47 protein-coding genes, 2 pseudogenes and 1 other annotated feature are annotated in these 42,679 nt (G+C 51.4%); of the genes and pseudogenes, 33 read left to right on the top strand and 16 right to left on the bottom strand.

Annotated features, from left to right (window positions below; all coding sequences use genetic code 11):
- Window positions 1–64 (top strand): IS1 family transposase (locus tag OGY19_RS19025; protein WP_071603212.1); only part of this gene is annotated, 64 nt, incomplete at its 5' end.
- A gap of 68 nt (window positions 65–132) precedes the next feature.
- On the opposite strand, the gene pocR is transcribed toward OGY19_RS19025, so the two are convergent.
- Entirely contained in the window at window positions 133–1,044 is a 912-nt protein-coding gene (gene pocR / locus OGY19_RS19020; RefSeq protein ID WP_048211991.1) for a transcriptional regulator PocR, read from the bottom strand.
- A gap of 202 nt (window positions 1,045–1,246) precedes the next feature.
- Window positions 1,247–2,056, bottom strand: a complete 810-nt coding sequence (pduF, locus tag OGY19_RS19015; protein WP_286597013.1) for a propanediol diffusion facilitator PduF — start codon at window positions 2,054–2,056, stop codon at window positions 1,247–1,249.
- Between the two features lie 525 nt (window positions 2,057–2,581).
- Between pduF and pduA the strand changes: the two genes are divergently transcribed.
- The 21 genes from pduA to OGY19_RS18910 all read left to right on the top strand — a co-directional run bounded on the left by pduA (window position 2,582) and on the right by OGY19_RS18910 (window position 19,354).
- Complete coding sequence (pduA, locus tag OGY19_RS19010) at window positions 2,582–2,863, top strand: propanediol utilization microcompartment protein PduA (RefSeq protein ID WP_003030255.1); 282 nt, start codon at window positions 2,582–2,584, stop codon at window positions 2,861–2,863.
- Entirely contained in the window at window positions 2,863–3,675 is an 813-nt protein-coding gene (gene pduB / locus OGY19_RS19005; protein WP_005128019.1) for a propanediol utilization microcompartment protein PduB, read from the top strand. The genes pduA and pduB overlap by 1 nt, the downstream gene beginning before the upstream one ends.
- 18 nt (window positions 3,676–3,693) lie before the next feature.
- Window positions 3,694–5,358: a propanediol dehydratase large subunit PduC gene (gene pduC / locus OGY19_RS19000; RefSeq protein WP_005128020.1), complete on the top strand. Its 1,665-nt coding sequence runs from the start codon at window positions 3,694–3,696 to the stop codon at window positions 5,356–5,358.
- Between the two features lie 10 nt (window positions 5,359–5,368).
- Window positions 5,369–6,043 (top strand): propanediol dehydratase medium subunit PduD, encoded by a 675-nt coding sequence (gene pduD / locus OGY19_RS18995; RefSeq protein WP_115602227.1) that lies wholly within the window; start codon window positions 5,369–5,371, stop codon window positions 6,041–6,043.
- Window positions 6,044–6,057: 14 nt separating this feature from the next.
- A complete protein-coding gene (gene pduE, locus OGY19_RS18990; protein WP_048211994.1) occupies window positions 6,058–6,576 on the top strand; it encodes a propanediol dehydratase small subunit PduE in 519 nt (172 codons plus the stop codon).
- A 15-nt stretch (window positions 6,577–6,591) separates the two neighbouring features.
- Entirely contained in the window at window positions 6,592–8,424 is a 1,833-nt protein-coding gene (locus tag OGY19_RS18985; protein ID WP_048211995.1) for a diol dehydratase reactivase subunit alpha, read from the top strand.
- A complete protein-coding gene (locus tag OGY19_RS18980) occupies window positions 8,414–8,764 on the top strand; it encodes a glycerol dehydratase reactivase beta/small subunit family protein (RefSeq protein ID WP_048211996.1) in 351 nt (116 codons plus the stop codon). The genes OGY19_RS18985 and OGY19_RS18980 overlap by 11 nt, the downstream gene beginning before the upstream one ends.
- 19 nt (window positions 8,765–8,783) lie before the next feature.
- A complete protein-coding gene (pduJ, locus tag OGY19_RS18975; protein ID WP_001057752.1) occupies window positions 8,784–9,059 on the top strand; it encodes a propanediol utilization microcompartment protein PduJ in 276 nt (91 codons plus the stop codon).
- 24 nt (window positions 9,060–9,083) lie between these two features.
- Window positions 9,084–9,560: a BMC domain-containing protein gene (locus OGY19_RS18970; protein WP_061067712.1), complete on the top strand. Its 477-nt coding sequence runs from the start codon at window positions 9,084–9,086 to the stop codon at window positions 9,558–9,560.
- Entirely contained in the window at window positions 9,560–10,192 is a 633-nt protein-coding gene (locus tag OGY19_RS18965) for a phosphate propanoyltransferase (RefSeq protein ID WP_048211998.1), read from the top strand. Before OGY19_RS18970 ends, OGY19_RS18965 begins: the two co-directional genes overlap by 1 nt.
- Window positions 10,189–10,680 carry a microcompartment protein PduM gene (gene pduM / locus OGY19_RS18960; RefSeq protein ID WP_061067710.1) on the top strand — a complete coding sequence of 164 codons (492 nt, stop codon included), beginning with the start codon at window positions 10,189–10,191 and terminating at the stop codon, window positions 10,678–10,680. Before OGY19_RS18965 ends, pduM begins: the two co-directional genes overlap by 4 nt.
- Before the next feature lie 3 nt (window positions 10,681–10,683).
- A complete protein-coding gene (locus tag OGY19_RS18955; RefSeq protein ID WP_048212000.1) occupies window positions 10,684–10,959 on the top strand; it encodes a EutN/CcmL family microcompartment protein in 276 nt (91 codons plus the stop codon).
- An 8-nt stretch (window positions 10,960–10,967) separates the two neighbouring features.
- A complete protein-coding gene (gene pduO / locus OGY19_RS18950) occupies window positions 10,968–11,975 on the top strand; it encodes a two-domain cob(I)yrinic acid a,c-diamide adenosyltransferase PduO (RefSeq protein WP_101741442.1) in 1,008 nt (335 codons plus the stop codon).
- Window positions 11,972–13,357: a CoA-acylating propionaldehyde dehydrogenase PduP gene (gene pduP, locus OGY19_RS18945; protein WP_048212002.1), complete on the top strand. Its 1,386-nt coding sequence runs from the start codon at window positions 11,972–11,974 to the stop codon at window positions 13,355–13,357. Before pduO ends, pduP begins: the two co-directional genes overlap by 4 nt.
- A 10-nt stretch (window positions 13,358–13,367) precedes the next feature.
- Window positions 13,368–14,480, top strand: a complete 1,113-nt coding sequence (locus tag OGY19_RS18940) for a 1-propanol dehydrogenase PduQ (protein ID WP_286597010.1) — start codon at window positions 13,368–13,370, stop codon at window positions 14,478–14,480.
- Window positions 14,477–15,832, top strand: coding sequence for a cobalamin reductase PduS (gene pduS / locus OGY19_RS18935; RefSeq protein ID WP_115602229.1), 1,356 nt, complete (start codon window positions 14,477–14,479; stop codon window positions 15,830–15,832). The genes OGY19_RS18940 and pduS overlap by 4 nt, the downstream gene beginning before the upstream one ends.
- A gap of 2 nt (window positions 15,833–15,834) precedes the next feature.
- Window positions 15,835–16,389, top strand: coding sequence for a propanediol utilization microcompartment protein PduT (gene pduT, locus OGY19_RS18930; protein WP_048212005.1), 555 nt, complete (start codon window positions 15,835–15,837; stop codon window positions 16,387–16,389).
- A complete protein-coding gene (pduU, locus tag OGY19_RS18925) occupies window positions 16,389–16,739 on the top strand; it encodes a propanediol utilization microcompartment protein PduU (protein ID WP_115602230.1) in 351 nt (116 codons plus the stop codon). Before pduT ends, pduU begins: the two co-directional genes overlap by 1 nt.
- A gap of 4 nt (window positions 16,740–16,743) precedes the next feature.
- Window positions 16,744–17,196, top strand: a complete 453-nt coding sequence (gene pduV, locus OGY19_RS18920) for a propanediol utilization protein PduV (protein ID WP_061067705.1) — start codon at window positions 16,744–16,746, stop codon at window positions 17,194–17,196.
- Window positions 17,181–18,395 carry an acetate/propionate family kinase gene (locus OGY19_RS18915; RefSeq protein WP_115602231.1) on the top strand — a complete coding sequence of 405 codons (1,215 nt, stop codon included), beginning with the start codon at window positions 17,181–17,183 and terminating at the stop codon, window positions 18,393–18,395. The genes pduV and OGY19_RS18915 overlap by 16 nt, the downstream gene beginning before the upstream one ends.
- Window positions 18,396–18,487: 92 nt before the next feature.
- Complete coding sequence (locus OGY19_RS18910) at window positions 18,488–19,354, top strand: GHMP family kinase ATP-binding protein (RefSeq protein ID WP_101741447.1); 867 nt, start codon at window positions 18,488–18,490, stop codon at window positions 19,352–19,354.
- A gap of 39 nt (window positions 19,355–19,393) precedes the next feature.
- On the opposite strand, the gene OGY19_RS18905 is transcribed toward OGY19_RS18910, so the two are convergent.
- From OGY19_RS18905 to phsA, 7 genes are all read right to left on the bottom strand, one after another.
- The gene (locus OGY19_RS18905) at window positions 19,394–19,729 is read right to left on the bottom strand and encodes a DUF496 family protein (protein ID WP_005128046.1); all 336 of its coding nucleotides are present in this window, start codon (window positions 19,727–19,729) and stop codon (window positions 19,394–19,396) included.
- Window positions 19,730–19,967: 238 nt separating this feature from the next.
- Window positions 19,968–21,026, bottom strand: coding sequence for an FUSC family protein (locus tag OGY19_RS18900; protein ID WP_048212010.1), 1,059 nt, complete (start codon window positions 21,024–21,026; stop codon window positions 19,968–19,970).
- Between the two features lie 107 nt (window positions 21,027–21,133).
- On the bottom strand, window positions 21,134–21,601 hold the full coding sequence (sbmC, locus tag OGY19_RS18895) for a DNA gyrase inhibitor SbmC (protein ID WP_005128054.1): 468 nt from the start codon (window positions 21,599–21,601) through the stop codon (window positions 21,134–21,136).
- 124 nt (window positions 21,602–21,725) lie between these two features.
- Window positions 21,726–22,898, bottom strand: coding sequence for a serine-type D-Ala-D-Ala carboxypeptidase DacD (gene dacD / locus OGY19_RS18890; protein WP_105242165.1), 1,173 nt, complete (start codon window positions 22,896–22,898; stop codon window positions 21,726–21,728).
- 150 nt (window positions 22,899–23,048) lie between these two features.
- Complete coding sequence (gene phsC / locus OGY19_RS18885) at window positions 23,049–23,816, bottom strand: thiosulfate reductase cytochrome B subunit (protein ID WP_115602232.1); 768 nt, start codon at window positions 23,814–23,816, stop codon at window positions 23,049–23,051.
- The gene (gene phsB / locus OGY19_RS18880; protein ID WP_005128061.1) at window positions 23,813–24,391 is read right to left on the bottom strand and encodes a thiosulfate reductase electron transport protein PhsB; all 579 of its coding nucleotides are present in this window, start codon (window positions 24,389–24,391) and stop codon (window positions 23,813–23,815) included. The genes phsC and phsB overlap by 4 nt, the downstream gene beginning before the upstream one ends.
- A 14-nt stretch (window positions 24,392–24,405) precedes the next feature.
- The gene (phsA, locus tag OGY19_RS18875; protein ID WP_286597007.1) at window positions 24,406–26,679 is read right to left on the bottom strand and encodes a thiosulfate reductase PhsA; all 2,274 of its coding nucleotides are present in this window, start codon (window positions 26,677–26,679) and stop codon (window positions 24,406–24,408) included.
- Window positions 26,680–27,075: 396 nt separating this feature from the next.
- On the opposite strand from phsA, the gene sbcB reads away from it, so the two are divergent.
- Window positions 27,076–28,500: an exodeoxyribonuclease I gene (sbcB, locus tag OGY19_RS18870; RefSeq protein WP_286597005.1), complete on the top strand. Its 1,425-nt coding sequence runs from the start codon at window positions 27,076–27,078 to the stop codon at window positions 28,498–28,500.
- Window positions 28,501–28,539: 39 nt separating this feature from the next.
- On the opposite strand, the gene tsuB is transcribed toward sbcB, so the two are convergent.
- The 6 genes and pseudogenes from tsuB to OGY19_RS18845 form a co-directional block, all read right to left on the bottom strand.
- The gene (tsuB, locus tag OGY19_RS18865) at window positions 28,540–28,767 is read right to left on the bottom strand and encodes a thiosulfate utilization sulfurtransferase TsuB/YeeD (RefSeq protein ID WP_000985275.1); all 228 of its coding nucleotides are present in this window, start codon (window positions 28,765–28,767) and stop codon (window positions 28,540–28,542) included.
- A 16-nt stretch (window positions 28,768–28,783) separates the two neighbouring features.
- Window positions 28,784–29,842: a thiosulfate utilization transporter TsuA/YeeE gene (tsuA, locus tag OGY19_RS18860; protein WP_286597004.1), complete on the bottom strand. Its 1,059-nt coding sequence runs from the start codon at window positions 29,840–29,842 to the stop codon at window positions 28,784–28,786.
- Between the two features lie 177 nt (window positions 29,843–30,019).
- A complete protein-coding gene (gene plaP, locus OGY19_RS18855) occupies window positions 30,020–31,381 on the bottom strand; it encodes a putrescine/proton symporter PlaP (protein ID WP_048218046.1) in 1,362 nt (453 codons plus the stop codon).
- Window positions 31,371–31,433 (bottom strand): membrane protein YoeI, encoded by a 63-nt coding sequence (gene yoeI, locus OGY19_RS24500; RefSeq protein ID WP_101741514.1) that lies wholly within the window; start codon window positions 31,431–31,433, stop codon window positions 31,371–31,373. The genes plaP and yoeI overlap by 11 nt, the downstream gene beginning before the upstream one ends.
- A gap of 162 nt (window positions 31,434–31,595) precedes the next feature.
- Window positions 31,596–32,580 (bottom strand): annotated as a pseudogene (locus OGY19_RS18850) (LysR family transcriptional regulator).
- A gap of 41 nt (window positions 32,581–32,621) precedes the next feature.
- Window positions 32,622–33,440: an SDR family oxidoreductase gene (locus tag OGY19_RS18845; RefSeq protein ID WP_115643557.1), complete on the bottom strand. Its 819-nt coding sequence runs from the start codon at window positions 33,438–33,440 to the stop codon at window positions 32,622–32,624.
- A gap of 174 nt (window positions 33,441–33,614) precedes the next feature.
- Here OGY19_RS18845 and hisL point away from each other — a divergent pair, with 174 nt between their 5' ends.
- The 9 genes from hisL (at window position 33,615) to hisIE (ending at window position 40,938) form a co-directional block, all read left to right on the top strand.
- Window positions 33,615–33,662 carry a his operon leader peptide gene (gene hisL, locus OGY19_RS18840; RefSeq protein ID WP_100250077.1) on the top strand — a complete coding sequence of 16 codons (48 nt, stop codon included), beginning with the start codon at window positions 33,615–33,617 and terminating at the stop codon, window positions 33,660–33,662.
- Window positions 33,638–33,760: a sequence feature (His leader region), on the top strand. Its footprint overlaps the gene before it by 25 nt.
- A gap of 45 nt (window positions 33,761–33,805) precedes the next feature.
- Window positions 33,806–34,705, top strand: a complete 900-nt coding sequence (hisG, locus tag OGY19_RS18835) for an ATP phosphoribosyltransferase (RefSeq protein ID WP_286597002.1) — start codon at window positions 33,806–33,808, stop codon at window positions 34,703–34,705.
- 98 nt (window positions 34,706–34,803) lie between these two features.
- Window positions 34,804–36,108, top strand: coding sequence for a histidinol dehydrogenase (hisD, locus tag OGY19_RS18830; RefSeq protein ID WP_286597000.1), 1,305 nt, complete (start codon window positions 34,804–34,806; stop codon window positions 36,106–36,108).
- Window positions 36,105–37,184 (top strand): histidinol-phosphate transaminase, encoded by a 1,080-nt coding sequence (gene hisC / locus OGY19_RS18825; protein ID WP_286596998.1) that lies wholly within the window; start codon window positions 36,105–36,107, stop codon window positions 37,182–37,184. The genes hisD and hisC overlap by 4 nt, the downstream gene beginning before the upstream one ends.
- Window positions 37,181–38,248 (top strand): bifunctional histidinol-phosphatase/imidazoleglycerol-phosphate dehydratase HisB, encoded by a 1,068-nt coding sequence (gene hisB / locus OGY19_RS18820; protein ID WP_286596996.1) that lies wholly within the window; start codon window positions 37,181–37,183, stop codon window positions 38,246–38,248. Before hisC ends, hisB begins: the two co-directional genes overlap by 4 nt.
- A complete protein-coding gene (gene hisH / locus OGY19_RS18815) occupies window positions 38,248–38,838 on the top strand; it encodes an imidazole glycerol phosphate synthase subunit HisH (protein WP_286596994.1) in 591 nt (196 codons plus the stop codon). The genes hisB and hisH overlap by 1 nt, the downstream gene beginning before the upstream one ends.
- Window positions 38,838–39,575 carry a 1-(5-phosphoribosyl)-5-[(5-phosphoribosylamino)methylideneamino]imidazole-4-carboxamide isomerase gene (hisA, locus tag OGY19_RS18810; RefSeq protein ID WP_286596992.1) on the top strand — a complete coding sequence of 246 codons (738 nt, stop codon included), beginning with the start codon at window positions 38,838–38,840 and terminating at the stop codon, window positions 39,573–39,575. The genes hisH and hisA overlap by 1 nt, the downstream gene beginning before the upstream one ends.
- On the top strand, window positions 39,557–40,333 hold the full coding sequence (gene hisF, locus OGY19_RS18805; protein ID WP_286596990.1) for an imidazole glycerol phosphate synthase subunit HisF: 777 nt from the start codon (window positions 39,557–39,559) through the stop codon (window positions 40,331–40,333). Before hisA ends, hisF begins: the two co-directional genes overlap by 19 nt.
- Window positions 40,327–40,938, top strand: a complete 612-nt coding sequence (gene hisIE / locus OGY19_RS18800) for a bifunctional phosphoribosyl-AMP cyclohydrolase/phosphoribosyl-ATP diphosphatase HisIE (RefSeq protein ID WP_048212023.1) — start codon at window positions 40,327–40,329, stop codon at window positions 40,936–40,938. The genes hisF and hisIE overlap by 7 nt, the downstream gene beginning before the upstream one ends.
- Before the next feature lie 46 nt (window positions 40,939–40,984).
- Here hisIE and ugd read toward each other — a convergent pair whose 3' ends face one another.
- Window positions 40,985–42,151 (bottom strand): UDP-glucose 6-dehydrogenase, encoded by a 1,167-nt coding sequence (gene ugd, locus OGY19_RS18795; RefSeq protein WP_279264413.1) that lies wholly within the window; start codon window positions 42,149–42,151, stop codon window positions 40,985–40,987.
- Between the two features lie 241 nt (window positions 42,152–42,392).
- Between ugd and OGY19_RS18790 the strand changes: the two are divergent.
- Window positions 42,393–42,679, top strand: a pseudogene (locus OGY19_RS18790) (IS1-like element IS1A family transposase); the annotation flags it as partial.

The raw sequence follows: 42,679 nt of genomic DNA, 5'->3' as shown, positions 1-42,679 counted from the left end.
AAAATCGGTGGAGCTGCATGACAAAGTCATCGGGCATTATCTGAACATAAAACACTATCAATAAGTTGGAGTCATTACCATGACTGACATAGCGTACGATATCAAAAATCGGCAATAGCAAATTATTGCTATTTAAGCTGTCTCTTCAGATGAGGTGACATTTATTTGCTGACGGAAAGCCTGCGGCGTAACCTGGTACGTTTGACGGAATACTTTGCAAAAATAACTGGTTTGTGAAAAGCCTAAATTTCGCGCAATACTGGCGATGCTCCAGTCGCTATGACAAAGCAACTCTTTGGCACTTGCCATTCGCTGTTGATTTACCCATGCGTTAAACCCTATCCCCTGATATTTTTTGAACAATTTGCTGAAATAGTAAGGACTGAGATAAACATGAGAGGCAACATCTTCCAGACGCAGCTCGTCTGATAAATGCGCATCAATATAGCGCAGGGCTTTTTTCATTTTACTGTCATGCGGATTGGTACTGCGGTTAGCGCGTACCGGTTCTGACTGCTGCGGATTGTCTTTGATTACGACGAAATTCAGTTGTTTTTTAAGACAATTTTCTACAATGAGCTTTAGCAAATCCGCGGAAGCAATAACCCGCGAATAGTCCATTTCCGGTACATTACGAAATTCACTCACCAGTTCGGGATCGGCTTGCCAACGGTCGTCCACGTTCAGAATATCCACCAGCCCCACGTCATTGCTTAGGCGCACCTGACCACATAAGACAAACCCGACCAGATGTCCCGCAATGACCAGCGGAATGGAGAAGTCGGTAAGTCCGGCATGGCAGCGATAAATGCAGGGTTGATCGGATTTTGAAGCTTCCAGTCCCCCACAGCGATCGCTCATACGACATCGTGTACTATGCTGAGGATGCTGGCGCATCAACTGGCAAAAAGGAGTGAAATTAAAAAGCTCAGAAATTTCATCACCGTGAATATTGACAACCACAACAGCCAGACTGGTGGCCTGCGCAAAATCCTGTGCGATTTTATTAATGAGTTCTGAGTTCAGGGCACTCGCAGAAATCATGATAAAACCTCTCAGTTAATTTATTGTTATAAATAAAACACATTATTTACATCTGCTTTTCATCTCGCTATCCAGAGCAATGATAAAAGGCGTATTCGAACATAACAAAAGTCTCCCATTCTTGGGAGACTTTTTAAGCGGTTCAGGAAACCTGATCACGAAAACAGTTATTACATTTCAAAAATAAACATTTTCCGTGAAGCTAACGCTCATTTTCCTCCAGCTTACAGCTATTACACGGTAAGTTTTTGCCAATAAAGTAACGATAAATTGCTGCCCCCGCACAAGCGCCAATGATAGGTGCCACGATCGGGACAATAAAGTAAGGAATATCACGCCCCCCAGTCATCGCGACATCCCCCCAACCCGCCATCCATGCGAACAATTTTGGCCCAAAATCACGAGCCGGATTCATGGCGAATCCGGTAAGCGGTCCGGTCGATGCCCCAAGAACGGCAACCAGAATACCGATCAGTAGTGGTGCCAACGGCCCCCGGGGAATCCCATTGCCATCATCGGTGAGCGCCATGATCATCCCCATCAGAATGGAGGTAATCACAACTTCCACCAGTGCAGCCTGCCAGACGCTGAGTGCAGCGGCAGGATAAGTGCTAAATATGCTGGCAAGCTGCAAACTTTCGAGGCTACCCCGCACCATGTGGTGGGCGGTTTCATACTCGATAAACAAACTGCCATACAACAAATAGGCGAGCAGAGCGCCACCAAAGGCACCAGCCACCTGAGCAATGGAGTACGGCAACACTTTACGACCTGGAAAACAGGCAAACAACCACAGTGCGATGGTGATAGCGGGATTGAGATGTGCACCTGAGATCCCTGCTGTCAGATAAACTGCCAGAGAGATCCCCAGTCCCCATATAATGCAGATCTCCCATAACCCTAAACTGGCACCGGCTACTTTCAGGGCGCTCAGGCATCCAATGCCAAAAAACAAAAACAACCCGGTACCCAAAAACTCGGCAATGCATTGCGCTTTTAGTAAATCGTTCATTGTGACACCTTCTAAGCAGAGTTCGTGTCTTTACCAGCGGACTCCTTGCTGGCAAGTAGAATACTTCGAGGCTTACTATAAAAAGCCATGTCGGCAAATTGTTGGCAATCTGCGGGCGGTATGACTTTAAAAATCGTGTTGCGATAGCAAATTCTTGCCATCACTTTTATTAAACAAAGCCAGATGACGGGGAATTTCTCTATTATTTGTACATTTTAGAAATAATAAAATATTGCCAATAGCATAATCTTGTTTTCAGATAACCGTCACAAATTCATTTTCCCCGCATAGCAAATGATATTTTGCCTGTCACGTTCAAAAGTGTAAATATGGAATTAACATAACCAAATAATCACATCAACAAATCTAAAAATGATCAATAAAAACAACACAATAAAATAATTAACAGCAATTTTATATCACCAGTTCCTCACTATTTTTTCTCTCATACATTCAAGTCAGCCATTCTTTTTCCTCGCTTCTTTTTATAGTCATGAAAATCGGGACAACCCAGGCGAGGTCTTTATGCAACAAGAAGCGTTAGGAATGGTAGAAACCAAAGGCTTAACTGCAGCCATAGAGGCCGCAGATGCAATGGTGAAGTCAGCCAATGTAATGCTGGTCGGCTACGAAAAAATTGGTTCGGGACTGGTAACAGTCATTGTCCGCGGTGATGTCGGCGCGGTTAAAGCAGCAACAGATGCCGGTGCCGCCGCGGCCCGTAACGTGGGAGAAGTGAAAGCCGTACACGTCATTCCACGTCCTCATACCGATGTCGAAAAAATCTTACCGAAGGGAATTAGCTAATGAGCAGCAATGAGCTGGTTGAACAGATCATGGCGCAGGTGATTGCTCGCGTGGCGACGCCGGAACAGCAGGCTATCCCTGAAAATAATCCTCCAACACGAGAAACGGCTATGGCAGAGAAGAGCTGCAGTTTAACGGAATTTGTCGGTACTGCGATTGGCGACACCGTCGGTCTGGTGATCGCCAACGTAGATAGCGCCTTACTGGACGCGATGAAACTTGAAAAGCGTTATCGCTCCATTGGCATCCTTGGCGCACGTACTGGTGCGGGTCCACACATCATGGCTGCTGATGAAGCGGTGAAAGCCACAAATACTGAAGTCGTCAGCATCGAGTTGCCGCGTGATACCAAAGGCGGCGCTGGTCATGGTTCGCTAATAATTCTCGGCGGTAATGACGTTTCTGACGTGAAGCGCGGGATTGAAGTTGCGCTGAAAGAGCTGGATCGCACCTTTGGCGACGTTTATGCCAACGAAGCCGGTCACATCGAGATGCAATACACCGCACGCGCCAGCTACGCGCTGGAAAAAGCCTTTGGCGCACCGATTGGTCGTGCCTGTGGCGTCATCGTCGGCGCACCCGCATCCGTAGGTGTCCTGATGGCCGATACGGCGCTGAAATCCGCCAATGTTGAAGTGGTGGCCTACAGCTCCCCCGCCCATGGCACCAGTTTCAGCAACGAAGCCATTTTGGTCATTTCCGGTGACTCAGGGGCCGTGCGTCAGGCTGTTATCTCAGCCCGTGAAATCGGTAAAACCGTGCTGGCGACCCTCGGCTCAGAACCCAAAAACGACCGTCCGTCCTATATCTGATATCAGTGAGGCTGATTCATGAGATCGAAAAGATTTGAAGCACTGGCGAAACGCCCTGTGAATCAGGACGGCTTCGTTAAGGAGTGGATCGAAGAAGGCTTCATTGCGATGGAAAGCCCGAACGACCCTAAGCCGTCGATTAAAATCGTCAACGGGATGGTCACTGAACTGGACGGCAAATCCGCCAGTGAATTTGATCTGATTGACCACTTCATCGCGCGCTACGGCATTAACCTGGCTCGCGCTGAAGAGGTGATGGCGATGGACTCGGTTAAACTCGCCAATATGCTTTGCGACCCCAACGTCAAGCGTATGGACATTGTTCCTCTGACCACGGCAATGACGCCAGCGAAAATTGTGGAAGTGGTTTCACACATGAACGTCGTTGAGATGATGATGGCCATGCAGAAAATGCGTGCCCGCCGTACCCCATCTCAACAAGCGCACGTGACTAACGTCAAAGATAACCCGGTACAGATTGCCGCCGATGCTGCAGAGGGTGCCTGGCGTGGCTTTGATGAGCAGGAAACGACCGTTGCTGTTGCACGTTACGCGCCGTTTAACGCGATTGCACTGCTGGTAGGTTCGCAGGTTGGACGCCCAGGTGTGTTAACTCAGTGTTCTCTGGAAGAAGCCACCGAGCTGAAACTCGGTATGTTAGGTCATACCTGTTATGCGGAAACGATCTCCGTCTACGGTACTGAACCCGTCTTTACCGACGGCGACGATACGCCATGGTCAAAAGGTTTTCTGGCCTCTTCTTACGCTTCACGCGGCCTGAAAATGCGCTTCACGTCTGGCTCCGGTTCAGAAGTTCAGATGGGCTACGCCGAAGGCAAATCGATGCTTTATCTGGAAGCGCGCTGCATTTACATCACCAAGGCAGCTGGCGTTCAGGGTTTGCAAAACGGTTCAGTAAGTTGCATTGGCGTACCTTCAGCCGTGCCATCGGGTATTCGCGCGGTGCTGGCAGAAAACCTGATCTGCTCGTCACTGGATCTGGAGTGTGCCTCCAGTAATGACCAGACCTTTACCCACTCCGATATGCGTCGTACTGCTCGTCTGCTGATGCAATTCTTGCCGGGTACAGATTTCATTTCATCTGGTTATTCCGCTGTTCCGAACTACGACAACATGTTCGCCGGTTCCAACGAGGATGCCGAAGATTTTGACGATTACAACGTCATCCAGCGCGATCTGAAAGTCGACGGTGGTCTGCGTCCGGTGCGAGAAGAAGACGTTATCGCCATTCGCAATAAAGCAGCTCGCGCACTGCAGGCCGTATTCGCCGGGATGGGATTACCGCCAATCACCGACGAAGAAGTCGAGGCCGCGACCTACGCCCACGGTTCAAAAGATATGCCAGAGCGTAACATCGTTGAAGACATCAAATTTGCGCAAGAGATCATCAATAAAAACCGTAACGGTCTGGAAGTGGTGAAAGCTCTTGCTCAGGGCGGGTTTACCGATGTCGCTCAGGACATGCTCAACATCCAGAAAGCCAAGTTAACCGGGGATTATCTGCATACCTCCGCCATTATCGTTGGCGACGGACAGGTGCTGTCCGCAGTAAATGACGTCAATGACTATGCCGGTCCGGCAACAGGTTATCGCCTGCAAGGCGAACGCTGGGAAGAGATCAAAAACATCCCTGGCGCACTTGATCCCAACGAACTTGGCTAAGGGGTGAAAAATGGAAATCAATGAAAAGCTGCTGCGCCGGATAATTGAAGACGTACTGTCTGAAATGCAAACCAGCGACAAACCTGTCTCATTCCGCTCAACGACAGCGGCTAGCGCACCAAAGGCTGCAGCGGTACAAGGCGACAGTTTTCTGACTGAGATTGGCGAAGCCAAACAGGGCCAGCAGCAGGATGAAGTGATTATTGCCGTAGGGCCAGCGTTTGGTCTGTCGCAAACCGTCAATATCGTCGGTATACCACACAAAAATATCTTACGCGAAGTGATTGCCGGTATTGAAGAAGAAGGCATTAAAGCGCGCGTTATCCGCTGCTTTAAATCCTCTGATGTGGCGTTTGTTGCCGTGGAAGGTAACCGCCTGAGTGGCTCCGGGATCTCTATCGGCATCCAGTCAAAAGGCACCACGGTTATTCATCAGCAGGGATTACCGCCGCTTTCTAACCTGGAGCTGTTCCCTCAGGCACCGCTTCTGACGCTGGAAACCTACCGTCAGATCGGTAAAAACGCCGCGCGTTATGCCAAGCGTGAATCTCCGCAACCGGTCCCTACGCTGAATGACCAGATGGCTCGTCCTAAGTACCAGGCGAAATCAGCCATTCTGCACATTAAAGAGACCAAATACGTCGTGACGGGCAAAAACCCGCAGGAACTGCGCGTGGCGCTTTGATAAAGGATAACTCCATGAATACCGACGCAATTGAATCGATGGTTCGGGATGTGCTGAGCCGGATGAACAGCCTGCAGGGAGAGTCCGCAACTCCGACCACGGCGAGTTCATCAGCTCATACCGCGAAAGTCTCGGACTACCCTCTCGCGAATAAACATCCTGAGTGGGTAAAAACCGCAACCAACAAAACCCTGGATGACTTCACGCTCGAAAATGTTCTGAGCAACAAAGTGACGGCGCAAGACATGCGCATCACCCCTGAAACGCTGCGCCTCCAGGCGGAAATCGCCAAGGATGCCGGACGTGACAGGCTGGCGATGAACTTCGAGCGCGCCGCTGAGCTAACCGCCGTACCTGACGACCGTATTCTTGAGATCTACAACGCGCTGCGCCCGTACCGCTCAACGAAAGACGAGCTGATGGCCATCGCCGACGATCTCGAAAATCGTTATCAGGCAAAGATCTGCGCAGCTTTCGTTCGTGAAGCGGCAGCGCTGTACGTTGAGCGTAAAAAACTCAAAGGCGACGACTAACTCAGGGACAGGATCATGCGATATATAGCTGGCATTGACATAGGCAACTCATCCACGGAAGTCGCTCTGGCTACCCTGGATGAGTCTGGCGCACTGAGCATCACCAGCAGTGCGCTGGCGGAAACCACCGGGATTAAGGGCACATTGCGTAATGTGTTTGGCATTCAGGAGGCGCTTACGCTGGCGGCTAAAAACGCCGGAATCAATGTCAGCGATATTGCGCTCATCCGTATTAACGAAGCCACTCCGGTCATTGGCGACGTGGCGATGGAAACGATCACCGAAACCATCATCACTGAGTCCACTATGATCGGTCATAACCCTAAAACGCCAGGCGGCGTCGGGTTAGGCGTCGGCATCACGATTACGCCGGAAGACCTGCTCAGTCGTCCGGCGGATACGCCCTATATTCTGGTAGTGTCATCAGCATTTGATTTCGCCGATGTCGCCACGATGATAAATGCCTCCGTCCGCGCCGGGTACCAGTTAACTGGCGTTATTTTGCAGCAGGACGATGGCGTGTTGGTCAGCAATCGTCTGACTCATCCCCTGCCCATCGTCGATGAAGTGCTTCATATCGACCGCATCCCGTTGGGTATGCTGGCCGCTATTGAGGTCGCTGTTCCAGGCAAGGTTATCGAAACCCTTTCCAACCCGTACGGAATCGCGACTGTCTTTAGCCTTAGCGCAGAGGAGACCAAGAACATTGTCCCCATGGCCCGCGCACTGATTGGCAACCGTTCTGCGGTAGTGGTGAAAACGCCGTCAGGTGATGTGAAAGCTCGTGCAATACCTGCCGGAAACCTGGAACTGCAATCGCAAGGACGAACCGTACGCGTCGACGTCGCGGCAGGTGCCGACGCGATTATGAAAGCGGTTGGCGAATGCCCGAAACTGGATAACGTCACCGGAGAGGCGGGAACCAATATTGGTGGCATGCTGGAGCACGTACGCCAGACAATGGCTGAATTAACCAACAAACCCAGTCATGAAATCTTTATTCAGGATCTGTTGGCAGTTGATACTTCAGTCCCAGTCAGCGTGACCGGGGGACTTGCCGGCGAGTTTTCGTTGGAACAGGCCGTTGGTATTGCTTCTATGGTGAAATCAGATCGCCTGCAAATGGCGATGATTGCCCAGGAAATAACGCAAAAACTCAACATTGATGTGCAGGTTGGTGGTGCTGAAGCCGAAGCCGCTATTCTGGGTGCCTTAACCACACCGGGTACTACACGTCCACTGGCTATTCTGGATCTTGGGGCCGGATCTACTGACGCCTCTATCATCAACCCGAAAGGCGAAATTATTGCCACGCATCTGGCAGGGGCCGGCGATATGGTCACAATGATCATTGCCCGAGAACTGGGGCTGGATGATCGTTATCTCGCTGAAGAAATTAAAAAATACCCGCTGGCGAAAGTTGAAAGCTTGTTCCATCTTCGCCACGAAGACGGCAGCGTCCAGTTCTTCCCCACCCCGCTCCCGCCAACGGTGTTTGCCCGCGTGTGCGTGGTGAAACCCGATGAACTGGTGCCACTGCCCGGCGAACTGGCGCTGGAGAAAGTTCGCGCCATTCGCCGCAGCGCCAAGGAGCGCGTTTTCGTCACCAACGCGCTCAGAGCGCTGCGTCAGGTAAGTCCGACCGGGAATATTCGGGACATTCCTTTTGTCGTGCTGGTTGGCGGTTCCTCGCTGGACTTCGAAGTTCCGCAACTGGTCACCGATGCACTGGCTCATTATCGCCTCGTTGCCGGGCGCGGCAACATTCGTGGCACCGAAGGTCCGCGCAATGCGGTTGCCACAGGGTTGATTCTCTCCTGGTACAAGGCATTCGCTCATGGAAAGTAATCTCACCACGCCAGCCATTGTTATCTTCACTACTACCGGCTGCGCTGAAGTCTGGAATGACGTGCTGCTGGGTATTGAGGAAGAAGGGATCCCCTTTGTGATTCAGGAGAGCCATTCAACTGACGTTATCCACAATGCATGGCTGGCTGCCTGCCAATCACCATTGCTGGTTGGCATTGGCTGCAGTCATGAAAAACTGGTCGTGCACTACAAAAACTTACCTACATCAGCGCCACTTTTTACGCTGACGTATCAACAAAATAGCCATGATCGCCGCAGCATTGGCAATAACGCTGCGCGGCTGGTTAAAGGCATTCCGTTCCGCGAATGCCACTCATAATCCACAGGAGAAAAGCAGTATGAATAACGCACTGGGACTGGTTGAAACAAAAGGGCTTGTCGGCGCTATTGAAGCCGCTGATGCCATGGTGAAATCCGCAAACGTGCAGTTGGTTGGTTACGAAAAAATTGGTTCAGGCCTGATCACCGTGATGGTCCGCGGGGATGTCGGCGCCGTAAAAGCAGCGGTAGATGCAGGAAGCGCAGCAGCAAGCGCCGTTGGCGAGGTGAAATCCTGCCACGTTATCCCGCGTCCGCATAGCGACGTTGAAGCCATTTTACCTAAATCTGCATAAGTCGTTGCAAACAAGGAGCACAGCGTGAAGCAATCACTGGGATTACTTGAAGTTAGTGGTCTGGCATTAGCCATCAGTTGCGCGGACGTCATGGCGAAAGCCGCCTCCATCACGCTGGTGGGCCTCGAAAAAACCAACGGCTCAGGCTGGACGGTGATCAAGATAATCGGGGATGTGGCCTCCGTTCAGGCGGCTATATCCACCGGTGCTAATTTAGCAGAATTGCGAAATGGACTGGTCGCGCACAGGGTCATTTCCAGGCCCGGAGAAGGCATTCTTTCCCACAGTGTGCCCGTGCAGCCAGAGCCAGCACCAGCGCCAGAACCGATACCTTATCTATCGCAAGAGCAAGAAGAGATGGCTACAGAAATTGCATTACCTGAAGCCGCGCAACAGGCAGAGTTGATTAGCTGCAATCTGTGTCTTGACCCTGCCTGTCCCCGTCAAAAGGGCGAGCCGCGCACTCTTTGTCTGCACTCTGGTAAACGAGGTGAAGCGTAATGGATAAACAGCAACTGGAAACAACGGTCAGTAAAATACTGGATGAAATGCGTGAACGCCCTATCCCTCTCGGGATTTCGAATCGCCACATCCACCTTTGCGCCGAGGACTACACTCGCCTGTTTCCTAATCAGCCGATTAGCGAGAAAAAGGGTCTGTTGCAGCCCGGACAATATGCCGCAGATCAGACCGTCACGCTGGTCGGACCGAAAGGTCAGTTAAAGAATGTGCGTCTGCTTGGTCCACTGCGTAGTACTAGCCAGGTGGAGATATCTCGTACCGACGCCCGCACATTAGGTATCGCTGCGCCGCTGCGCATGTCCGGCAATATTCAGGGTACGCCTGGCATTCGTCTTATCAGCCCCTTTGCTGAACTGGAGTTACCCTCCGGGGTTATTGTTGCCCAGCGACATATCCATATGTCGCCGCTGGATGCGCTGATACTGCGTGTCTCTCATGGAGATAAAGTCTCCGTGGCAATCAATGGCGATGAACGCCGACTGATTTTCGATAACGTCGCCGTACGTGTTTCGCCGGATATGCGCCTTGAGATGCATATCGATACAGACGAAGCCAATGCAGCAGGCGCTGATAATCCGCAGGCATTTGCCACACTGGTGACCTCACGATGAACAACGAACTGCTGCAACGCATTATCGAGGAGGTTGTTTCCCGATTAAAAAAACGCGCGGAAAGTACCATCACGCTGAGCGTCGCACAGTTACGGGAAATTGATTCCCGGACATTATGTTGTCAGTACTCGTCACTGCACCTCCTTCAGGCAGACCTGCCTTTACTGGAAAAAATTGCAGATTGCAGTCCGTCCAGTGTCGCAGTGGTAACAATCCACGAGGCGCTGGCATGCGGGCTTCGCGTAAAAATCTCTCTACAGCATCGGCTGCTACCGGCACTCCCCGTGAAAAAGCTCGCGCGTCTGCCGCTGGAGTTCAGTGACGAGTTGGGACGAATCATCGTGCTGCATCCTGAAACGCTTCTCAGCTACGCCGACGTCGCCCAATTGAAGGATGGTGTACTGGTACTACGCCGTCGATGTGTCGTGACGGCTCTGGCTCAGGAAGCTGTCGGTACGCGAAATGTCCAACTAATTAAGCAGGAGTGAGCTATGCATTTGGCCCGGGTTACAGGCGTTGTGGTTTCCACGCAAAAATCCCCATCACTGGTGGGAAAAAAACTCTTGCTGGTACGTCGGGTGAGTGCTGACGGAGAGCTCCCCGCCTCCCCCGCTACCGGAGATGAAGTCGCGGTTGACTCAGTCGGTGCAGGAACGGGCGAACTGGTGTTACTCAGCAGTGGATCCAGCGCCAGACACGTTTTTTCCGGCCCGAATGAGGCCATCGACCTGGCTATCGTCGGCATTGTCGACACGCTTTCTCGTTAGGAGGAACTATGGCGATTTATACCCGAACGGGCGATGCCGGTACAACAGCTCTCTTTACCGGACAACGCGTGAGTAAAACGCATCCGCGCGTCGAGGCTTATGGTACGCTGGATGAGCTTAATGCAGCGCTTAGCCTGTGCGTTTGCGCGGCGAAAAACCCGCAGCACCGCCAGTTGCTTGAAAATATTCAGCTGCAGCTTTTTTGGTTCAGCGCCGAACTGGCAAGCGAAAGCGAACAGCCAACGCCAGAACAGCGCTACATCAGCTCAGAAGAAATTGCTGCACTGGAAGCCGCCATCGATACCGCGATGGGGAGAGTACCGCCCCTACGCAGCTTTATTTTACCAGGCCGCAGCGAAGCCGCCAGCCGACTACACTTCGCCCGCACACTGGCTCGCCGCGCAGAGCGGCGACTGGTCGAACTCTCCACAGAGATCTCCGTCAGACATGTATTGATGCGTTACATCAATCGCCTGTCCGATTGCTTATATGCGCTTGCACGCGCAGAAGATCATGATGCTCATCAAAACCACATTATTCAGAAAGTGACGGAGCGCTATCTCGCAGCCATCCGCACATCAGCCACCCAGGAGCCGACTATGTCACTGTCTTTTCAGGAGCTCCACCAACTGACTCGCGCGGCGGTGGCGAGAGCAGAAGAAATTCAGGTTCCGGTCGTCATTTGCATTGTTGATGCGAACGGAACTCAAACGGTGACCTGGCGCATGCCTGACGCATTGCTCGTCAGTAGCGAACTGGCACCGAAAAAAGCCTGGACCGCCGTGGCGATGAAAACCGCCACGCACGAGCTGACATCAGCGGTGCAACCAGGGGCCGCGCTTTACGGTCTGGAAAGCCATATGCAGGGAAAAGTCGTCACCTTCGGTGGCGGGTACGCATTATGGCGAGAGGGTTTACTCCTTGGGGGTCTTGGCATCAGCGGGGGAAGCGTTGAGCAGGATATGGACATTGCAGAAACGGCCATTGCGGCGATTAACGTGAGAACACATCAATGAATACTTCAGAACTTGAAACGCTTATTCGTAACATTTTGAGTGAACAACTCGCCCCGGCAAAAGCAGAAGTTAAGGGTAATGGAATTTTTCCTTCCGTTAACGAAGCAATTGATGCCGCGTATCAGGCTTTTCTGCGTTATCAGCAATGTCCATTGAAAACCCGCAGCGCCATCATCAATGCCCTGCGAGAAGAACTGACGCCTCACCTGGCTTCACTGGCCGCCGAGAGCGCTGCCGAAACCGGAATGGGCAACAAAGAGGATAAATTCCTCAAAAACAAAGCCGCGCTGGACAACACCCCGGGAATCGAAGACCTCACTACCACGGCGCTAACCGGTGACGGTGGCATGGTGTTATTTGAGTACTCTCCATTTGGGGTGATTGGCTCCGTTGCGCCAAGTACCAACCCGACGGAAACCATCATCAATAACAGCATCAGTATGCTGGCCGCGGGAAACAGCGTTTATTTTAGCCCGCACCCTGGCGCAAAAGCAGTATCACTGAAACTGATTGCCATGATTGAAGATATTGCCTTCCGCTGCTGCGGGATCCGGAATCTTGTCGTCACGGTCACAGAACCCACTTTTGAGGCTACCCAGCAGATGATGGCACACCCTAAAATCGCAGTTCTGGCGATTACCGGCGGCCCTGGCATTGTTGCTATGGGTATGAAAAGCGGGAAAAAAGTCATTGGCGCAGGTGCAGGAAATCCGCCCTGTATTGTTGATGAAACTGCCGACCTGGTTAAAGCAGCTGAAGATATCATCAACGGTGCATCGTTTGATTACAACCTGCCCTGTATTGCTGAGAAAAGCCTGATTGTTGTCGATGCTGTTGCTGAACGACTGGTCCAACAAATGCAGTCTTTTGGCGCGTTACTTCTGCACAACGAAGACATCAACAAACTGCGCGCCGCCTGTCTGCCTGAAGGCATAGCCAATAAAAAACTGGTTGGAAAGAGTCCAGCAGCCCTGCTTGAAGCTGCGGACATACCGGTTCCGGCAAAAACACCTCGCCTGTTGATTGGCATCGTCAATGCTGACGATCCATGGGTCACCAGCGAACAGTTGATGCCAATGCTGCCCATCGTGAGCGTAAAGGATTTTGACAGTGCACTGGCGTTGGCACTGAAAGTTGAAGAGGGACTGCATCACACTGCCATCATGCATTCACAAAACGTGTCACGTCTGAATCTTGCCGCCCGCACCCTTCAGACCTCAATCTTTGTGAAAAATGGCCCCTCTTACGCCGGTATTGGTGTCGGCGGTGAAGGCTTTACCACCTTTACTATCGCTACTCCAACCGGTGAAGGCACAACGTCAGCGCGAACTTTCGCACGCTCTCGTCGTTGTGTGCTCACCAACGGTTTTTCTATTCGCTAATGGGGCCGTTATGAAAATCTTTTCACTGCAAACTCGATTGTACAGCGGCCAGGGAAGTCTGGATGTGCTCAAGCGCTTCAAAAATAAGCACATCTGGGTTATCTGCGATGGTTTTCTCGCGCGTTCTCCCTTGATTGAAAAGCTGCGAAATACGCTGCCCGCGGATAATCGCATCAGCATTTTCAGTGATATCACACCCGATCCAACCATTGGTACGGTAGTTCAAGGGATTGCACAAATGCAATCCCTGCAACCGGATGTGGTGATTGGTTTCGGCGGTGGCTCCGCACTTGACGCCGCAAAAGCCATCGTCTGGTTTAGCCGACAGTTCGGTATCGAAATTGAAACCTGTGTCGCGATCCCTACCACCAGCGGTACGGGATCGGAGGTGACCAGCGCCTGCGTGATTAGCGATCCGGACAAAAGCATTAAGTATCCATTATTCAATAATGCGCTTTACCCGGACATGGCCATCCTCGATCCGACGCTGGTCGTCAGCGTACCGCCAGCCATCACTGCGAATACCGGCATGGATGTGTTAACGCACGCGCTGGAAGCTTACGTGTCTACGAAGGCCAGCGACTTTACCGACGCACTGGCTGAGAAAGCGGCACAAATCGTCTTCCAGTACCTGCCTGTCGCCGTCAGTAAAGGCGACTGCCTGGCAACCAGAGGAAAAATGCACAACGCGTCAACGCTCGCCGGAATGGCATTTAGTCAGGCTGGACTGGGTATCAATCATGCGATTGCCCATCAGTTGGGCGGCCAGTTTCATCTGCCCCACGGACTCGCCAATGCGCTGCTGCTGACCCATGTCATTCATTTTAATGCCCGCGATCCCCGGGCCGCAAAGCGCTATGCCCGTTTCGCTAAAGCCTGCCACTTATGCCCGGATAACGCGAACGATACGGCGGCGCTGAATACGCTGATTCATCATATCGAACTACTCAAAAAACAGTGCGCATTGCCTGCATTTATTGATGCACTGAAAGACGAGAAGCATACCTGGTCGCAACGTATACCGTCGATGGTTCAGGCCGCGCTTGCTGATGTCACGTTGCAAACCAATCCCCGCGTAGCCGATGCCAGTGCCATTCAGAAACTGCTTGAGGAATTATTATGAAGACAGCCATGACGGCAGAACATGTTCTTTATGACGCACAAATGATACGCGATCGCGTGCGTGCAGCAGGCGTGGTTGGGGCCGGTGGTGCGGGATTTCCTGCACACGTTAAACTCCAGGCGCAGGTTGATACGTTTCTGGTGAACGCCGCAGAATGCGAGCCGATGCTGAAAGTTGACCAGCAATTGATGGCCGTCCAGGCTGAGCGACTTATCCGCGGCGTTCAATATGCCATGACGGCTACCGGCGCCAGTGACGGTATTATTGCGCTCAAAGAGAAATACCAGAAGGCTATCAGTGCGTTAACGCCCCTTCTGCCTGCCGGCATCCGCTTACATATTTTACCCGATGTTTATCCGGCTGGTGATGAGGTGCTGACCATCTGGATGGCAACAGGCCGGAGAGTTCCACCTGCTGCGCTGCCAGTCAGCGTCGGCGTGGTGGTCAATAACGTCCAGACCGTGCTCAACATCGCCAGAGCGGTAGAACAACAGTACCCCGTTACCCGTCGTACTCTGACCGTCAACGGTGCGGTCGCCAGACCAATCACCCTCACCGTCCCCGTCGGCATGTCTTTACGCGACGTTTTGGCACTGGCCGGAGGCGCAACCGTTGATGACCCCGGCTTTATTAACGGTGGTCCGATGATGGGCGGCCTGATTACCTCTCTGGATACCCCTGTGAGCAAGACCACCGGAGGCCTGCTGGTTTTGCCTAAGTCTCATGCGTTGATTCAGCGGCGGATGCAGGATGAACGTACTGTGCTTTCCGTCGCGAAAACCGTTTGCGAACAGTGCCGTTTGTGTACGGACTTATGCCCAAGGCACTTGATTGGCCACGAGTTATCACCGCACCTGCTGGTTCGCGCGGTTAATTATCAGCAGGCAGCCACGCCGCAGTTGCTGCTCACGGCCCTGACCTGTTCAGAATGCAATGTCTGTGAAAGTGTGGCTTGTCCGGTAGGGATTTCACCGATGCGCATCAACCGCATGCTTAAGCGCGAGCTGCGGGCGCTCAACCATCGATATGAAGGGCCGCTAAATCCTGAGGATGAAATGGCCAAGTACCGGCTGATCCCGGTTAAGCGCCTTATCACCAAACTGGGTCTTAACGACTGGTATCACGACGCGCCACTGGCTGAGACTGATTATCCCACAGATAAAACGACGCTGTTGCTACGCCAGCATATTGGTGCCAGCGCCATTCCATGCGTACAGCAAGGCGAACGCGTTGTTCGCGGTCAATGCGTCGCCGATGTGCCGTCCGGAACATTAGGCGCACCTGTCCACGCCAGTATTGACGGTATTGTCAGCGAAATTACTGAACAATCCATCACGGTAATAAGAGGTTAATCATGTCTCAGGCTATAGGGATTTTAGAACTCACCAGCATTGCCAAAGGAATGGAAGCTGGTGATGCCATGTTAAAAAGCGCGAATGTGAATTTGCTGGTAAGCAAAACCATCTGCCCGGGAAAATTTCTGCTCATGCTCGGCGGTGACGTAGGTGCAGTTCAGCAGGCGATCGCCACCGGCACCTCTCTTGCTGGCGATATGCTCGTTGACAGTCTGGTACTGCCTAACATTCACGCCAGCGTACTTCCTGCGATTAGTGGATTAAACAGCGTGGATCAGCGCCAGGCCGTAGGCATTGTTGAAACATGGAGCGTTGCGGCCTGCATCTGCGCCGCCGACCGTGCGGTTAAAGCCTCCAACGTCACGCTGGTACGCGTCCATATGGCATTTGGTATAGGCGGCAAGTGCTACATGGTTGTCGCAGGCGACGTGTCTGATGTGAATAACGCCGTGACGGTTGCCAGCGAAAGCGCGGGTGAAAAAGGTCTGCTGGTTTATCGCTCGGTCATCCCTCGCCCACATGAAAGCATGTGGCGACAAATGGTGGAAGGATAATGGAAAGACAACCGCCGACGGATCGCATGATCCAGGAATACGTACCCGGCAAGCAGGTCACGCTGGCGCACCTTATTGCTAATCCAGGTAAGGATTTATTCAAAAAACTGGGGTTGCAGGATTCAGTCTCGGCCATTGGTATTTTAACCATTACGCCCAGTGAAGCCTCAATTATCGCCTGTGATATCGCCACAAAGTCCGGGGCGGTAGAGATTGGTTTTCTCGATCGTTTTACCGGTGCAGTGGTACTGACGGGCGATGTTTCCGCCGTTGAGTACGCGCTGAAACAGGTAACCAGAACGCTTGGCGAAATGATGCGTTTTACTGCATGCCCTATTACCCGGACGTAACCACATGAAACGCATCATGCTAATTGGCCCCAGCCAGTGCGGTAAAACATCGCTCACACAATGTTTGCGTGGAGAAGCACTTCATTACCAGAAAACTCAGGCGATTGTCTGGTCGCCAACGACAATAGACACACCGGGTGAATATCTTGAGAACCGCTGCCTGTACAGTGCGTTACTGGCCAGCGCTTGTGAAGCCGACATTATCGCTCTGGTACTGAATGCCGACGCCCCATGGTCACCTTTTTCTCCAGGTTTTACGGGTCCAATGAACAGACCTGTTATCGGCCTCGTCACCAAAGCCGATTTAGCTAACCCTCAGAAGATTTCACTCATAGAAAGCTGGTTGGTGCAGGCTGGGGCGCAGAACGTGTTTGTCACCAGCGCGCTGGAGAATACCGGGGTCGATGAGATGTTCATTTTTCTGAATGCAAAGGAACCGTCATGTCTCACAAAATAATGGCCATTAACGCGGGGAGCTCCTCGCTTAAGTTTCAGTTACTGGCGATGCCGCAGGGTGAAATGATCTGCCAGGGGCTGATTGAACGTATCGGGATGTCTGACGCGCAGGTCACGCTTAAAACACCCGTACAGAAATGGCGGCAGACGTTACCCGTTGCCGATCACCGTGAAGCAGTAACTCTGTTACTGGAAAAACTGCTTAGCCTGAACATCATCAAAAGTCTGGAAGAGATCGATGGCGTCGGTCATCGCGTCGCACATGGTGGTGAGTCCTTTAAAGACTCTGCCCTCGTCAACGATGAAACACTGGCCGAAATCGAGCGTCTTGCAGAACTGGCACCACTACATAACCCGGTTAATGCGCTGGGGATCGCAGTTTTTCGTCAGTTATTACCCGAAGCACCTGCCGTCGCAGTTTTTGACACTGCTTTTCATCAGACGCTGGCTGAGCCTTCTTTTATTTATCCTCTACCCTGGCGCTATTACTCAGAGCTGGGAATTCGGCGTTACGGTTTTCATGGTACCAGCCACAAATACGTCAGTACCTCGTTGGCTGAAAAGCTGGGCGTCCCGCTCAGCGCACTGCGCGTCGTATGTTGTCATCTTGGTAATGGCAGCAGCATCTGTGCTATCAAGGGCGGAAAATCGGTGAATACCTCGATGGGCTTTACGCCACAGTCTGGCGTGATGATGGGTACGCGCAGCGGAGATATTGACCCGTCAATTTTGCCGTGGATTGCCCTGCGCGAAGGCAAAACACCGCAGCAACTTAACCAGCTCCTCAACAATGAATCGGGATTACTTGGGGTTTCCGGTATCTCATCAGACTATCGTGACGTTGAACGCGCCGCAGACGAAGGCGACTCACAGGCTGCACTCGCACTTACGCTGTTTGCAGAGCGAATTCGTGCCACAATAGGCAGTTATATTATGCAGATGGGCGGTCTGGATGCTTTGGTATTTACGGGTGGAATTGGTGAAAACTCAGCCCGAGCACGCGCTGCGATTTGCCACAATCTGAATTTCTTAGGTCTGGCTGTTGATGATGAAAAAAATCAGCGCAACGCAACCTTCATTCAAACTGAAACTGCGCTGGTCAAAGTGGCCGTTATAAATACCAATGAAGAGTTGATGATCGCGCAGGATGTTATGCGTATAGCGATATCAGAAACTGTGACATTGGGCATTCCTGCTTAATTCTGCCGCACCGCAAATTGCGGCAAATCATGGTAATAGCGCGATCGCCATGACACTATGCGCCGAGGATTGCTGATCACAAAGGTGAAGACGTGGCTATTGCGCAATGTCCTGCATCGTGCGGGGAACTTATCCAGGGCTGGATTCTGGGCAGTGAGAAGCTGGTCTCCTGCCCGGTTGAATGGTATAGCACCGTTGAGGTCAGTTCGGGTTCACCACAAGTGGATGAACGCCCACTCTCGCGAGCGATGGTTGACCGGTTATTGCAGCACTGGCACTACCCGGCGCATATCAGTCAGGATATTCGTATAGATATCCAGTCAACGATTCCCATTGCGAAAGGAATGGCCAGTAGCACCGCAGATATTGCCGCCACCGCGCTTGCCACCGCTCATTTTCTGGGTCATCAGCTTGATGAACCTACACTGGCACAGCTTTGCGTTTCTCTTGAACCTACCGACAGCACCGTTTTCCACCAGTTAACCCTTTTCGATCATAACGACGCCTCTACGCAAATTCCCTGTGAAGCGCAGCCCCAGCTTGACCTGTTGGTTCTGGAAAGCCCGGAAACATTACGTACCGCAGATTATCACCGCATTCCGCGCCAGCCCGGGTTACAGGCCGGTGCTCCCGCGCTTAAACGCGCATGGGAAAAAGTACAGGAAGCCTGTATTAGCCAAAATCCCTATCGGATGGGGGAGGCCGCCACGCTTAGCGCAATCGCCAGCCAAATGTTGTTGCCAAAACCGGATTTCGATTCGCTATTGGCGCTGGTAGAAGAGTGCGATTTATACGGGGTGAATGTTGCGCACAGCGGCAGCGTGGTGGGTCTGATGCTGGACAGAAAACGTCATGATGTTGATTACATCAAATGGATGCTGGCACAGAAAAAACTGACAACTCACTGGCCTGAGCAGCATTTATTGCGGATGGTAACTGGCGGGGTAAAACTACAGTAGGGGTCGCCGCTTAGCAGCGCCCCCTACTGCCATAAAACGTTACTCTGCTTTCGCTTCGCCGTTTTTCACTTCACCCATGGCTTTCAGCTTTTTAGAGATATCACGACGCTCTTTAGAGATCTCTGCATTCTTGATGATGTAATCATCTACACGATCTTCATAGTCGCTTTTCATGCTGGCGATGATACCCTGGATAGCATCAACGCTCATGCCCGGCTTGATGTAGTCGCTCAGGTTGTCCAGCAGCAGGACGCGTTTCTGGTTGTCACGGATCTTTTTCTCAACGTCCTGGATTTCACGTTGCAGTTTGTTTTTACGACGGAACAGACGAACAAATTCCAGCACGTCCTGGAAAGAAGGCTTGGTAGTTTCCATTTTTACACCCCTGATAATGTGAGATTCGGATTCGTTAAAACAACGGCTAAAGTGGGTCAACATTACTTTCATGCCCGCCATACTTCAAGTTGCATCTGCATTGATAATGCATGGCTGAAACCTGAATTATCGAGGGTAAAGCCATTGTAGTTACCAATGGTTTTAGCCTTTTTCAGTATCATACCCTTAATCTTTGCTGAATCGAAGCAGCAGTAGAACCAATCCCCTTATCTGCTCTTTATTTGCGCAGCGCGCGACAAATCAAATGTGAGAGCAATTCCAGTTGCCGTGCCATCTCCATATTCAACCAGACATAGCCATGAATAGGTGTTTCAGCAACATTATCGCCTTTATGCTCAGCGATGAGTTGGCGCAACTCCGCCACGGTGTCATTGAGCTTTTCCGTATTGACAAGTATCGGCTGCGGATTACCTTCATATAGCGCATGAGTGATCGTCAGTAGCGCTTGTTGCGTTCTGAGCTGAGTTTCACGCAAGGTATGCGCGTTCAGCATCACAAAGTGACTGGTACGTGTCGCCCACAGCGCGTTGATTTGCAGCTCAAGCATGCACACCAGGTTGCGGTTAACCGTCTGAATAGCTTCAAAGATGGATTTTTGGATGTGGGTCTCTTTACTGGCAGGAACGATGAGTCCACGCATTTTGACAACGTCACTCAGTAGTTGTTGTAAATGCTTCTCCAGTCGGGGCTGCTCGAGCAGATTGGGGGAGAGCGCGGCCTGATACACCCGATTGTACCCCGTTACACAATGCGCCAGTTGAATACGCCAGTGAATAAATGCCCGCTGCGGCCAGATGCCGGTAAACAGCATCGCCAGTAACGATCCCAGAATCACGTCGCCACCGCGCCACAACGCTGTATTCATGTCACCCGCGGGAGCCCCGACGACGACGGCAAGCGTTATACCAATCAGCAACGCCTGATAGGGTTTTTTACCTAAGGCCAGCCAGCCGCAGAGAAACATCGCTACTGCGCACCATATCAGCATAAGCGGAAGTGACAGGAGTTCGAGACGCAGAGCAACCAGCCCAAGTACTGAGCCCAGAATCGTCCCGCCAATGCGTTCAAGCGCTCTTGGGACGACATTACCCCAGAATGAAATAGGCCCCATAATCACCACCAGCGTGATCAGAGGCCACGTACCTTCAGGAATATCCAGCAGGCGAACCAACAGAAAAGTAAGAAGAAACGCCAGCGCAATGCGAATACCGTGCACTACGCGATAATGACGATATAAACGAATTTCAAAAGGACTCAGCGACTTATCGGCACGCACTCATCCACTCCGTCAGGGAATAGCAAAGAACAGAATTGTACCTGCTTTTTTAGTGAAAACATCATCGTTATCACCAGGACTTTCATCCTGATTTACACAAAAAACAGCTACTTCGGCTGTACCGGCACATACATTTCGATGTCCCAGTAACCGTCTTCCATGCCATTATTCATATAAATCTCAAAACAGGGTTTGGCGGCTATCTGGTATGTTGCGTCCTGTAGCAGAAGATTAAAAAATTGATACCATGGCGTCGCAAAGTCATGATTTTCAACACGAGCAACAGCAATAGCATACTCACCACCGGCCAGTTCAGTCAGTATCACACCTTCGCTGTTCTCTGGGATCTCGAAATTCTCTGCGACGGAAACCACAGTATCGCAGCGCAGTTTGTCAGCAGGCACAACATCCGGGTTGTCGTAATAAACGGCGATCCATTCCAGCGGCACTATCTGCTTGTCATCCACCCACATGACTAACTGCTCAAAACCCTGCTTTACCGTTTGCTCCCACGGTCCAACCATATGAAAACCAGCAATCCTGCGTTTATCGACCTGCTTTATCTCGTACTCCATATAACCTCCGTCATTACACTGTATTTATATACAGTGTAATTGTTGTATATTACGGCCACAAGGAAATAGTGATTATTATGTGAGCAGTTTCGCACTCTTGCCAGTCAGTAGCATGGGTGAAAAATTACACCTTATGGTGGAAGTAATCGCTCAGACGCGAAAATACGCCGCCTTTACTGACCGATTCCAGGGTGACCAGTGGCCAATGCGCCACCAGCTTATCCCTGTCATAGAGTTCAATTTCCCCCACGCGTTGATGCGCGGCAATAGGCGCTACCAATTCTTTCTTATCAAGAACATATTTTGCTTTGATATTCTGGACTTCAGCCTTAGGAAGCGCCATCCAGAAATCCTGCTCGGTACCGAGGCTAATTTTTTCTTTATCGCCATACCAGATTCGTTCGACGCCGACTTGCTTACCGCTACGCAAAACCTGCACCGTATCAAAATTTTGTTGCCCCCACTGCAGCAGTTTGCGTGCCTGATCCTCGCGCCCTTTCGCGCTCTCGGCTCCCATGACCACGGCAATCAAGCGACGTTGTCCATCAACTGCGGAGGCGATCAGGTTAAATCCTGCTCCGGATGTGTGCCCGGTCTTCAGGCCATCGATGTTCATCGTTTTATCCCACAGCAGCCCGTTACGGTTTTGCTGCGTGATACCATTCCAGGTAAGACTCTTCTCACTGTACATGTGGTAGAACTCAGGTTCCCCGTGAATAATCGCCCGGGACAACACGGCCAGATCGTAGGCCGAGCTATGCTGGCCTGGCGCGTCCAGCCCATGCACCGTTTCGAAATGTGTATCTTTAAGCTTCAGCTTCTCAACGTAACTGTTCATCATCGCGACAAACTGTGGCTGTCCACCCGCGATGTAATCCGCCAGCGCGACGCATGCGTCATTGCCGGAATCAACAATTAAGCCGCGACTTAAATCGCGTACTGACACGCGATCGCCTTCTTTCAGGAACATTAATGATGAGCCTACAAACACCGGATTATCTTTCGCCCATGCGTCACGTCCGACAGTGACGATATCCGTTGGGCTAATGCGATGGCTATCAATCGCGCGATCGACAACATAGCCGGTCATTAACTTGGTCAGACTGGCGGGGTTGCGTTGCTGGTGTTCATTACCGGCGGTCAGGGTTTGGCCCGTGGTGTAATCCATAAGCACCCACGCGCCAGCATTGATGGCGGGAGGCCGAGGTGCAAAACTGGCGACATCAGTCGCATAAGCGGACGAAAAACTTATCGCGAATAGCGAAGCGGCAATAAACAAACGGCGTTTCAACAGCATGTCCTCATAACCAGGAGAAATAGCCGTTCTTTTTACGGAAGTTCTGCCGAACAAACATGGATAAATTGCAAGAAAATGTGACATAAGGCACATTTTCTTGCTGTTAAAGAAAAAAGTCAGACGGACTTCCCCTGCAAAATACGCGCAGGATTAGCCTTTATGTGATGCTGTTTCTGCATGATGGCTGCGATGACGGTGATAGCCGTCAATCATGCTGCGAAAGATTTGCCCCGGTGTGTCACCCAATGTGCACAGGTAAATATGTGCACAAATGAACAGAATGCCAACAATCGCCAACACCATATGCAGCACCAGCACCACTGGCCCGGCGCCTATAATCTGCGGGTAAAGACAGAGCAACCCGGTAATGATTAACAGCGGAACCAACGAATACATGATGGCCAGATAGGCTAACTGTTGCAGGGGGTTAAATTTATTCTCCGCTGTTGCCGCAAACGGATGTGCCTCACCTTTCATTATCCCATACAGATAAAAACGCGTTTGCAGCAGGCAACGCGTTATCAACCCGCTGAATTGCACACGATAGTGACTACCGTTGCCGCTGGTGGCATTGATCATGACGAAGCCAATCCAGAAAGCCAGTAATGCGAATCCACACCAGGTGTGCACCTGCACCATCAGCGCTACCGGTCCGATAGAAAAATGGCCGAACAAACCGCTGAGCAGAAGCAGGATAAAAAGCAGCGCATTTCCCCAGTGCCAACGGCGGACAGCCAATGAGTAGAGATAGTCACGGTGCTCTTCTCCGGCTGCCGTTTTGGGTGCCAGCATTCGACGCAGCAGTGCATGCATCACCAGACCGGCAATCATCAACAGAATGACTACGCCGGCATAAATGAGCCACAGCGGCCAGTAGTCTGGCGCATAGTTAAGCTCTGCTCCCCAGATAGAATTCATACTTTTCCCTCCTGATGAATCTCTTTACGCCGAAAAATACTCACCGCACCGCTACGCGTATCCTGCTGACGGTAAACCTCTTTTTGAAGAATCCAGTGCTGAATTTCAGGGTCATCACGGCGACCAAACTTCAGCGCATCCGTAGGGCATACGGAAACACAGGCAGGCGATTGTCCAGCGTCCAGACGGGTGTCTGCGCAAAAGTTACATTTATCTGCAATTCCTGTTTGTGGGTTCAGGTAGCGCACATGGAACGGACAGGCAGCTACGCAATAATCACAGCCAATACAGCGGGACTTGTCCACCTGCACAATGCCGTTTTCGTCCCGAAACGAAGCGCCAGTCGGACAGACGCTGACACAAGGCGCATCTTCGCAGTGCTGGCAGGAGACGCGGACAAACTGAAAGTGAGACAGCACCTCAGGTTCGTTTTCCGGTGAGCGGATCTGCACCTGCAGCCGGCTAAAACCTTCTGGCACATCATTCAGAACTTTGCAGGCAACTGTGCACGCCTGACAACCAATACAGCGTTTCTCGTCATGCAGCATGACATACGGATTTGTTGACTGATTCATGATGTTCTCCTTTCTCATGCCCGACGAAGCGTAACGCCAGCGGTATGGACCACTGTGCCGGATACCGGACTGGTTACATGCGGAAGCAGGTTGCCACAGTGGATCCCATGCGTTGTCGCTGCGGTTTTCGCGCCAGCCTTGGCGCCGAATCCCATGTAGACAAACAGCGTATCGGGTCGAATACCGGCAGTGACCAGCGCTTTGCCTTTCTCCTTACCCGTCGCATTTTCAAGCCAGATGTCATCGCCGCTTTTAATCCCTTTTTCTCCAGCCGTTTTCGGGTGGATCCACACCGCGTTATCCCACATCAGTTCGCTGAGTAATGGGACATATTGCGTCGCGCCATTGGTGTGAACTGCGACTTTGCCTTGAATGAAATAGAGTTCATTGTCGGCCTTGAGCGCAAAATTGCGTGCACGCGGAATACCATAGCCCGGCAGGAGAGTTTCCAGTTCTTCGGAATAAAGTTCGATCTTTCCGGATGGGGATTTGAAGCGCAGTTGTTCGCCATACGTACCGTCATTGTCAACGGCCACTGCTCCCGGATACTGCGCAGTAAACTGGCGTACCGATTCAGGCTCACGGAGTAACAGTGGAACGCCCCACTCCCGATACCCTTTCTGGCGGAGTTCAGCAGATAACGCATGGTCACCATTAAGCTGATACAGCTGGCGTACTTGCATATCTTGCCACGGATAGTACTGCCCAAGACCCAGTTGCTCACCCAGCTCTTTCCAGATTTGCCAGCTTGGGCGCGCATCACCAATAGGCTCAACGACCTGCTGGCGCAGCGCATAGGCCGGATTCAGCCCCGACATATCAGAGACTTCTTCATCGCGTTCGAGGTAGGTGCATTCAGGCAACAGGTAATCGGCATAGGCCGCACTTTCACTTAAATAGACATCGCAGCTCACCACCAGATCCAACTGCTCAACGGTTTTGACCAGATCCGGTCGACAGGTCACAGTTTGAAAAGGGTTATGCCGGGACATAATCCATCCTTTCACCGGATAAGGCGTCTGGTTTAACACAGCATCGATAATGCTCTGCACAACCCCACCACCCGCAGCGATGTATTTGAATTGCGGCGCGACCAGGTCAATACGCTGCGCCGTTGGCTTAGGGAGTTTGGCATCCGGTTTCGCCAGTACCGGAGCCACCTTCTCTCCCGCCAGCTTATTGTAGGTTGCAGCGGCTTTTTTCTGGTACATGCCGCCTTCGCGCTCAATATTTCCCAGCAGCACGTTGAGGGTGAAAATCATGCGCCGCATGTCAATCTCTTCCTGCGAAAAAGTCGCACGGTGACCAGGACTGACAATAGCATGGGGTGCGCAGGCCGCCATTTCACGAGTCACCCGGGTAATGACATCAGCGGGCACGTCGGCCAACTTTTGTGCCCATTCCGGCGTGGCCTCTTGTACCGCCTCTGCCAGTTGGTCAAAACCCGTTGTATAGCGTTCAACGAATCCCGCGTCATACAATTTTTCAGTAATCATGACGTGGCACATTGCCATCAGCACCGGTAAGTCTCCACCCGGTTTAATCGCATGCCATTCATCCGCCTTACTGGAAAATACCGATAGCCGGGGGTCGAAGCTGACCATCTTCGCGCCCTTCTCTTGTGCGGTCATCAGTTCATGAGTATCGGCAACCTCAATCCCTTCATAGAGGTTATGTCCAAAAGAGACCATGTAGCGGGTATTGGCGATATCCATTGCTAAATCCCCACCCATCATCACTTTGGCGGCAATGGCTTTACCTGCCGGGCAAGTTGAAGCGTGCGTAAAGGTATTTGGTGAGCCAAAAGCCGTCGCCAAATGAAATAAATGGCCGGAAAGCGAACCGGATTTAGAGGAGAAGACAACGCCCTGTGGCCCGTATTGATTTTTTATTGCCGTCATCTTTTCGGCAATTTCTTTATACGCCTGTTGCCAGCTAATGACCTGCCATTCGCCACTGCCACGCGGCCCGGTGCGTTTCATCGGTTTCACAATCCGGTGCGGGTCGTTTACCAGGCTAACACCGCTGCCCCCACGAGCACAAACGCGCGTGCCCTGCTGAGGGGCATTAGGGTTTCCCTGGATAAAAACTGTTTTATTATTAATCACCTGAGCCTGAATTGGACAGCGAAAGGAACACATTTCACACAGACTCGGCGTCAGGGATGCTTTCCCTTTAATACTCTCTGGCGAATTTCGCGCCAGTGCGCCAGGTGGGAAACTTCCTATTGCACAGGCCGAGCAGCCAATACCTACGCCTCGCAAAAAATTACGCCGACTAATGCTCATATAACCTCCTGTTATTAGATATATCCAATGATTATATGGCCTTTAAATTATTAATTTTTAACCTCACTCACATTTCATTACAATGGAACTCCGTTAACTGGCAAGAATAAAACTCATTGTTTATAAAAGAGTTTTAAAGTTTCCAGAACACACTACCAAACGTAAAAATAACAATAATAGTTATCAATCAGCTTATTTATAAACTCACAAGATAACGCAATCTTATTTCGTGAAATATCCTTAAAACCCATATCTATTAATTCGTTTTATTTTAATCACGTTTATCTCAATTTTATTGCGGCCACCGCCGAGCATTGATAATCCCATTGCTGATTACCGCGCTATTTTTTGGTATTCTTAGGCAAGCGCTAAATTGATCCCGGACATAACTGAACAATGAATGACGGCAAGCAGCAACCTGGTTTTCTCTTCCACGATTACGAGACCTTTGGTACCCATCCGGCACTGGACAGACCCGCGCAGTTTGCGGCCATCCGCACAGATAGCGATTTCAATATCATTGGCGATCCCGAAGTTTTTTACTGCAAGCCCGCCGACGACTATCTGCCACAACCAGAAGCGGTGCTGATAACCGGTATTACGCCGCAAGAAGCACGTGATAAGGGTGAGAATGAAGCCGCTTTTGCTGCCCGCATCCATGCGCTGTTTACCGTGCCGAAAACGTGTATCCTCGGCTATAACAATGTGCGCTTCGATGATGAAGTGACACGTAATATCCTGTATCGCAATTTTTATGATCCCTACGCCTGGAGCTGGCAGAACGACAATTCTCGCTGGGATTTACTGGATGTGATGCGCGCCTGCTATGCGCTACGGCCGGAGGGGATCAACTGGCCAGAAAACGACGACGGTCTACCCAGTTTCCGCCTTGAGCATCTGACCCGCGCCAACGGTATTGAGCATGCTAATGCCCACGATGCGATGGCAGATGTGTATGCCACGATTGCGATGGCGCAACTCGTAAAGTCACGTCAGCCGCGGCTGTTTGACTATCTCTACAGTCACCGCAATAAACACAAGCTGGCTGCGCTGATTGATGTCCCGCAAATGAAGCCCTTAGTGCATGTCTCTGGGATGTTCGGTGCATGGCGAGGTAACACCAGTTGGGTTGCCCCGCTAGCCTGGCATCCGGATAATCGTAATGCGGTTATTATGGTCGACTTAGCCGGTGATATTTCTCCCTTGCTTGAACTGGATAGCGACACCCTGCGCGAGCGTCTTTACACCGCCAAAGCCGATCTGGGAGATAACGCAGCGGTGCCGGTTAAACTGGTGCACATCAACAAATGTCCGGTTCTGGCACAGGCTAATACGTTACGTCCAGAAGATGCCGATCGTCTCGGAATTAACCGCCAGCATTGCCTGGATAATCTTAAAGTCCTGCGTGAAAACCCGCAGGTGCGCGATAAAGTGGTGGCTATTTTTGCCGAAGCAGAACCCTTCGCGCCATCGGATAACGTAGATGCACAGTTATACAACGGTTTTTTCAGCGATGCCGACCGTGCCGCAATGAAGATCGTTCTGGAAACCGAACCTCGCAATTTACCCGCACTGGACATCACTTTTGTCGACAAGCGCATTGAAAAACTGCTGTTTAATTATCGCGCACGCAATTTCCCCGGAACACTGGATGAAAGGGAGCAGCAACGCTGGCTGGATCATCGTCGTCAGGTATTCACACCGGAGTTTTTGCAAAATTACGCTAATGAATTGCAGATGTTGAGTCAGCAATATGCTGACAACAAAGAAAAGCTGATGCTACTGAAATCGCTCTGGCAGTATGCACAAGAAATAGTCTGAAGATGAAATGCCCTCCGCCAGACGGCGGAGGGATCGTGTTTACGCTTTCTGCACCGTAATGCTCCAGGCAGCGTCACCCACCTGTTGATAATCAGTAATCGCGTGCCCCTCTTCGGCGGCCCATTGCGGGATTGCCTCAGTTGCCTGGGTACAGTCAAACTCGATCACCAGTTCATCACCACTTGCCATTTCTGCCAGTGCCGCTTTTGCTTCAATCAGTGGAAACGGACAAACCTGCGTGACCACATCCAGTTTTTTAATTGCCATCATCAAATCCTTACGCTTAATTTGCCGCAGCAGCGGTTAGTTTTGCCTTACGCTGCGGTCTGACATACACAATCCATGACGCGGTCCAGACGCCGAGAATCATAAAGACCAGGCCAACCCATCCCTGCCAGGTCATCATCGCCGTCATAACCAGACCGTTGCCAATCGAACAGCCACCCGCGATGCTGGCACCAAAGCCCATTAACAGACCGCCAAAACCGCTACGCAGCGTGGTGGGTGCGTCGGCCGCACGAACGCGAAATTCGCGACTGGCTTTCGCTGCAATAAAAGAGCCGAGAAAAATGCCCAGCACCAGGAACACTCCCCAGTTAATAAATTTACTGTCGCCTGCGACAAGGAATTGCAAAATATTGGCGGTTGGTGACGTGATACCCAAGCCAAACATTCGTCCGGTTGCTTCGCTTAGCGGCCATGCCAACAGCGCAATCAGCCCAATCAGAACCGCAGTAACAAATGGGTGCCAGCGCTTCTCAAACAAAATATGCGCAAGGCCGGTACGACGAGGCGGTAGCGTAGCGACTTTCAATTTTGGTTTTCTCAGCTCTTTCGCCACCACCCACAATGTAACCACCAGCAGAATAGCAATCAGTGGCCATACAGACAGGTTCAACGTGTCTGCAATGGAATTATGCTCAGTACTGTAGGTTTTCAGCGCCTGATTCAGCCCACTCGCATGCGTAGAGCGCATCACCGCACTCATCACCATGTAGGTAAACAACGCAATCCAACTGCCAATAAGCCCTTCTCCTGCACGATACCAGGTTCCGGTAGCACACCCGCCCGCATAAACAATTCCGATACCAAAAACATAACCACCAACAACGGTTCCCAGCCATGGGAAAGTGCCGGCGTCATAGGTAAGCACACCCGCCTGGATAAGCGCAAAGACACCCACGCTTTGCACAGAGATGGCTATCAGGAGTGCGTAGAACATACGATTGTTTTTCGCAATGTACATATCGCGGAAACCGCCCGTCAGACAGAATCGCCCACGTTGCATGACAAAGCCAAGCAGCGCGCCACAGATGAGCCCGCTTAACATCATTGAAAACATAAATTAATTAGCCAGAAGTATATTAGTCAGGAAATTATTCATGACTAACTGGTTCAGAACCAATAACCAAATTCTCTAATTTAGAACTAACGGTTATTAATACTGACTGGAAATAAAGCAAAGGAATAAAAAAACCGGAGAACATGTCTCCGGTTTTTTCGATATCAGATTAGGTGATTACGCGATATCTTCATCGTACTGCGGTACCGGGTTGCGGAAACTCTTGGTCACACAAGCCAGGTAGATCAGGCCAATACCAGCCCAGATCAGCCCCAGAACCATAGAACTCTCTTCCAGGTTCACCCACAGCGCACCCACGGTCAGCGCACCGCACATTGGCAGGAACAGATACTGGAAGTGGTCTTTCAGCGTCTTGTTACGCTTCTCACGGATCCAGAACTGGGAGATTACCGACAGGTTAACGAAGGTAAACGCCACCAGCGCACCAAAGTTAATCAGCGCCGTCGCCATCACCAGGTCGAAGTTGATTGCCAGCAGGGCAATCGCACCAACCAGGATGATGTTCATGGACGGAGTACGCCATTTCGGGTGTACATAACCGAAGAAACTTTTCGGGAATACACCGTCACGCCCCATCACGTACATCAGACGCGCTACGCCTGCATGCGCCGCCATACCTGATGCCAGTACGGTAATGGTGGAGAAAATCAGCGCGCCGACCTGGAAGAACTTACCGGCTACGTACAGCATGATTTCAGGCTGTGAAGCATCCGGGTCCTTGAAGCGAGAGATATCCGGGAAGTACAGCTGCAACAGATAGGTGGAGACAATAAAGATCAGACCACCAATCAGCGCGGTCAGGAAAATTGCACGCGGGATCACACGCTCAGCATCCTTGGTCTCTTCAGAGAGGTTGCTGATACCGTCGAAACCGGTGAACGAGAAGCACAGGATAGTAGCACCCGTGATCATTGGGATCACGTGTGCATCACCTGACCAGAACGGACGGCTGCTCACCAGCGTACCCGCACCTTCCCCTTCGAACACGCCATAAACGACCATGCCGAGGATCACCGCAATCAACACGACCTGCAACAGCACGATCACGGTGTTGAAGTTCGCGACAGATTTGAGGCTGCGCAGGTTAAAAGCAGTCATAAAGGCCACCAGTGCTACCACGAACATCCAGGACGGTATCGACGGCACCAGGGCTTCAAAATAGATTTTCGCCAACAGAATGTTGATCATCGGTGCGAACAGGTAGTCCAGCAGTGATGACCAACCCACCATAAAGCCAACGGTCGGGCTAATGGATTTCTGGGCGTAAGTGTAGGCAGAGCCTGCAGACGGATAGCGACGCACCAGTTTACCGTAACTCAGTGCGGTAAAAAGGATGGCGATCAGTGCAAAGGCATAAGCTGTCGGGACGTGACCATCGGTCATTCCTGATACGATACCGAATGTATCGAACAGCGTCATCGGCTGCATATAGGCAAGGCCCATCATGACAACCGGAACCAGCGTAAGCGTTTTACGTAATTCCACGCGAGAGGTGTTTGGAGTAGCGTTATGCGACATGGTTATCCTCCATTACGGCGGAAACCGTCGCGTAAGCAAAAAATTGCCCCATTTTTTGTTAATCCTCAGCGACAACAACTGTCGATTTTTAAGTAAGTATCTATCCGGTACGAAGCCCGGCCTCTTTTATGAATGATTGGTTTGATGCAAAAAAATAACCGACGCGTATTAAAACGTCGGTTAATCTCATTTTTTGCAAGCGGCGCATTGTGCCCTAAATTAGGGCGAAATGACAAGAGAATGAGAGCCTTGTCAAAAAATATTTTTTCCTAACCGATTGATTTATCGACAACCGTTTTTGCATAGACACCCGCGATAGCACTATTTGCTAAAATTTCATCCCGCCACCATGCACTGGCTAATCCCGCGGTCTGCTCGTTCCAGCCAATCCACACGGGTTCAAACAGAATTTGCGCGACAACTTTCTTCTCAATCAGGGCCCCACTGTCCAGAAATCGTTGTGCCAGATAGCGCGGAATATAACCACATCCCAGGCCACTTATCTGCAGTTCCAGTTTGGTTTTGAAGTCAAAAACGGTGATGGCTTCCTGATCGTCAAGAAGCTGAGAAGCCGATACGTTCGCGGGATGAGCATTATCGCCGACCACAATGGCGCGAAAACGTTTGATCGTCCGGCGACTCAACGGTTCCGGCTCCTGCGCCAATGGATGATGAGGGGCAACAACAAAAGCCTGTTCAAGCACACCCAAGCGCGCAAAACCAAAGTCACTCACTGTTGGTGGGTCACGCATGGCACCCACAATGATATCGGCCCGGCCCTGAATCAGGGCATCCCAGGAGCCGCCCAGTACACCATTGATAAATTTAAGACGCGTCACACTGTGGTGTTGATAGAAAGATTCGATGAGCGGTGCAAGAAGAGAAAAGGGAAAGGTATCGTCTATGCCGATAACCAGTTCATTCTCCCAGCCTTCATGCAGTTTGATGGCCTGCTTTTCGAGTTCGCGCACGGTATGTAATACTTCGCGTCCCTTTTCCAGCAGCATCTGTCCGGTACGGGTAAATTTGGCCCGGTGTCCACTGCGATCCAATAACTGGATATTGAGATCGCTTTCCAGTTTGTGGACGGTATAACTCAGTGCTGACGGCGTCTTAAACAATTTTGCTGACGCCGCCGCGAAACTCCCCTCTTTCTCTAACGCATCAAGAATGATCAGAACATCCAGCAGTGGTTTCATACTCGCCCCCTGGCGGTATACAGCGACACTCTGCTGATCTGTCACTCCATCGGCATCACCAGCGGATCGGGATACTGGTACTCAAACCCAAGCTCATTACAAATTCGGTTGCCATCAATGACTTTACCGTTACCCACTCCGTCACGGAAATCAGGTAGTTCCATCCCCAGCAGACGAGCCATCTGAGGGTAAAACACATTGCGCGCTGGGTGCATAGGCGCACATATATTATAGATGTGTCCCCCTTTAGGCGCTTGTAGCAGCAACGTGATAGCAGAAACCACGTCATCCAGATGCACCAGATTGACGCCATGCTGTCCATCTGGTGCTGTTTTACCCGCAAAGAAACGACCTGGATGTCTGCCCGGTCCCACCAGGCCTGCCAGGCGCAGAATATCCACCGACGTTCCCGGCAGATTGTGCAGCCAGTCTTCGAGTTCTTTCAGGACACGACCACTTGCCGTGACCGGATTGCGTGGTGTGCCCTCTTTCACCGTCCCCTGCACATCACCATAAACCGAGGTGGAGCTGGTAAAAATAATCCGTGGAATGCGATACGCCAGCGCACTGTCGACCAGTTCCTGCATTGCCTGCAAATAAAACGTCTCGCCCGGGCCACTACGGCGTGCAGGCAGGGTGATGACCAGCGCATCCGCATCCATTAGCGCATCGAGATCGTCAGGTTCACAGACCAGTTCAGGCTCCAGGCGCAGCGAGTAGCTTTCAATACCACTCATTCGGGCCGCTTCCACCCCATCCAATGTGGTTTTGCTGCCGGTAACCTGCCAGCCCCTGGCCGCCAGAGACATGGCTAACGGCATGCCTAACCAACCTAATCCGACAATTGCGACCTTTTTCATGCCTTTTCTCCTGACTTTTGGCCTATAACCCAAGGCTACGCCAGCCCACGGTGGCTGACAATTCATAGTATCAATATGAAATGAATTAATGATCAAAAAAAGCCCTTGCTTTCCGTGGCTAAAGTGGTTTAGGTTAAAAGACATCAAATGAATAAACATTCATCGAGAAAATTTATGACACGCGCTCAATTTAAACACCATCATCACCATCATCCTGACTAGTCTTTCAGGCGATGTGTGCTGGGAGACATTTAAATCTTCCAGCGGTGCATGAGCGTATGAGAAAGCCCCCGGAAGATTTCTTCCGGGGGCTTTTTTTTGTGCGTGACCCAAACTGATTCAGACAGGATAACGAGGAATAAACAATGTTAGACAACACCCGCTTACGCATAGCTATGCAGAAATCAGGCCGTTTAAGCGATGACTCACGCGAATTGCTGGCACGCTGTGGCATTAAAATTAATCTTCACACCCAGCGCCTGATTGCGATGGCAGAGAATATGCCTATCGATATTCTCCGCGTACGCGATGACGATATTCCGGGTCTGGTCATGGATGGTGTCGTTGATCTCGGCATCATCGGTGAAAACGTGCTGGAAGAAGAACTGCTCAACCGCCGGGCACAGGGTGAAGATCCTCGTTACTTTACGTTACGTCGTCTGGACTTCGGCGGCTGTCGTCTTTCGTTGGCAACCCCGGTTGACGAAGCCTGGGACGGTCCGTCTGCACTGAACGGCAAACGTATCGCCACCTCTTATCCGCACCTGCTCAAACGCTATCTCGACCAGAAAGGGGTTTCGTTCAAATCCTGCTTGTTAAACGGGTCTGTCGAAGTTGCTCCCCGTGCGGGACTTGCAGATGCAATCTGCGATCTGGTCTCCACCGGTGCAACGCTTGAAGCCAACGGTCTGCGTGAAGTGGAAGTCATTTACCGCTCCAAAGCCTGCCTGATTCAGCGTGACGGAGAAATGGCAGCAGCTAAACAACAACTGATTGATAAGCTGCTGACCCGTATTCAGGGGGTTATTCAGGCTCGCGAATCTAAATACATCATGATGCACGCGCCAAGTGAACGTCTGGACGATGTTATCGCCTTGCTGCCAGGCGCTGAACGCCCAACGATTCTGCCACTGGCCGGCGATCAGCAGCGCGTGGCAATGCACATGGTTAGCAGCGAAACCCTGTTCTGGGAAACGATGGAAAAACTGAAAGCGCTTGGTGCCAGCTCAATTCTGGTGCTGCCGATTGAGAAGATGATGGAGTAATTCTTCTTATGCTGCCCGGTGACGTTTCGCTTGCCGGGCCTGCAAGACGCGTAGGCCGGATAAACAACGTGCCATCCTGCAAAAAAAGGAAGACGATTATGAGCTTTAATACCATCATCGACTGGAATAGCTGTACTGAAGAGCAGCAAAGTGAATTACTGATGCGCCCGGCAATCTCGGCGTCAGATAGCATCACCCGTACCGTGAGCGAAATTCTGTATAACGTAAAGTCGCGCGGCGACGCAGCGCTACGTGAATACAGCGCAAAGTTTGATAAAACTAACGTGAATGCGCTGAAAGTCAGTACTGAAGAGATCGCCGCCGCCGGCGCACGTCTTGGCAATGACCTTAAACAGGCCATGGCTGTCGCCGTGAAAAACATCGAGACATTTCATAACGCGCAACAACTGCCGGTAGTCGATATTGAAACGCAGCCCGGTGTACGCTGCCAGCAGGTTACCCGCCCGGTAAATTCTGTTGGACTGTACATTCCCGGGGGCTCCGCGCCACTCTTCTCAACAGTGTTAATGCTCGCCACCCCGGCCCGCATTGCCGGCTGTAAAAAAGTGGTGTTGTGCTCTCCGCCACCTATCGCCGATGAAATTCTGTATGCCGCGCAGCTCTGCGGCGTACAGGACGTGTTTAACGTTGGGGGCGCACAAGCGATTGCCGCGCTGGCATTTGGCAGCGAATCCGTGCCGAAAGTGGACAAAATTTTCGGTCCCGGTAATGCCTTTGTGACCGAAGCCAAGCGTCAGGTTAGTCAGCGTCTGGACGGTGCTGCCATCGACATGCCAGCAGGCCCGTCTGAAGTGCTGGTGATTGCCGACAGCGGCGCCACGCCGGATTTCGTTGCCTCTGACTTACTCTCTCAGGCCGAACACGGCCCCGATTCTCAAGTGATCCTGCTGACGCCGGATGCCGGTATGGCCAGCCAGGTTGCTGAAGCAGTAGAACGCCAACTTGCCGCGCTGCCACGCGCTGAAACCGCGCGGCAGGCGTTAAGTGGCAGTCGTCTGATTGTCACCCGTTCTCTCGCGCAATGCGTAGCGATTTCTAATACGTACGGCCCGGAGCACTTGATCATTCAGACCCGCAATGCTCGCGAACTGGTCGATGACATCACCAGTGCGGGCTCTGTCTTTCTTGGTGACTGGTCACCGGAATCTGCTGGTGACTATGCCTCCGGGACTAACCACGTGCTGCCTACCTACGGCTATACCGCAACCTGCTCAAGTCTTGGACTGGCCGATTTCCAGAAGCGGATGACCGTACAGGAGTTATCGCCGCAAGGTTTCTCTGCCCTGGCCGAAACCATCGAAACACTGGCCGCCGCTGAACGACTGACAGCCCACAAAAATGCCGTTACCCTGCGCGTTAACGCCCTGAAGGAGCAAGCATGAGCACTGACAACATTCTCAGCGTCACTGATTTAGCCCGTAAAAATGTCCGTGAGCTAACGCCGTATCAGTCTGCCCGCCGTCTGGGCGGAAATGGCGACGTCTGGCTCAATGCCAATGAGTTCCCCACCGCCGTTGAATTCCAGCTGACTCAGCAAACACTGAACCGTTATCCGGAGTGTCAGCCGAAGGCAGTGATCGAGAACTACGCGCAGTATGCGGGCGTCAAGCCGGAGCAAGTGCTGGTCAGCCGTGGTGCTGATGAAGGTATCGAGTTGCTGGTACGTGCTTTTTGCGAGCCGGGTAAAGATACGATTCTCTACTGCCCGCCAACCTATGGCATGTATAGCGTCAGTGCTGAAACCATTGGCGTTGAATGTCGTACCGTACCGACACTTGCCAACTGGCAACTGGATTTACAAGGTATCGCGGACAAGCTTGATGGCGTGAAAGTAGTTTACGTTTGCAGCCCCAATAACCCGACGGGCCAGTTGATTAAGCCGCAGGATCTGCGTTCACTGCTCGACATGACGCAGGGTAAAGCTATCGTGGTTGCCGATGAAGCGTATATCGAGTTTTGCCCGCAGGCCACACTGGCAGGCTGGTTATCGGAATACCCAAACCTGGTGGTACTGCGCACCCTGTCTAAAGCATTTGCCCTCGCCGGTTTGCGCTGCGGATTTACGTTAGCTAATGAAGACGTTATCAACCTGTTGTTGAAAGTGATTGCCCCTTACCCGCTTTCTACGCCGGTGGCGGATATCGCCGCCCAGGCGCTGACACCGCAAGGGGTTGCCGCCATGCGCCAACGCGTACAGCAGATCCTGCAAGAGCGTCAGTATCTGGTGGAAAGCCTGAAAACAATTCGCTGTGTAGAACAGGTTTTCGATTCTGAAACCAACTATGTTCTGGCGCGCTTCACCGCATCAAGCAGCGTATTTAAATCTTTGTGGGATCAGGGCATTATCTTACGAGACCAGAACAAACAACCTTCGTTAAGCGGTTGCCTGCGAATTACTGTCGGAACCCGTGAAGAGAGCCAGCGCGTCATTGACGCCTTACGTGCGGAGCAAGTATGAGCCAGAAGTATCTTTTTATAGACCGCGATGGAACCCTGATTTCCGAACCGCCAAGTGACTTTCAGGTTGATCGCTTCGACAAACTGGCTTTTGAGCCGGAAGTCGTTCCCGTTTTGCTGAAACTGCAAAAAGCGGGCTATAAGCTGGTGATGATCACTAACCAGGATGGGCTGGGAACACAGAGCTTCCCTCAGGCGGATTTTGACGGTCCACACAACCTGATGATGCAAATTTTCACCTCGCAGGGCGTCATATTTGATGAAGTACTGATCTGTCCGCACCTGCCGGCAGACGCGTGTGATTGTCGTAAACCCAAAGTGAAGCTGGTCGAGCAATACCTGATTGAACAGGCGCTGGATATGGCGAACAGCTACGTGATTGGCGATCGGGCAACCGATATTCAGCTCGCTGAAAATATGGGCATTAGCGGATTACGTTACCATCGCGACACCCTGAACTGGGTGATGATCGGCGAGCAGCTAACCAAACGGGATCGTTACGCCCACGTTGAACGTAATACAAAAGAAACGCAGATCGACGTTAAAGTCTGGCTGGACCGCGAAGGCCGCAGCAAAATTAATACCGGCGTGGGCTTCTTTGACCACATGCTGGATCAAATCTCGACACACGGTGGTTTTCGCATGGAGATAGCCGTCAAAGGCGATCTGTATATTGACGATCACCACACCGTTGAGGATACCGGGCTGGCTCTGGGCGAAGCCTTAAAACTGGCGTTGGGCGATAAACGAGGCATCAACCGTTTTGGTTTTGTGCTGCCGATGGACGAGTGCCTGGCACGTTGCGCCCTGGATATCTCCGGGCGTCCCCACCTGGAATACCGGGCAGAGTTTACCTACCAGCGCGTTGGCGATCTGAGCACGGAGATGATTGAACACTTCTTCCGCTCACTCTCTTACACCATGGGCGTCACCCTGCACCTGAAAACCAAAGGAAAAAATGACCACCACCGCGTGGAAAGTCTGTTCAAAGCCTTTGGCCGCACGCTGCGCCAGGCTATTCGCGTAGAAGGCGACACGCTTCCTTCTTCAAAAGGGGTGCTGTGATGAACGTGGTGATCCTCGATACCGGCTGTGCCAACCTGAACTCGGTGAAATCCGCCGTCGCACGCCACGGCTATGATCCGGTGGTTAGCCGCGATGCGGATGTTGTGCTGCGCGCCGATAAACTGTTTCTGCCTGGTGTAGGTACCGCACAGGCGGCAATGGATCAGTTGCATGAGCGTGAGCTGATTGAACTGATTAAAGCCTGCACACAACCTGTACTGGGGATTTGCTTAGGTATGCAGCTGCTTGGTCGGCGCAGTGAAGAAAGTAACGGTGTCTCCCTGCTGGGGATTATTGATCAAGACGTACCCAAAATGACCGATTTTGATCTGCCGTTGCCGCATATGGGCTGGAACCGTGTCTATCCACAGGCCGGAAACCGCCTTTTCCAGGGCATCGAGGATGGGGCGTATTTCTATTTTGTACACAGCTACGCAATGCCGGTGAACCCATGGACTATTGCGCAATGCAACTACGGTGAACCCTTCACCGCAGCGGTACAAAAGGATAATTTCTTTGGCGTGCAGTTCCACCCGGAGCGTTCAGGTGCCGCTGGGGCGCAGTTGCTGAAAAACTTTCTGGAGATGTAATGATTATTCCGGCATTAGATTTAATCGACGGCACGGTGGTGCGTCTTCATCAGGGCGATTACGCAACGCAGCGTGATTACGGTAACGATCCCCTGCCCCGTTTACAAAGCTATGCAGCACAAGGCGCAAAGGTGCTGCACCTGGTGGATCTGACCGGTGCAAAAGATCCGCAGAAACGGCAAATACCGCTGATTAAAACACTGGTGGCTGGCGTAAACGTACCGGTGCAGGTAGGGGGTGGCGTACGTACTGAAGAAGACGTCGCCGCTCTGCTGGATGCGGGCGTTGCACGTGTGGTTGTCGGCTCGACGGCGGTAAAATCGCCCGAACATGTTAAAACCTGGTTCACGCGTTTTGGTGCTGACGCGTTGGTTCTGGCGCTGGATGTGCGGATTGACGAGCACGGGAATAAACAGGTTGCGGTCAGCGGCTGGCAGGAAGACTCTGGCGTTTCGCTGGAAGCTCTGGTTGAAAACTATTTACCCGTTGGACTGAAGCATGTGCTGTGCACCGATATCTCCCGCGATGGCACGCTGGCTGGCTCAAACGTTGCGCTGTACGAAGAATTGTGTGCGAAATACCCCCAGGTGGCATTTCAGTCATCCGGCGGGATTGGCGGGATTGAAGATGTCGCCGCTCTGCGCGGAACCGGCGTTGGCGGCGTCATTGTGGGTCGTGCTTTGCTGGAAGGTAAATTCACCGTTGAGGAGGCCATCCAATGCTGGCAAAACGCATAATCCCTTGCCTTGATGTTCGTGACGGGCAGGTTGTCAAAGGTGTTCAATTCCGCAATCACGAGATTATTGGCGATATCGTTCCACTGGCAAAACGCTATGCCGATGAAGGCGCAGATGAGCTGGTTTTTTACGATATCACCGCATCAAGCGATGGTCGCGTGGTGGACAAAAGCTGGGTATCACGCGTGGCAGAAGTGATCGACATTCCGTTCTGTGTCGCCGGTGGGATTAAATCACCCGAGGATGCCGCAAAGATACTGTCTTTCGGCGCAGATAAAATTTCTATCAACTCCCCTGCTCTGGCTGAGCCAACACTTATCACCCGCCTGGCGGATCGCTTTGGCGTGCAGTGCATCGTGGCAGGTATCGACACCTGGTATGATGCACAAACCGGGAAGTATCACGTCAATCAGTACACCGGAGATGAAAAACGTACGCGCGTTACACAGTGGGAAACGATCGACTGGGTAACAGAGGTGCAAAAACTGGGCGCCGGTGAAATCGTTCTTAATATGATGAACCAGGACGGCGTGCGTAACGGCTACGATCTTGAGCAATTGAAAAAAGTGCGCGCCGTTTGCCACGTTCCGCTGATCGCTTCTGGCGGTGCAGGAACAATGGAGCACTTCCTTGATGCCTTCAGGGATGCGGATGTCGATGGCGCGCTTGCCGCCTCCGTCTTCCATAAGCAAATTATCAATATTGGCGAATTAAAAGCGTACCTGGCAACACAGGGCGTGGAGATCAGGATATGTTAACGAAGCAACAATGCCGCGAGCTGGACTGGGAAAAAACCGATGGAATGATGCCGGTCGTCGTACAGCATGCGGTTTCCGGTGAAGTGTTGATGCTCGGGTATATGAACCCGGAAGCGCTGGATAAAACGATCGAAAGCGGGAAAGTGACCTTTTTCTCGCGTACTAAACAGCGCCTGTGGACCAAAGGTGAAACCTCTGGCAATTTTCTTAATGTCGTCAGCATTTCCGCTGATTGCGACAACGACACCCTGCTGGCGCTGGTAAACCCGATTGGGCCAACCTGCCACAAAGGTACCAGCAGCTGTTTTGGTGAGTCCAGCCACCAATGGTTGTTCCTGTATCAACTGGAGCAACTCCTGGCTGAGCGCAAAACGGCAGATCCCGCCAGCTCCTATACCGCAAAATTGTACGCCAGCGGTACGAAGCGAATTGCCCAGAAAGTGGGAGAGGAAGGTGTGGAGACAGCACTGGCCGCGACCGTACATGATCGTTTCGAGTTGACCAATGAAGCATCGGACCTGATGTATCACCTGCTGGTTCTGCTGCAGGACCAGGATCTCGATCTAACGACGGTGATTGAGAATTTACGCAAACGCCATCAATAATAGACTGATACCGGCATCATGCCGGTATCTTTATTTAGAAAAACCTTTAATCGTTACCGAATAAATCGCGGGTATAAACTTTATCAGCGACATCCAGCAGTTCTTCAGCCATCCGATTTGAGATAATCACATCGGCCTCACTTTTAAATTTAGCCAAATCACGTTCAACCCGTGAATGGAAAAAACTCTCTTCTGCCATTACCGGTTCATAAATTATGACCGGGATACCTTTCGCTTTAATACGTTTCATGATGCCCTGAATAGACGAGGCTCTAAAATTATCCGAGCCGCTTTTCATAATCAGGCGATAGATACCGACAACTTTGGGTTTACGCGAAATAATAGCATCAGCAATAAAATCTTTTCGTGTACGGTTAGCATCAACGATAGCTGAAATAATATTATTGGGTACAGATTGATAGTTGGCGAGTAATTGCTTCGTGTCTTTTGGCAGACAGTATCCACCATAACCGAATGAAGGGTTGTTATAATGGTTACCAATGCGCGGGTCCAGACAAACCCCTTCGATGATCTGTCGTGCATTAAGCCCCAGGCTTTCTGCATAGCTATCAAGTTCATTAAAATAGGCAACACGCATTGCCAGATAGGTATTTGCAAAAAGCTTAATAGCTTCAGCTTCAGTAGAATCAGTGAACAGCACTGAGATATCCTGCTTTATTGCCCCTTCCTGTAACAAGGCAGCAAAACGCTCAGCGCGAGCAGACCGTTCACCGATAACAATTCGTGATGGGTATAAGTTGTCATACAGTGCCTTTCCTTCGCGCAGGAACTCAGGAGAAAAGATAATATTATCCGAGTTAAACTTCTGTCGCATAGTCTGAGTAAAACCAACAGGCACCGTTGACTTAATCACCATGAGTGCATCAGGATTTATTTCAATCACATCTCTGATAACTGATTCAACACTGGAGGTATCAAAATAGTTTGTTTTCGGGTCGTAATCTGTAGGCGTTGCAATAATAACAAAATCTGCATTCTGGTAGGCGTCGTACTTGTCCAGCGTAGCTTTGAAATTTATATCGCTTGATTGTAGATACTGTTCAATTTCTTTATCGACTATCGGAGACATCCGATTATTTAGCATCTCGACACGTGAAGGGACAATGTCCAGAGCAATGACCTGATGATGTTGGGCGATAAGAAGACCATTTGACAGGCCAACATATCCGGTACCAGAAATGGTAATTTTCATTTCATGCTCTCAGTATTAACTTAATATTTAATCATGATGTCGTACATCCTGATAAGAGAATAATGTTTTAACGTTTTGTTGAATATTGTGTCAACGAAGGTTAAAACAATTCAGATTTTCTTTATCAGGGTACGCCAGAAATATTAAGCAAAGATTAAGCAATCAACGTAAATCAATCAGATTTAAGGTGATGCTGCCAACTTACTGATTTAGTGTATGATGGTGTTTTTGAGGTGCTCCAGTGGCTTCTGTTTCTATCAGCTGTCCCTCCTGTTCAGCTACTGACGGGGTGGTGCGTAACGGCAAAAGCACCGCCGGACATCAGCGCTATCTCTGCTCTCACTGCCGTAAAACATGGCAACTGCAGTTCACTTACACCGCTTCTCAACCCGGTACGCACCAGAAAATCATTGATATGGCCATGAATGGCGTTGGATGCCGGGCAACTGCCCGCATTATGGGCGTTGGCCTCAACACGATTTTACGTCACTTAAAAAACTCAGGCCGCAGTCGGTAACCTCGCGCATA

This window comes from Citrobacter sp. Cy070 (assembly GCF_030332245.1).
In the GTDB taxonomy this organism is placed as follows: Bacteria; Pseudomonadota; Gammaproteobacteria; order Enterobacterales; family Enterobacteriaceae; genus Citrobacter; species Citrobacter youngae.
The sequence above is the reverse complement of the archived record's forward strand: the minus strand, read 5'-3'. Positions and strand labels throughout refer to the sequence as shown.

Excerpts from the sequence above, each read along its gene's own strand:
- OGY19_RS18965 (WP_048211998.1), top strand. The coding sequence starts at position 9,560 with ATGGATAAACAGCAACTGGAAACAACGGTCAGTAAAATACTGGATGAA.
- OGY19_RS18940 (WP_286597010.1), top strand. The coding sequence starts at position 13,368 with ATGAAAATCTTTTCACTGCAAACTCGATTGTACAGCGGCCAGGGAAGT.
- tsuB (WP_000985275.1), bottom strand. The coding sequence starts at position 28,767 with ATGGCAATTAAAAAACTGGATGTGGTCACGCAGGTTTGTCCGTTTCCA.
- hisF (WP_286596990.1), top strand. The coding sequence starts at position 39,557 with ATGCTGGCAAAACGCATAATCCCTTGCCTTGATGTTCGTGACGGGCAG.
- pduC (WP_005128020.1), top strand. The coding sequence starts at position 3,694 with ATGAGATCGAAAAGATTTGAAGCACTGGCGAAACGCCCTGTGAATCAG.
- pduO (WP_101741442.1), top strand. The coding sequence starts at position 10,968 with ATGGCGATTTATACCCGAACGGGCGATGCCGGTACAACAGCTCTCTTT.
- phsA (WP_286597007.1), bottom strand. The coding sequence starts at position 26,679 with ATGAGCATTAGTCGGCGTAATTTTTTGCGAGGCGTAGGTATTGGCTGC.
- hisD (WP_286597000.1), top strand. The coding sequence starts at position 34,804 with ATGAGCTTTAATACCATCATCGACTGGAATAGCTGTACTGAAGAGCAG.
- ugd (WP_279264413.1), bottom strand. The coding sequence starts at position 42,151 with ATGAAAATTACCATTTCTGGTACCGGATATGTTGGCCTGTCAAATGGT.
- OGY19_RS18915 (WP_115602231.1), top strand. The coding sequence starts at position 17,181 with ATGTCTCACAAAATAATGGCCATTAACGCGGGGAGCTCCTCGCTTAAG.
- sbcB (WP_286597005.1), top strand. The coding sequence starts at position 27,076 with ATGAATGACGGCAAGCAGCAACCTGGTTTTCTCTTCCACGATTACGAG.
- pduA (WP_003030255.1), top strand. The coding sequence starts at position 2,582 with ATGCAACAAGAAGCGTTAGGAATGGTAGAAACCAAAGGCTTAACTGCA.
- pduM (WP_061067710.1), top strand. The coding sequence starts at position 10,189 with ATGAACAACGAACTGCTGCAACGCATTATCGAGGAGGTTGTTTCCCGA.
- pduV (WP_061067705.1), top strand. The coding sequence starts at position 16,744 with ATGAAACGCATCATGCTAATTGGCCCCAGCCAGTGCGGTAAAACATCG.
- OGY19_RS18980 (WP_048211996.1), top strand. The coding sequence starts at position 8,414 with ATGGAAAGTAATCTCACCACGCCAGCCATTGTTATCTTCACTACTACC.
- tsuA (WP_286597004.1), bottom strand. The coding sequence starts at position 29,842 with ATGTTTTCAATGATGTTAAGCGGGCTCATCTGTGGCGCGCTGCTTGGC.
- hisA (WP_286596992.1), top strand. The coding sequence starts at position 38,838 with ATGATTATTCCGGCATTAGATTTAATCGACGGCACGGTGGTGCGTCTT.
- pduF (WP_286597013.1), bottom strand. The coding sequence starts at position 2,056 with ATGAACGATTTACTAAAAGCGCAATGCATTGCCGAGTTTTTGGGTACC.
- pduU (WP_115602230.1), top strand. The coding sequence starts at position 16,389 with ATGGAAAGACAACCGCCGACGGATCGCATGATCCAGGAATACGTACCC.
- hisG (WP_286597002.1), top strand. The coding sequence starts at position 33,806 with ATGTTAGACAACACCCGCTTACGCATAGCTATGCAGAAATCAGGCCGT.
- phsB (WP_005128061.1), bottom strand. The coding sequence starts at position 24,391 with ATGAATCAGTCAACAAATCCGTATGTCATGCTGCATGACGAGAAACGC.
- hisB (WP_286596996.1), top strand. The coding sequence starts at position 37,181 with ATGAGCCAGAAGTATCTTTTTATAGACCGCGATGGAACCCTGATTTCC.
- pocR (WP_048211991.1), bottom strand. The coding sequence starts at position 1,044 with ATGATTTCTGCGAGTGCCCTGAACTCAGAACTCATTAATAAAATCGCA.
- pduS (WP_115602229.1), top strand. The coding sequence starts at position 14,477 with ATGAAGACAGCCATGACGGCAGAACATGTTCTTTATGACGCACAAATG.
- pduD (WP_115602227.1), top strand. The coding sequence starts at position 5,369 with ATGGAAATCAATGAAAAGCTGCTGCGCCGGATAATTGAAGACGTACTG.
- hisIE (WP_048212023.1), top strand. The coding sequence starts at position 40,327 with ATGTTAACGAAGCAACAATGCCGCGAGCTGGACTGGGAAAAAACCGAT.
- OGY19_RS18985 (WP_048211995.1), top strand. The coding sequence starts at position 6,592 with ATGCGATATATAGCTGGCATTGACATAGGCAACTCATCCACGGAAGTC.
- pduE (WP_048211994.1), top strand. The coding sequence starts at position 6,058 with ATGAATACCGACGCAATTGAATCGATGGTTCGGGATGTGCTGAGCCGG.
- pduJ (WP_001057752.1), top strand. The coding sequence starts at position 8,784 with ATGAATAACGCACTGGGACTGGTTGAAACAAAAGGGCTTGTCGGCGCT.
- plaP (WP_048218046.1), bottom strand. The coding sequence starts at position 31,381 with ATGTCGCATAACGCTACTCCAAACACCTCTCGCGTGGAATTACGTAAA.
- pduB (WP_005128019.1), top strand. The coding sequence starts at position 2,863 with ATGAGCAGCAATGAGCTGGTTGAACAGATCATGGCGCAGGTGATTGCT.
- phsC (WP_115602232.1), bottom strand. The coding sequence starts at position 23,816 with ATGAATTCTATCTGGGGAGCAGAGCTTAACTATGCGCCAGACTACTGG.
- dacD (WP_105242165.1), bottom strand. The coding sequence starts at position 22,898 with ATGCTGTTGAAACGCCGTTTGTTTATTGCCGCTTCGCTATTCGCGATA.
- sbmC (WP_005128054.1), bottom strand. The coding sequence starts at position 21,601 with ATGGAGTACGAGATAAAGCAGGTCGATAAACGCAGGATTGCTGGTTTT.
- OGY19_RS18845 (WP_115643557.1), bottom strand. The coding sequence starts at position 33,440 with ATGAAAAAGGTCGCAATTGTCGGATTAGGTTGGTTAGGCATGCCGTTA.
- pduT (WP_048212005.1), top strand. The coding sequence starts at position 15,835 with ATGTCTCAGGCTATAGGGATTTTAGAACTCACCAGCATTGCCAAAGGA.
- pduP (WP_048212002.1), top strand. The coding sequence starts at position 11,972 with ATGAATACTTCAGAACTTGAAACGCTTATTCGTAACATTTTGAGTGAA.
- hisH (WP_286596994.1), top strand. The coding sequence starts at position 38,248 with ATGAACGTGGTGATCCTCGATACCGGCTGTGCCAACCTGAACTCGGTG.
- OGY19_RS18955 (WP_048212000.1), top strand. The coding sequence starts at position 10,684 with ATGCATTTGGCCCGGGTTACAGGCGTTGTGGTTTCCACGCAAAAATCC.
- OGY19_RS18905 (WP_005128046.1), bottom strand. The coding sequence starts at position 19,729 with ATGGAAACTACCAAGCCTTCTTTCCAGGACGTGCTGGAATTTGTTCGT.
- hisC (WP_286596998.1), top strand. The coding sequence starts at position 36,105 with ATGAGCACTGACAACATTCTCAGCGTCACTGATTTAGCCCGTAAAAAT.